At 61.4% G+C, this 57,671-nt stretch carries 46 protein-coding genes, 1 tRNA gene and 2 pseudogenes (2 of these 49 only partly in view); 29 read left to right on the forward strand and 20 right to left on the reverse strand.

Annotated elements, in window-relative coordinates:
* From ACSQ2Z_RS02240 to ACSQ2Z_RS02255, 4 genes are all read left to right on the forward strand, one after another.
* Positions 1-919, forward strand: partial view of a Bug family tripartite tricarboxylate transporter substrate binding protein gene (locus ACSQ2Z_RS02240; RefSeq protein ID WP_436079714.1) — the 3' portion only. Its footprint begins 26 nt before the window's first position; only the last 919 of its 945 coding nucleotides appear in the window; its start codon lies beyond the left edge, outside the window; the stop codon is at positions 917-919.
* Positions 916-1,407 carry a tripartite tricarboxylate transporter TctB family protein gene (locus tag ACSQ2Z_RS02245; RefSeq protein WP_436079715.1) on the forward strand — a complete coding sequence of 164 codons (492 nt, stop codon included), beginning with the start codon at positions 916-918 and terminating at the stop codon, positions 1,405-1,407. Before ACSQ2Z_RS02240 ends, ACSQ2Z_RS02245 begins: the two co-directional genes overlap by 4 nt.
* A gap of 10 nt (positions 1,408-1,417) precedes the next feature.
* On the forward strand, positions 1,418-2,935 hold the full coding sequence (locus tag ACSQ2Z_RS02250) for a tripartite tricarboxylate transporter permease (RefSeq protein ID WP_436079716.1): 1,518 nt from the start codon (positions 1,418-1,420) through the stop codon (positions 2,933-2,935).
* A 172-nt stretch (positions 2,936-3,107) separates the two neighbouring features.
* On the forward strand, positions 3,108-3,275 hold the full coding sequence (locus ACSQ2Z_RS02255) for a hypothetical protein (RefSeq protein ID WP_436079717.1): 168 nt from the start codon (positions 3,108-3,110) through the stop codon (positions 3,273-3,275).
* A 123-nt stretch (positions 3,276-3,398) separates the two neighbouring features.
* Here ACSQ2Z_RS02255 and ACSQ2Z_RS02260 read toward each other — a convergent pair whose 3' ends face one another.
* The 3 genes from ACSQ2Z_RS02260 to ACSQ2Z_RS02270 form a co-directional block, all read right to left on the reverse strand.
* Positions 3,399-4,472: a DUF475 domain-containing protein gene (locus ACSQ2Z_RS02260; protein WP_436079718.1), complete on the reverse strand. Its 1,074-nt coding sequence runs from the start codon at positions 4,470-4,472 to the stop codon at positions 3,399-3,401.
* A gap of 238 nt (positions 4,473-4,710) precedes the next feature.
* Positions 4,711-5,040, reverse strand: coding sequence for a hypothetical protein (locus ACSQ2Z_RS02265; protein ID WP_436079719.1), 330 nt, complete (start codon positions 5,038-5,040; stop codon positions 4,711-4,713).
* A complete protein-coding gene (locus ACSQ2Z_RS02270) occupies positions 5,030-7,339 on the reverse strand; it encodes an FdhF/YdeP family oxidoreductase (RefSeq protein WP_436079720.1) in 2,310 nt (769 codons plus the stop codon). The genes ACSQ2Z_RS02265 and ACSQ2Z_RS02270 overlap by 11 nt, the downstream gene beginning before the upstream one ends.
* A 231-nt stretch (positions 7,340-7,570) precedes the next feature.
* Between ACSQ2Z_RS02270 and ACSQ2Z_RS02275 the strand changes: the two genes are divergently transcribed.
* Positions 7,571-8,560: a DMT family transporter gene (locus ACSQ2Z_RS02275; RefSeq protein ID WP_436079721.1), complete on the forward strand. Its 990-nt coding sequence runs from the start codon at positions 7,571-7,573 to the stop codon at positions 8,558-8,560.
* Here the strand turns inward: ACSQ2Z_RS02275 and ACSQ2Z_RS02280 are convergent.
* From ACSQ2Z_RS02280 to ACSQ2Z_RS02295, 4 genes are read right to left on the reverse strand one after another with little or no spacing between them, the layout of a single operon-like run.
* Positions 8,550-10,151 (reverse strand): ABC transporter ATP-binding protein, encoded by a 1,602-nt coding sequence (locus ACSQ2Z_RS02280; protein ID WP_436079722.1) that lies wholly within the window; start codon positions 10,149-10,151, stop codon positions 8,550-8,552. The genes ACSQ2Z_RS02275 and ACSQ2Z_RS02280 overlap by 11 nt on opposite strands.
* 1 nt (position 10,152) lies before the next feature.
* Positions 10,153-11,283 (reverse strand): ABC transporter permease, encoded by a 1,131-nt coding sequence (locus ACSQ2Z_RS02285; protein WP_436079723.1) that lies wholly within the window; start codon positions 11,281-11,283, stop codon positions 10,153-10,155.
* A complete protein-coding gene (oppB, locus tag ACSQ2Z_RS02290) occupies positions 11,276-12,199 on the reverse strand; it encodes an oligopeptide ABC transporter permease OppB (protein WP_436079724.1) in 924 nt (307 codons plus the stop codon). The genes ACSQ2Z_RS02285 and oppB overlap by 8 nt, the downstream gene beginning before the upstream one ends.
* Before the next feature lie 58 nt (positions 12,200-12,257).
* Positions 12,258-13,856, reverse strand: a complete 1,599-nt coding sequence (locus tag ACSQ2Z_RS02295; protein ID WP_436079725.1) for a peptide ABC transporter substrate-binding protein — start codon at positions 13,854-13,856, stop codon at positions 12,258-12,260.
* Positions 13,857-14,508: 652 nt separating this feature from the next.
* On the opposite strand from ACSQ2Z_RS02295, the gene fba reads away from it, so the two are divergent.
* Together fba and ACSQ2Z_RS02305 are read left to right on the forward strand one after the other, a co-directional pair.
* The gene (gene fba, locus ACSQ2Z_RS02300; protein WP_436079726.1) at positions 14,509-15,555 is read left to right on the forward strand and encodes a class II fructose-bisphosphate aldolase; all 1,047 of its coding nucleotides are present in this window, start codon (positions 14,509-14,511) and stop codon (positions 15,553-15,555) included.
* 192 nt (positions 15,556-15,747) lie between these two features.
* Positions 15,748-16,587, forward strand: coding sequence for a fumarylacetoacetate hydrolase family protein (locus ACSQ2Z_RS02305; RefSeq protein ID WP_436079727.1), 840 nt, complete (start codon positions 15,748-15,750; stop codon positions 16,585-16,587).
* Between the two features lie 64 nt (positions 16,588-16,651).
* On the opposite strand, the pseudogene ACSQ2Z_RS02310 reads toward ACSQ2Z_RS02305, so the two are convergent.
* Positions 16,652-16,930: pseudogene (locus ACSQ2Z_RS02310) on the reverse strand (UTRA domain-containing protein); the annotation flags it as partial.
* A 1-nt stretch (position 16,931) separates the two neighbouring features.
* On the opposite strand from ACSQ2Z_RS02310, the pseudogene ACSQ2Z_RS02315 reads away from it, so the two are divergent.
* The 4 genes and pseudogenes from ACSQ2Z_RS02315 to phnN form a co-directional block, all read left to right on the forward strand.
* Positions 16,932-17,336 (forward strand): annotated as a pseudogene (locus ACSQ2Z_RS02315) (PhnE/PtxC family ABC transporter permease); the annotation flags it as partial.
* Positions 17,337-17,454: 118 nt separating this feature from the next.
* Positions 17,455-18,162, forward strand: a complete 708-nt coding sequence (locus ACSQ2Z_RS02320) for a DUF1045 domain-containing protein (RefSeq protein ID WP_436079728.1) — start codon at positions 17,455-17,457, stop codon at positions 18,160-18,162.
* A 1-nt stretch (position 18,163) separates the two neighbouring features.
* The gene (locus ACSQ2Z_RS02325) at positions 18,164-19,303 is read left to right on the forward strand and encodes an alpha-D-ribose 1-methylphosphonate 5-triphosphate diphosphatase (protein WP_436079729.1); all 1,140 of its coding nucleotides are present in this window, start codon (positions 18,164-18,166) and stop codon (positions 19,301-19,303) included.
* Positions 19,303-19,893 (forward strand): phosphonate metabolism protein/1,5-bisphosphokinase (PRPP-forming) PhnN, encoded by a 591-nt coding sequence (gene phnN / locus ACSQ2Z_RS02330; protein WP_436079730.1) that lies wholly within the window; start codon positions 19,303-19,305, stop codon positions 19,891-19,893. Before ACSQ2Z_RS02325 ends, phnN begins: the two co-directional genes overlap by 1 nt.
* Before the next feature lie 3 nt (positions 19,894-19,896).
* Here the strand turns inward: phnN and ACSQ2Z_RS02335 are convergent, their stop codons facing one another.
* From ACSQ2Z_RS02335 to hglS, 6 genes are all read right to left on the reverse strand, one after another.
* On the reverse strand, positions 19,897-20,886 hold the full coding sequence (locus tag ACSQ2Z_RS02335; protein ID WP_436079731.1) for a lysophospholipid acyltransferase family protein: 990 nt from the start codon (positions 20,884-20,886) through the stop codon (positions 19,897-19,899).
* Positions 20,887-20,896: 10 nt separating this feature from the next.
* Positions 20,897-22,306: a cytochrome P450 gene (locus tag ACSQ2Z_RS02340; RefSeq protein WP_436079732.1), complete on the reverse strand. Its 1,410-nt coding sequence runs from the start codon at positions 22,304-22,306 to the stop codon at positions 20,897-20,899.
* A gap of 166 nt (positions 22,307-22,472) precedes the next feature.
* Positions 22,473-23,705, reverse strand: coding sequence for a pyridoxal phosphate-dependent aminotransferase (locus ACSQ2Z_RS02345; protein WP_436079733.1), 1,233 nt, complete (start codon positions 23,703-23,705; stop codon positions 22,473-22,475).
* Between the two features lie 45 nt (positions 23,706-23,750).
* Entirely contained in the window at positions 23,751-25,283 is a 1,533-nt protein-coding gene (gene amaB, locus ACSQ2Z_RS02350; RefSeq protein WP_436079734.1) for an L-piperidine-6-carboxylate dehydrogenase, read from the reverse strand.
* A 33-nt stretch (positions 25,284-25,316) separates the two neighbouring features.
* A complete protein-coding gene (locus ACSQ2Z_RS02355; RefSeq protein WP_436079735.1) occupies positions 25,317-26,738 on the reverse strand; it encodes an FAD-binding oxidoreductase in 1,422 nt (473 codons plus the stop codon).
* Positions 26,739-26,748: 10 nt separating this feature from the next.
* A complete protein-coding gene (gene hglS, locus ACSQ2Z_RS02360; RefSeq protein ID WP_436082947.1) occupies positions 26,749-28,149 on the reverse strand; it encodes a 2-oxoadipate dioxygenase/decarboxylase HglS in 1,401 nt (466 codons plus the stop codon).
* Positions 28,150-28,265: 116 nt separating this feature from the next.
* Here hglS and ACSQ2Z_RS02365 point away from each other — a divergent pair, with 116 nt between their 5' ends.
* The 3 genes from ACSQ2Z_RS02365 to ACSQ2Z_RS02375 all read left to right on the forward strand — a co-directional run bounded on the left by ACSQ2Z_RS02365 (position 28,266) and on the right by ACSQ2Z_RS02375 (position 39,404).
* On the forward strand, positions 28,266-29,159 hold the full coding sequence (locus ACSQ2Z_RS02365; RefSeq protein ID WP_436079736.1) for a LysR family transcriptional regulator: 894 nt from the start codon (positions 28,266-28,268) through the stop codon (positions 29,157-29,159).
* 467 nt (positions 29,160-29,626) lie between these two features.
* A complete protein-coding gene (locus ACSQ2Z_RS02370) occupies positions 29,627-38,116 on the forward strand; it encodes a GH36-type glycosyl hydrolase domain-containing protein (RefSeq protein WP_436079737.1) in 8,490 nt (2,829 codons plus the stop codon).
* Positions 38,117-38,240: 124 nt separating this feature from the next.
* Positions 38,241-39,404, forward strand: a complete 1,164-nt coding sequence (locus ACSQ2Z_RS02375; protein WP_436079738.1) for an OpgC family protein — start codon at positions 38,241-38,243, stop codon at positions 39,402-39,404.
* A gap of 149 nt (positions 39,405-39,553) precedes the next feature.
* On the opposite strand, the gene ACSQ2Z_RS02380 is transcribed toward ACSQ2Z_RS02375, so the two are convergent.
* The 4 genes from ACSQ2Z_RS02380 to osmF are packed head-to-tail and all read right to left on the reverse strand — an operon-like array spanning position 39,554 to position 43,310.
* Positions 39,554-40,294: an ABC transporter permease gene (locus ACSQ2Z_RS02380; RefSeq protein ID WP_436079739.1), complete on the reverse strand. Its 741-nt coding sequence runs from the start codon at positions 40,292-40,294 to the stop codon at positions 39,554-39,556.
* Positions 40,291-41,229 (reverse strand): ABC transporter ATP-binding protein, encoded by a 939-nt coding sequence (locus ACSQ2Z_RS02385; protein ID WP_436079740.1) that lies wholly within the window; start codon positions 41,227-41,229, stop codon positions 40,291-40,293. The genes ACSQ2Z_RS02380 and ACSQ2Z_RS02385 overlap by 4 nt, the downstream gene beginning before the upstream one ends.
* Positions 41,226-42,392: an ABC transporter permease gene (locus tag ACSQ2Z_RS02390; RefSeq protein ID WP_436079741.1), complete on the reverse strand. Its 1,167-nt coding sequence runs from the start codon at positions 42,390-42,392 to the stop codon at positions 41,226-41,228. The genes ACSQ2Z_RS02385 and ACSQ2Z_RS02390 overlap by 4 nt, the downstream gene beginning before the upstream one ends.
* A gap of 60 nt (positions 42,393-42,452) precedes the next feature.
* Entirely contained in the window at positions 42,453-43,310 is an 858-nt protein-coding gene (gene osmF, locus ACSQ2Z_RS02395; RefSeq protein WP_436082948.1) for a glycine betaine ABC transporter substrate-binding protein OsmF, read from the reverse strand.
* A gap of 416 nt (positions 43,311-43,726) precedes the next feature.
* Here osmF and ACSQ2Z_RS02400 point away from each other — a divergent pair, with 416 nt between their 5' ends.
* The gene (locus ACSQ2Z_RS02400) at positions 43,727-44,032 is read left to right on the forward strand and encodes a hypothetical protein (RefSeq protein ID WP_436079742.1); all 306 of its coding nucleotides are present in this window, start codon (positions 43,727-43,729) and stop codon (positions 44,030-44,032) included.
* Between the two features lie 163 nt (positions 44,033-44,195).
* Here ACSQ2Z_RS02400 and ACSQ2Z_RS02405 read toward each other — a convergent pair.
* A tRNA-Ser gene (locus ACSQ2Z_RS02405) sits at positions 44,196-44,285 on the reverse strand.
* A gap of 291 nt (positions 44,286-44,576) precedes the next feature.
* On the opposite strand from ACSQ2Z_RS02405, the gene rplU reads away from it, so the two are divergent.
* From rplU to ACSQ2Z_RS02425, 4 genes are all read left to right on the forward strand, one after another.
* On the forward strand, positions 44,577-44,945 hold the full coding sequence (rplU, locus tag ACSQ2Z_RS02410) for a 50S ribosomal protein L21 (protein WP_112845357.1): 369 nt from the start codon (positions 44,577-44,579) through the stop codon (positions 44,943-44,945).
* A 33-nt stretch (positions 44,946-44,978) separates the two neighbouring features.
* Positions 44,979-45,248 (forward strand): 50S ribosomal protein L27, encoded by a 270-nt coding sequence (gene rpmA / locus ACSQ2Z_RS02415; protein ID WP_113004827.1) that lies wholly within the window; start codon positions 44,979-44,981, stop codon positions 45,246-45,248.
* A 126-nt stretch (positions 45,249-45,374) separates the two neighbouring features.
* Positions 45,375-46,031 carry a GNAT family N-acetyltransferase gene (locus ACSQ2Z_RS02420; protein ID WP_436079743.1) on the forward strand — a complete coding sequence of 219 codons (657 nt, stop codon included), beginning with the start codon at positions 45,375-45,377 and terminating at the stop codon, positions 46,029-46,031.
* Positions 46,028-46,609, forward strand: coding sequence for a GNAT family N-acetyltransferase (locus ACSQ2Z_RS02425; protein WP_436079744.1), 582 nt, complete (start codon positions 46,028-46,030; stop codon positions 46,607-46,609). Before ACSQ2Z_RS02420 ends, ACSQ2Z_RS02425 begins: the two co-directional genes overlap by 4 nt.
* Before the next feature lie 48 nt (positions 46,610-46,657).
* Here the strand turns inward: ACSQ2Z_RS02425 and ACSQ2Z_RS02430 are convergent, their stop codons facing one another.
* Entirely contained in the window at positions 46,658-47,518 is an 861-nt protein-coding gene (locus ACSQ2Z_RS02430) for an endonuclease/exonuclease/phosphatase family protein (protein WP_436079745.1), read from the reverse strand.
* 83 nt (positions 47,519-47,601) lie between these two features.
* On the opposite strand from ACSQ2Z_RS02430, the gene obgE reads away from it, so the two are divergent.
* The 10 genes from obgE to ACSQ2Z_RS02480 all read left to right on the forward strand — a co-directional run.
* Positions 47,602-48,612, forward strand: a complete 1,011-nt coding sequence (gene obgE, locus ACSQ2Z_RS02435; RefSeq protein ID WP_436079746.1) for a GTPase ObgE — start codon at positions 47,602-47,604, stop codon at positions 48,610-48,612.
* A gap of 1 nt (position 48,613) precedes the next feature.
* On the forward strand, positions 48,614-49,783 hold the full coding sequence (gene proB, locus ACSQ2Z_RS02440; protein WP_436079747.1) for a glutamate 5-kinase: 1,170 nt from the start codon (positions 48,614-48,616) through the stop codon (positions 49,781-49,783).
* Positions 49,776-51,056 (forward strand): glutamate-5-semialdehyde dehydrogenase, encoded by a 1,281-nt coding sequence (locus tag ACSQ2Z_RS02445; protein WP_436079748.1) that lies wholly within the window; start codon positions 49,776-49,778, stop codon positions 51,054-51,056. Before proB ends, ACSQ2Z_RS02445 begins: the two co-directional genes overlap by 8 nt.
* A 36-nt stretch (positions 51,057-51,092) precedes the next feature.
* Positions 51,093-51,674 (forward strand): nicotinate-nucleotide adenylyltransferase, encoded by a 582-nt coding sequence (locus tag ACSQ2Z_RS02450; protein WP_436082949.1) that lies wholly within the window; start codon positions 51,093-51,095, stop codon positions 51,672-51,674.
* A 95-nt stretch (positions 51,675-51,769) separates the two neighbouring features.
* Positions 51,770-52,216 (forward strand): ribosome silencing factor, encoded by a 447-nt coding sequence (rsfS, locus tag ACSQ2Z_RS02455; RefSeq protein ID WP_436079749.1) that lies wholly within the window; start codon positions 51,770-51,772, stop codon positions 52,214-52,216.
* A 208-nt stretch (positions 52,217-52,424) separates the two neighbouring features.
* Positions 52,425-52,907 carry a 23S rRNA (pseudouridine(1915)-N(3))-methyltransferase RlmH gene (gene rlmH, locus ACSQ2Z_RS02460; protein WP_436079750.1) on the forward strand — a complete coding sequence of 161 codons (483 nt, stop codon included), beginning with the start codon at positions 52,425-52,427 and terminating at the stop codon, positions 52,905-52,907.
* Positions 52,908-53,213: 306 nt separating this feature from the next.
* A complete protein-coding gene (locus tag ACSQ2Z_RS02465) occupies positions 53,214-53,375 on the forward strand; it encodes a hypothetical protein (RefSeq protein WP_436079751.1) in 162 nt (53 codons plus the stop codon).
* A gap of 77 nt (positions 53,376-53,452) precedes the next feature.
* Entirely contained in the window at positions 53,453-54,448 is a 996-nt protein-coding gene (locus ACSQ2Z_RS02470; protein WP_436079752.1) for a hypothetical protein, read from the forward strand.
* A 9-nt stretch (positions 54,449-54,457) separates the two neighbouring features.
* Positions 54,458-56,317, forward strand: a complete 1,860-nt coding sequence (locus tag ACSQ2Z_RS02475) for an ABC transporter ATP-binding protein (protein ID WP_436079753.1) — start codon at positions 54,458-54,460, stop codon at positions 56,315-56,317.
* A 116-nt stretch (positions 56,318-56,433) separates the two neighbouring features.
* Positions 56,434-57,671: the 5' portion of a murein hydrolase activator EnvC family protein gene (locus tag ACSQ2Z_RS02480; RefSeq protein ID WP_436079754.1), read on the forward strand. Its footprint extends 202 nt past the window's final position; only the first 1,238 of its 1,440 coding nucleotides appear in the window; its start codon is at positions 56,434-56,436; its stop codon lies beyond the right edge, outside the window.

Raw genomic sequence — 57,671 nt, forward strand, 5'->3', positions numbered from 1 at the left:
TCTCGCCGGCGCTCTCGCGCTTCCCGCTTTTGCGGCTGACTACACCATCATCGCACCGGCAAACCCCGGCGGTGGCTGGGACCAGACCGCACGCTCGATCCAGACCGTGATGCAGCAGGAAGGCATTTCCGGCAACGTTCAGGTGCAGAACGTGCCGGGCGCCGGCGGTACCATCGGCCTCGCACAATTCGCCAGCCAATCGAAGGGCAATCCGAACGCCCTGATCGTCGGCGGCTACGTCATGGTCGGCGCCATCCTCACCAACAAGTCGCCGGTAACGCTGAATGATGTCACCCCGATTGCACGCCTGACCGGCGAATACGAGGCGATCGTCGTTCCGGCGGATTCGCCCTTGAAGACGTTCGGCGATCTGGTTGAAGCGCTGAAGAAGGATCCGGGCGCGGTTTCCTGGGGCGGTGGCTCGGCAGGCGGCGTTGATCATATCGCAGTTGGCCTCATCGCCAAGGCTGCGGGTGTCGATCCGACCAAGATCAACTACATCGCGTTTTCCGGCGGCGGCGAAGCGCTGGCCGCCATCCTGGGCAGCCAGGTGACCGCCGGCATTTCCGGCTATGGCGAATTTGAATCGCAGGTGAAGTCCGGCACGCTTCGTCTTCTCGCTGTTTCGAGCGCCGAGCGCATTGCCGGCGTCGACGCGCCGACCATCAAGGAAAGCGGTCTCGACGTCGTGGTGCAGAACTGGCGCATGATTGCCGCGGCTCCTGGCCTTTCCGACGAGCAGAAGGCTGCCGTTTCGACCGACATCGAGAAGCTGGTCAAGTCCGCGAGCTGGCAGGAAACGCTGAAGACCAAGGGTTGGCAGGATACCTACCTCGCCGGTGACGCCTTCAAGGAGCAGCTCGCCAAGGAAATTTCGGCGACCGAAACCGTCCTCAAGGACATTGGTCTGGTAAAATGAGCAAGGGTCACACCCCTTCGACGGAGACACGCCGCCCTGACAGGGCGGCGCTTGTCATCGCCGTCTTTCTCGCGGCCCTCGGCGGCCTGATCTTCTGGGATGCGTCGCGGCTGGCGAGCGCTACCGGCTATTCCGGCATCGGCCCCGCCACCATCCCGTTCGTGATCGCCGCCAGCTTGCTGATCCTGGCGGTCTGGACCGTCTTTGAAGCTCTGCGCGGCGATTTCCCAGTGCGCGATCGCCAGCAAGTCGGTCCGGTCGTCTGGATCGTTGGCGGCCTTGCCTTGCAGATGCTGCTTCTGAAAACGGCGGGGTTCTCGATCGCCACCGGCGTGCTCTTTGCCGCAACGGCAGCAGCCTTCGGCAAACGCAAGCTGTGGATGACGATCCCGATCGGCATTCTCATCTGTCTTGGCATCTGGCTGATCTTTGCCGGGCTGTTGCAACTGTCGCTGCCCGCCGGTCCGCTTGAACATCTGTTTTGGTAGGGGCCCTGACATGAACACATTCGATTTCCTGTTGCAGGGTGTGCTCGTCGCCGCCCAACCGATGAACCTCCTCTATGCGCTGATCGGCGTGACGCTCGGCACCGCCGTCGGGGTTCTACCCGGCATCGGTCCGGCGCTCACCGTGGCGCTGCTCCTGCCCGTGACCTACAAGCTCGATCCCGGCGGCTCGCTGATCATGTTCGCCGGCATCTATTACGGCGGCATGTACGGCGGCTCGACGACTTCCATTCTCCTCAACACACCGGGCGAAAGTGCATCGATCGTCACCGCGCTCGAAGGCAACAAGATGGCCCGGGCCGGACGCGGCGGCCCGGCGCTGGCGACGGCCGCGATCGGCTCGTTCGTCGCGGGCCTGATCGCGACCATCGCGCTCGCTTTCATTGCGCCCTTCGTCGTCAAGCTGGCGCTGGTTTTCGGACCGCGCGAATATTTCGCGCTGATGGTCCTTGCCTTCGTCACGGTGTCTTCGGCCTTCGGCGATTCGACGCTGCGCGGGCTGACCTCGCTGTTCATCGGTTTTGCGCTCGCTATCATCGGCATCGACCAGCTGACCGGCCAGACGCGCATGAGCTTCGGCGTTCCCGACCTGCTCGACGGGATCGAGGTGACGACGCTGGCAGTCGCGATGTTCGCCATCGGCGAATCGCTCTATATCGCCGCACAAGGCGATCTCGGTCCGGACAAGGTCGAGGCAGTCAAGGGATCGGTCTGGATGAACAGGCAGGATTGGGCGCGCTCCTGGAAGGCGTGGCTGCGCGGAACGGCGATCGGTTTTCCGATCGGCGCAATGCCGGCGGGCGGCGCTGAAATCGGCACGTTCCTCTCCTACGCCGCCGAGAAACGGTTGACCAGGTATCCGGAAGAATTCGGCAACGGCGCCATCGAAGGTGTCGCCGGTCCGGAAGCGGCCAACAACGCCTCGGCTGCTGGGACGTTGGTACCGCTTCTGACGCTCGGCCTGCCGACCACGGCGACTGCGGCAATCATGCTTGCCGGCTTCCAGCAATACGGGCTGCAGCCCGGCCCGCTCTTGTTTGCGACCAATCCGCAGCTGGTCTGGGGCCTGATCGCCAGCCTGCTGATCGCCAACTTTATGCTCCTGGTGCTGAACCTGCCGCTGGTCGGCCTCTGGGTGAAGCTTCTGACAATCCCGAAGCCGTGGCTCTACGCGGGCATTCTCACATTCGCGACGCTCGGTACGATCGGCGCCAATCCCTCGGTGTTCGAACTCGGCATGCTGCTCGCCTTCGGCCTGCTCGGTTATGTCATGCGCATCTTCGGCTATCCGATCGCACCGGTGGTCGTCGGCCTCATTCTGGGGCCGCTGGCGGAACAACAGCTCCGGCGGGCGCTGTCGATCAGCCAGGGCGATGTCACGGTGCTGTTCACTTCGCCGGTCGCCGCCGTTCTCCTGGTGATTGCTGCGGCAGCCCTGATCATCCCGCTGATCCTGCGGGCCCGGGGGCGCGGCGAGGTTCTCGCCCAGCTTGCTGCAAGCGAAGATTGACGTTCCTCCCAAGATCGTCACAGGGAAAGGCCCGGTTAGCTGATGTTAACCGGGCCTTTTCTATTTGCATGGCTGGGATGAATTCCTGTGCATTGTAAAGCGATGCCCAAAGGATCATCTTCCACTCATCGAATGAAACACGATCAACCAGATCAGAAAGTGAGTAAAAGAGATGTCCGCCCTTCGTAAACCTGCCCGAGGCTTCTTCGGTAATGCCTTCGCCATCTTTGGCGCGGCCACGGCCGCAGCCGCGGCTGTTGAAGGCCATCGCCGTCCGCTGGACCGCGACCTCTATACTCTCGGTATCGATCCGAAGAACTTCAACTCCGTCAAGCGCTAATTGCGGACCCGGCGTGCTCATGTAGCGCGCCACAGGTTCGCTGGTTGAAATGGTCTATCCTTGTAAAAACCCGCCAATCCCTTGGGATTGGCGGGTTTTTTTAGCTTGCGTTTTGGCGAAGCCCTATGCTTCGGCTTGTAAGTGTTCGGTCCGTTCACGCCTGTTGTGCCGGATCGATGACCAGAGCGAGACCCCGATCAGGGCCGCGCCACCGAGACCGGTAATCACTTCCGGGATATGCACCAGCGTCTGGCAATACATGATCACCGACAAGATCAGGATGGCGTAGAAGGCGCCATGCTCAAGGTAGCGATATTCGGCAAGCGTGCCCTTTTCCACCAGCATGATCGTCATCGAGCGCACATACATGGCGCCGATGCCAAGGCCGATGGCGATGACGAAGAGGTTCTGCGTCAAGGCGAAGGCGCCGATCACGCCATCGAAGGAAAAGCTGGCGTCCAGCACTTCGAGGTAGATGAAAGCCCCGAGACCACCCTTCGCTGCAGCGCTCATGGTCTGCTGCGACGCGTCGAGCAACCCGCCGATCACCTCGACCGCGAGGAAGGTTAGGAGGCCGTAGATCGAGCAATAGACGAATGTCGTGGCTTCCTCGCCGTGAAGAAAGGAGGAGAACACCAGGATCAACAAGAGCACGAAGGCGATTTCGACGCCCTTGATCGTGGCGAAGCGCGACATGCCGCGCTCCACTGTCTTGATCCAGTGAACGTCCTTCTCATGGTCGAAGAAGAATTTCAGGCCGACCATCATCAGGAAGGTTCCGCCGAATGCGGCGATCGGCAGATGCGCCTCGTTCATGATGCGGGCGTATTCTTCGGGGCGCGAGGCGGCGAGCACCAGGGCGTCGATCGGCCCGATGTTCGCGGCGATCACGACGATCAGCAGCGGGAAGACGATGCGCATACCGAACACGGCAATGACGATGCCCCAGGTCAGGAACCGGTTTTGCCAGACCGGCGTCATTTCCTTCAATTTGTTGGCGTTGACGATGGCGTTGTCGAAGGAGAGGGAGATTTCCAGCACGGCAAGCACCGTACAGATAAAGAAGACGGTGGCCATACCGCCGAGAGTACCGGTCGTGGTCCAGCCGAGCCAGGCGCCGAGCGCCAGACCGGCGGCCGTCGTGATGAAGGCCCATTTGAAATAGCCGAGCGCCGAGGTTTGCGAGGCAGGCTTCATGGCCGCACCTCCGATCCGTCAAAGCTCGGGGTAAGGGTTGGATAAAGGGAGAAATCCCGCATGCCACGATCGGCATGCGAAGAACGCATGAGTTGGTTTGTCATGTGCTAAGAGTCCGCCGGCTTATTTGCGGGTTGATACCGACATCACGAGAGCGCCGTAGATTCTCGCCAGAGGGGCCCGGTATCAGGTTGGCTCCGCAGGCGTGTTAAACTGCCCTGCACTACGGAGATGGCTCTTACTTAGCAACGATATGGCCAAGGTCAAGGACGCCGGCCATGAATGTGTTGCCTTTTACGGTAAGTTTGAGGTGCGTTCTCTGCGTGCGGGCGTCGCGACGGACGATTTCGATCGGAGCCTCCGGTCTGCAAAGCAGATTGATCTCCCTCAGGACGAGCGCGTGGGCGATGCCGAACAGCCTGGCAAAGGTGCGGCTGTCATCGACGATCGCTTCGGAAATGGCAGCGATGATACCCGCGCCCAGCGGCGAAAGCGTCGCGTCCTGCCTGCGGATTGCCTCGATGAGGGCAAGGAAATCGTCTTCCGGCGGGCTGGTATCAGGCAGCATTCGTAGCATTGGCTTTGGTGCGGAAGGATACCAGCACGGATTTTGACGTCGGCGTATCGCTCTCCTCCCCGGCGCTCGACAAGGGCACAAGCACGTTGAGTTCCGGATAGTAGCCGGCGACGCAGCCGCGCGGGATATCATAGGGCACGAAGCGGAAATCGTTGGCGATGCGGGAAACGCCATCGTCGTGGCGGCCGATCACGTCGGCGCGGTCGCCGGCCCGGGCGCCGAGATCGGCGAGGTCGGCCGGGTTGATGAAGACGACGTTGCGCTCGCCGTAGACGCCGCGATAACGGTCGTCCATTCCGTAGATCGTCGTGTTGTACTGATCATGCGAACGGAAGGTCTGCAGCACGAAGACGCCGTCCTGGTCGCGGGCGACCTGATGGTCGACGGCATCGGGAAGCGGGCCAGCCCAGAATGCGGCGCGACCTTCCGGTGTTTCCCACTCGCGATTGGCGGCGGCGTTGCGCAGATGGAAGCCGCGCGGCTTGCGGACGCGCTCGTTATAGTTTTCAAAGCCGGGAATGACCTTGGCGATATGGTCGCGGATCAGGTCGTAGTCATCGGCGAGCGCTGCCCAATCGACCTTTGCCGAACCGACGGTCGCGGCAGCGATACCGGCGATGATCGCCACTTCGGAGCGCAGGTCGGGTGATGCCGGCCTGTTGATGCCGCCGGAGCCATGCACCATGCTCATCGAATCCTCGACGGTGACGATCTGGCTTACGCCCTTCGAATTGCGGTCGATCTCGGTGCGGCCGAGACAGGGCAGAATAAAGCTCACCTCGCCCGGCATCAGATGCGAGTGGTTGAGTTTGGTGGCGATGTTGACGGTCAGCTTCTGCGAGGCCAGCGCCTTTTCGATGATCGGGCTGTCCGGCGTCGCGCGCGCGAAATTGCCGCCGAGCCCGATGAACGCCTTTGCCGAACCATCGAGCATCGCGCCGATGGCGGCAAGCACGTTGTGGCCTTCGTGGCGCGGCGCGTCGAAATCGAATTCCTGCTCCAAAGCGTCGAGAAACTCCACCGGCGGCTTCTCGTTGATGCCAACGGTACGATCGCCCTGGACGTTGGAATGGCCGCGGACAGGGCAGAGACCGGCGCCCGGCTTGCCGATATTGCCGCGCAGCATCATGAAACTGGCAATCTCGCGGATGGTGATCACCGAATGCCGGTGTTGGGTGACGCCCATCGCCCAAGTGCAGATCACCCGCTCGGCACTGAGGTAGATTGCCGCCGCCCGCTCGATTTCGGCCTGCGTCAAGCCGGACTGATCCTCGATCGCTTCCCACGTGGTCGCGTCAACGGCGGCGCGATAGGCATCGAAATCCGCCGTGTGCCGGCTGATGAAATCAAGATCCAGAACAGAGGGCTCGGCCGCCGCAAGTGCTGCGTCCTCCGCCGCGAAAACCGCCTTGGCCATGCCGCGCACCGCTGCCATGTCGCCGCCAAGGCGCGGCTGGAAATAGTCGCTGGCGATTTCACTCGAGCCGCCACGCAGCATTTCCAGCTTGTCCTGCGGGTCGGCGAAACGCTCGAGGCCGCGTTCGCGCAGCGGATTGAAGACGACGATCTTTGCCCCGCGCTTGGCCGCACGACGAAGATCGCCGAGCATGCGCGGATGGTTGGTACCGGGATTCTGGCCGATGACGAAGATGGCGTCGGCCTTTTCGAAATCTTCGAGCAGCACCGTGCCCTTGCTGGCACCGACCGCCTGCTTCATCGCGATGCCGCTCGCCTCATGGCACATGTTGGAGCAATCGGGAAAATTGTTGGTGCCGTAGAGCCGGACGAAGAGCTGATAGAGGAAGGCGGCCTCGTTGGAGGCCCGGCCGGAGGTGTAGAACTCGGCCCGGTCCGGCGTGTCGAAGCTATTGAGGATCGCACCGATCTCGGTAAAGGCGGCGTCCCAGCCAATGCGGACATAGGTATCCGTGGCGCGGTCGTAGCGCATCGGATGGGTGAGGCGGCCCTCTTGTTCCAGCGCGTAGTCGCTCCAGGATTTCAGGTCGGAGACGGTGTGCGCGGCAAAGAAGTCCGGCGGCGTGCGCTTGTCGGTCGCTTCCCAGGCAACGGCCTTGACGCCGTTCTCGCAGAATTCGAAAGAGGAGCCATGCTCCGGATCGCCCCAGGCGCAGCCGGGGCAGTCGAAGCCATCCGGCTGATTGGCCTTCAACAGGGTGCGTGCGCCCGAAAGCGGGGAGCCGCTTTCCAGAAGCCGCTTGCCGCAACTTTTCAGCGCGCCCCAGCCGCCAGCTGCACTGGAGCGTTTGCCGATAAAGTCCGTCTTGCTCATGAACGCAGCGATCCTGGGCGTGGCCGATAGGAGAAACAGGGTCAAAAAATCGATTTTCACAGCTTTTGATCGAATTTCGGTTTTCTTTCAATGGCCCGCTTCGCATGCCGCGATAGAAAATCTCTATCATGCTGCAGTGCAAAATCAAGGAGGTAGCTGTGTTGCAGGCGACAGGCATTCCGTTTCTTCATTGACTCATCCGCTTTCAGGGATGGATTGACGAGCGGGAATATGCGAGTGGCGGGCATCTTTCCTGGGATCGATGCCATGACTGCCGTAGCAGCCCCCGTTGCCCTTACTTCGAACGCCGCCCGTACCGGCGTCCTCTTCATGCTGCTTGGCATGCTGATGTTCTCGCTCAACGACACAATGGGGAAATGGCTCGTCTCGACCTATTCCGTCAGCCAGCTGATGACGATCCGCAGCCTCGCGGCATTGGTAGTGCTTATTCCGTTCTTCATCAAACGAGGGTGGCGCAGCCTGCTGATTGTCGATCGCCCGTGGTTGCAGGGGCTGCGATCGCTTCTGTTTGCGGTCGATGCATCGGCCTTCTATTTTGCCGTCGCCTATATGCCGCTTGCCGACGCGATGACCTATTGGCTGGCGGCGCCGATCTATGTCGCTGCTGCCTCGCCGTTTCTTCTCGGTGAGCATGTGGGCTGGCGGCGGTGGACGGCAATTCTGATCGGCTTCGCCGGTGTCGTCATCGCGCTTGAACCCTCGAGCGAAAGCTTTTCGTTGCCGGCGCTGATCGCGCTCGCGGGCAGCACAGCCTATGCCGTGGCGTTGCTTCTCGGGCGAACCCTGCGGGCGACGCCAGACACGACGCTGATCTTCTGGCAGTTAAGCGGCGCGCTGATCTTTTCTTTGGCCGGTGTCGGCGTCAATCCGGCGGGCTGGGCACCGGTGGATATGCAGGGCTTGGCGTGCCTCAGCCTTCTTGGCATTGTCGCTATGCTCGCCCACATCCTCGTCACCCGCTCGCTGAAACTGGCGGATGCGGCAACCGTCGTGCCGCTGCAATATACGCTGCTTTTCTGGGCGGTGGTATTCGGCTGGATCTTCTTCGGCGATACGCCGCGGCCACCCGTGATCCTCGGCTCCGCCCTGATTGTTGCGTCCGGTCTCTTCATCTTCTTCCGCGAACAGCAGCTGAAACGACGGCAATCGCGGCAGCCAGGTCCGCCTATTGAAGTCGGGAGCAGGGAGGTCACGCCGTAAAAGCCGCGTGCATCAGGGTCTGTGTATAGCTCTCGCGCGGCGCTTCGAAGATCGCATCGGTATCGCCTTCCTCGACGATCCTGCCGTTCTTCATCACCACGACATAATCCGACATCGCCTTGATCACTGAGAGATCGTGGCTGATGAAGATGTAGGAGAGGCCATTCGCCGCCTGCAGCGCGCGCAGGAGTTCGATGACTTGGCCTTGGACGGAGCGGTCGAGCGCCGAGGTCGGTTCGTCGAGAATGACGACTTTCGGCTTGAGGATGATGGCGCGGGCGATGGCGATGCGCTGTCGCTGGCCGCCGGAGAATTCGTGGGGATAGCGGTTGCGGGCGGCCGGGTCGAGGCCAACCTCCCTCAGTGCCTCGATCGCCCGCTTGTCACGCTCTGCGCGGCTGAGCTGGGGCTCGTGGACGTACAACCCCTCGGTGACGATTTCGCCGACGGTCTGGCGCGGCGAAAGTGACCCGTAAGGGTCCTGAAACACCAGTTGCAGTTGCCGGCGCAGCGGACGCATGGCGCCGCGGCTGAAATCGGAGATGTTCATCGAGCCGAACTGGTAGCGCCCGCTGCTTGGGATCAGCCGCAGCAGCGCGCGACCGAGCGTCGATTTGCCGGAGCCGGATTCGCCGACGATGCCGATGGTCTGGCCCTCTCTCAGCCGGATGCTGACGCCATCGACGGCACGAAACACGCCGGCGGAGCCGCCGAACAGGCCGCCGCCGGTGGCATAGTCGACCACAATATTCGCACCTTCGAGAACGGTCGGCGCGTTGTTCGCGGGCGGCGCCTTGCGGCCGCGCGGTTCGGCGGCAAGCAACATCCTGGTATAGTCCGCCCGTGGCCGCTCAAAGATGTCGGCAGTGGTTCCCGTCTCGACCACCTCACCGCGGCGCATGACGGCAACGCGACGGGCGAAATGGCGGACGATGCCGAGATCGTGGGTGATGAGCACGACGGCCATGCCGAACTTGACCTGCAGCAAACGCAGGAGTTCGAGGATCTGCGCCTGGATGGTGACGTCGAGCGCCGTCGTCGGCTCGTCAGCAATCAGGATGTCCGGATCATTGGCAAGCGCCATGGCGATCATCACGCGCTGGCGCTGGCCGCCGGACATTTCATGCGGATAGCTGTCTATCCGTCGCGCCGGGTCGGGAATGCCGACCAGTTCCAGCAGTTCGAGCACGCGGACACGCGCCTGTTTGAACGTGCCGCCGCGGTGATGGACGATCGGCTCGGCAATCTGCCGACCGATCGTGTAGAGCGGATCGAGCGAGGTCATCGGCTCCTGGAAGATCATGGTGATCTTTTCGCCGCGCACATTGTTCAGCGCCTTCAGTGGAAGGCCAATGAGTTCCTGGCCGCGATATTTCGCCGAGCCGGAGGCCGCGCCGTTTCCTGCAAGCAGACCCATGATGCCCATCATCGTCTGGCTCTTGCCGGAGCCGGATTCGCCCACCACGGCTAGCATTTCGCCGGCCCTGACGTCGAGATCGATGCCCTTGACCGCCTCTACCGTTCCATCCGGGGTCGAGAACGAGACCTTGAGATTGCGGACAGCGAGGATTGTTTCCCGTGAATCAGTCATGTCAGCGGTCCTTCGGGTCGAGCGCATCGCGCAGGCCGTCGCCAGCGAAGTTCAGCGAGAAAAGGGTGAGGACGAAGAAGATCGCCGGGAAGATCAGAAGCCACGGCGCCGACTGGATGTTGTTGGCGCCTTCGGCGATCAGCGCCCCCCAGCTCGTCAGCGGCGCCTGCACGCCGAGGCCGAGGAAGGAGAGGAAGCTCTCCAGCAGAATGACTTTCGGCACGACGACGGTGACGAAGACGACGACCGGCCCGATGGTGTTCGGGATGATGTGGCGGCGGATGATCTGCCAGTCGGTCAAGCCCAGCGCCTGCGCCGCGCCGATGAATTCGCGCCGCTTCAAGGCCAGCGTCTGGCCACGCACGATGCGGGCCATATCCAGCCATTCCACCGCGCCGATGACGAAGAAGATTAGGATGAACGAGCGCCCGAAGAAGACAACGAGCACGACGACGAGGAAGACGAAGGGCAGCGAATAGAGGATTTCGACGAAGCGCATCATGACGTTGTCGATGCGGCCGCCTATATAGCCGGATGTCGCGCCATAGAGCACGCCGATGCTCAGCGACACGAGGCTGGCGAGCAGGCCGACGGCGATCGAGATCTGGCCGCCAAGCATGACGCGGGCCATCAGGTCGCGGCCGTTCGAATCCGTGCCGAACAGGAAATACTCGCGCGCGACGCTGCCGGTGACCTTCAGCGTCTTCCCATCATTCTCTGTCGCCACCACTTCGGTGCCGTCGAATTCGTTGGCGCGGTCGAAATAGCGTGTGGTGCGGGGATCGATCGTTGTGTCGGAGGTCACGGTTGCCGTGAAGGTCTGGCCCTCAACGGCGAATTCCTTCAGGTCGACGCGCGCCCGTCCGGCAACGCCTTCCATTACTTCCTGCAGGCTCGACGCATCCGGCCGCGGTTCGAAGCTCGGCGGGATCGAGACATAGGACGGAAACACCTGGTCGTAACTGTGGCTGATGAAATAGGGGCCGAGGAAGGAAAAGAGCGCAATCAGGGCCAGCATGACGCAGCCGGCCATGGCGGCGCGGTTGCGGCGGAAGCGCAGGGCTGCGAGCTGGAACAGGCTTCGGCTGGCAGTTTCGGGCGGCAAGGCCGGGGTGGTGACAATATCAGTCATGGCGAACCCTCGGATCGAGAAGGCCGTAGAGAATGTCGACCACAAGATTGAAGAGGATGACGAAGATGGCGATCAGCACCACAGTTCCCATCACCAGCGTATAGTCGCGGTTGATCGCGCCGAGCACGAAATAGCGGCCGACGCCGGGAATGGTGAAGATCGTCTCGACGACGGCCGAGCCGGTGAGCAGTGCTGCGGCGGCGGGCGCAAGATAGGAAATGACCGGCAGCATGGCAGCGCGCATCGCATGGGTGACGACGACGACACGGGTCGGTAGGCCATAGGCGCGGGCGGTACGGATATGGTCGGTGTGCAGCGCCTCGATCATCGAGCCGCGCGTCAGCCGGGCAAAGACCGCCAGCTGCGGCAGGGCGAGTGCAATCATCGGCAGGATGAGGAAGCGCAGCGAGCCGTCGCCCCAGCTACCGGCCGGGAGCCAGGCGAGCGTGATGGCGAAGACAAGCGTCAGCACCGGGCCGACGACGAAGTTCGGCACGGTGACGCCGACGGTCGAGACCGACATGACCAGGAAATCGAGGAAACTGTTTTGCCGAAGCGCGGCAATCGTGCCGGCAAGTACGCCGCCGACCAGCGCCAGGAGCAGCGCATAGAAGCCGAGTTCCATCGAATAGGGCAGGCCCTTGCCGATCAGTTCGGCGACCGTGTTGTCCTTGTAGATGTAGCTCGGCCCGAAGTCGCCGGTGACGGCATTGCTGATATAGGTGAGGTACTGGTTCCAGAGCGGCTGATCGAGATGGTAGGTCGCCATCAGGTTCGCCATGGTTTGTGGCGGCAGCGGACGCTCGAGATTGAAGGGGCCGCCGGGGGCGAACCGCATCAGGAAGAAGGAAATCGTGACGACGATAAACAGGGTCGGCACGGCGCTCGCGAGGCGGCGCAGGACAAAGGAGATCATGGTTTGCTCTCTGACCGTGACGTGCGGCGGGGCGAAACCGCCGCACGTCAAAAATCCGTTACTCGGAAACGCTCAGGAAGCGGCTGAGATGCGCGTTGACGGCGTTATCCTGCCAACCCTTCACCTTGTCGGACACCAGCCAAAGGTCTGCCTGGGTCAGGAACGGCGCGATTGGCTGTTCCTTCATCAGAAGCGCCTCGGCTTCATGCAGGATCTTCGAGCGGGCCGTCGGATCAGCCTCCTCGTAGGACTTCTTCATCAGCGCGTCAAACTCGGGGTTCTCGAAGTGACCGTAGTTGAAGGTTTTGTTCGAGGAGAGGCTGAGCGCCAGGAAGTTTTCGGCGTCGGCATAGTCGGCGACCCAACCGGCGCGGGCGACGTTGAACTTGCCGCCTTCCTGCAGGTAGGCGTAGTGCGAAGAGACGTCGAGATTGACCAGCGACACCTTGGCGCCGAACGTGTTCTTCCACATGTCGGCGACGGCGGTCGCAACACGTTCATGGTTCGGGTTGGTGTTGTAGCGGATCTCGATGTTGAGCGGCTTGCCGCCTTCGCCGTAGCCGGCTTCCTTCATCAGCTTGACCGCTTCATCTTCGCGGTCGAGTTGCGACATCTCGGAGAAGTCGGCCTTTGCCGGATCGCCGTAGCTCGCCATGCCCGGCGGCACCATGGAGTAGGACGGCAGCTGCGAGCCCGAGTAGATTTCCTTGGCGAGAAAGTCGCGATCGACGGACATCGAGAGCGCCCGGCGCACGCGCACGTCGCTATAGGGCTCCTGGCGAGTATCGAAGGCGTAGTAGTAGGTTGCAAGCGTCGGCGAGACATGGACCTGCTCGCCATAGGACTTGCGCAGGCGGTCCAATTGGTCGGCCGAGAAGTTGTAGGCAAGATCCATTTCCTTCGCCTCGAAGCGGCGAACGGAGGCGGCCTGGTCGTCGATCGGGTAGAAGATTACCTTGTCGATCTTGACGTTTGCAGCATCCCAATATTCCGGGTTCTTTTCGGTGGTCAGGCTGTCGTTCGGCGTGTGGGCGACGAGCTTGTAGGCGCCGTTCGAGACCATGATGCCAGGCTTGACGAAATCGGCGCCATTCTTTTCGACGCTTGCCTTGGAGACCGGCAGGGCGGTCTGGTGGGCGAGCAGTTCGAGGAAGAAGGGTGTCGGGCGTTCCAGGGTGATTTCAAGCGTCTTTTCGTCGATCGCCTTTACGCCGAGCTGATCGACGGGCAATTCACCCTTGTTGACCTTTTCGGCGTTCTTGATCGGGAAAAGGATGTTGGCGTAACCAGCCGCGGTCTTCGGATCCTCGGTGCGCTGAAGCGAGAAGACGAAGTCGGCGGCGGTGACCGGAGAACCGTCCGACCACCTGGCGTCGGCGCGCAGCTTGAAGGTGTAGACGATACCGTCGTCGGAGAGATCCCAGGTTTCGGCAGCACCCGGCGTGACCTTGCCGGCCGCATCATAGATTGTCAGGCCTTCGTAGAGGTCTTTCAGGATGAACTCTTCGATATTGATTGAGGTATGGGCCTGATCGAGTGTCTGCGGCTCGCCGGCATTGCCGCGATGCAGGACGGTTTCGGCGAGCAGAGGGCTGGCGCCGACGAGAAACGATCCAAGCAGGACCGCTGTGCGGAGGTTGATTTTTGCCAATGTCATTTTGTTTTCCTTCCCCTCTTTTTAGGTTGTGGAACAGCGAGAGAATGCCAATTTTTTCCCAAAGGCAAGGCCGATTGGCGTGGTTCAAACGCCGCGATGTCGCTGACGACATGTATCTATAGCGCGGCGGTTGCATTTCAATCGCGGCATTTTTTGAGGGATCTGCGCCAGCTGGAATTGATCGGTTTCTCCCTGCAGTCGACCGTGGCGAAATAATGGCAATTATTTCCGGCAGTTTACGTAATATGCATGCTTGATTTGCCTGGCTGCGGAAGCAAACCTGCCAGTCAGGGACGTCTTCGGTTCCTTTCCCTTTGGCGCTGCAGGCTGGGGAAAATCCGGTGCTGGGCAATGAAATTACAATCTATGATTGATTTTACCAGTCGGAAAAAAAATACGGGACAGTTAGTCCACGGTGGCCGACCTGTAACGTTTCCGCAGCAGGAAGGACCTCATTTTCCGTTTCGGCGGTAGTTGCCAAACCCGGATCATCAATTATGGTGCGGGTAAATCCGCCCCACAGTCGCCTGGAGGCCTGGTCGCGATACCAGTTGGCGTTTGTGGCGGGTGCTTTTGCTCAAGTGGAGAATATGGGGCGTCATATGTCAAATCGATCGGCAGTGACGGCGCCAGGACAACGGGAGACTTCTGAATGGCATTGATCACCCTGCGGCAACTACTGGACCACGCCGCTGAAAACAATTACGCGCTACCCGCCTTCAACGTAAACAATCTGGAATACATCCAGGCCGTGATGCGCGCCGCCGATGCCACGGATTCACCCGTCATCCTGCAGGCAAGCCGCGGCGCTCGCGCCTATGCCGGCGACGCTTTCCTGCGGCATCTGATCCTTGGCGCTGCGGAAGAATATCCGCATGTCCCCGTCTGTCTTCATCTCGATCACGGCGACCAGCCCTCGACCTGCATTTCGGCGATCACCAACGGCTTCACGTCGGTAATGATGGACGGATCGCTGCTGGCCGACGGCAAGACGATCGCCAGCTATGACTACAATGTCGGCGTCACGGCGGAAGTTGTGAAGATCGCCCATGCGGCCGGCGTTTCGGTTGAAGGCGAACTGGGTTGCCTCGGCAATCTGGAAACGGGCGCCGGCGAAAAGGAAGACGGCCACGGCTTCGAAGGCACACTGTCGCGCGAGGAACTGCTGACGGATCCGGAACAGGCGTTCGATTTCGTCGAAAAGACCGGCGTCGATGCATTGGCGGTTGCGATCGGCACCAGCCACGGCGCCTACAAGTTCACCCGCGCGCCGGACGGCGAAATCCTGTCGATCGAGACAATCGCCAAGATCAACAAGCGGCTGCCGAACACCCACATGGTCATGCATGGCTCCTCCACCGTGCCGCAGGACCTGCAGGATCTCTTCAACGAATTCGGCGGCAAGATGAAGCAGACCTGGGGCGTGCCGGTGGCCGAGATCCAGAAGGCCATTCCGCTCGGCGTCCGCAAGGTCAATATCGACACCGATCTTCGCCTCGCCTTTACCGGCGAGATCCGCAAGCACCACCTCCAGCACCCCGACAATTTCGACCCGCGCAATTATCTGAAACCGGCGACCGCCCGCATGGTCGAGGTCTGCAAGGAGCGGTTCATCGCCTTCAACGCTGCCGGCCAGGCGTCGAAAATTCGCGTGAAGCGCCTCCCAGACATGGCAAAAGCCTATTCCAAGGCGGCCTGAGGACGCATTGTGGCGGGACCAGAGCCCGCCACAACCTCTTTCAGCGGCCTGCAAACGGGCTCTGCCGGCGAGAGCACCCAAAGATTTACCTGTCACGCCGAAACCCTCGAACCAGCAAAAGCGCTTTACAACGCTGCCCGCCTTTGATTTGTCAGGCGGCACGACAGTCTGTGTTTCAAGGGAAGAGAAAACATGAAACTTCTGCGGTATGGGCCCCTGGGGTCGGAAAAGCCGGGCGTTCTCGACAAGAAAGGCCAGATCAGAGACCTGAGCGGCGTCATTGCCGATGTCGGCGGCGCCGCGATCAGTGATATGGGTTGGGCCAAGGGGCTCGATATCGACAACCTGCCGGTCGTCGGCGGTAACCCGCGCCTTGGCGCCTGCGTTGTGGGAACCGGCAAGTTCATCTGCATCGGGCTGAACTATGCCGACCACGCTGCTGAAACCGGTGCGACGGTGCCGCCGGAACCGGTGATCTTCATGAAGGCGACATCGGCCATCGTCGGTCCGAACGACGACGTCATCATTCCGCACGGATCGGAAGCGACCGACTGGGAGGTCGAACTCGGCGTGGTGATCGGCAAGAAAGCCAAGTACGTATCGGAAGCGGATGCGTTGGAGCATGTGGCCGGCTATTGCGTCATCAATGACGTCTCCGAGCGCGATTTCCAGACCAAGCGCTCCGGACAGTGGACCAAGGGCAAGTCGTGCGACACGTTCGGCCCGACCGGCCCCTGGCTCGTGACGCGCGACGAAGTTGCCGATCCGCAGAAGCTGAAGATGTGGCTTACCGTCAACGGCGTCACCAAGCAGGACGGCTCGTCGAAGACCATGGTTTATGGCGTTGCCAACGTCGTCAGCTATTTGAGCCAGTTCATGACGCTGCACCCGGGCGACATCATTTCGACCGGCACGCCCCCCGGCGTCGGTATGGGCTTCAAGCCACCGCAGTATCTGAAGGCCGGCGATGTCGTCGAACTCGGCATCGAGGGGTTGGGAACACAAAAGCAGACCTTCATCGCCGACGTTTGATCGCTGCAATCGACTGGAATTGAGGAAGGGCGCGTGCCAACACATCGCGCCCTTTTTCGTGGCCTCACGTTTCGATCTTCAGCTTGACATGGTCGGCAGCAAAGCGCGTGCGGGCGAACTGCACTGGGACGCCATCCGGATCGGCGTTGATCGCGGTCGCCTCGATGACGATGGCGCCAGGCGAAAGGCGCGGCAGCGCCAGTTCGTCGGCATCGGCGTGGCGGGCGACAAGCTCCGTCGAGACGCGCACGTAGTCCGGCAGGCCTTCGGCGGCAAAGGCCTTGGTGATCGAGCCCAGTTTTTTGACTTTCTCTGCCATGCGCGGGAAGCGATCCGAGGGAAAGCCGGGACCGCTCGCCGGCATGTCGGCGATCTTCTTCACCGATACCGGCACGCTCGGAAAGCTTTATTCGGAAGCGCTGGAGAACATCGATGACAAGCAGCGCGAGGGCGTGAAGTCCGTAGGTGCCGCGCCGCTTGCCGTGCAGCGGTTTGGCGTCCTGCCGCAGGTTCTGCCGGTCTTTGCCAGCCAGGCGCTCTATTTCTGGGAATCGAATACGCGATCAGCGACGATCATCGGTGCGGTCGGTGCCGGTGGTATCGGCCTCAAACTCTGGGAAGCGATGCGGACGAATTCCGACTGGGAAAACGTCTGTTACATGGTTATCCTGATTCTCGTCGTCGTTTTCATTTTCGACAGCGTCTCCAATCTTCTGCGCTCGCGTCTGATGGGTCAGAAGGCACATTGAAAAAACGTGCCGGTTCATCGCCGGCCATCACGATAATGTCACGAAAAGCAGGTAGCGACGGCGTCTCATCGGCCCGTCCGATCGACGCTCCCGTGACATCCTCGATAGGGAATGGACCGTGCGCTACGCATTCTACTTGACACCCGATGAGGACCACCCGCTGACGATTGCAGCGGCGAACTGGCTGGGCGGCAATCCGTTCACCGGCGAAACCACACGACTTGAAGCCATCGGCGATTTCGATGCCGCCGAACTGAGGGCCCTGACCGCCGATCCGCGCCGTTACGGTTTTCACGGCACGCTGAAGGCGCCGTTCCCGCTTGCTGCGGCGAAAAACGAAGTGCAACTGCTCGCCGCCTTCGATGGTTTTGCCGAGGAATGTGCCTCCTTCGAGATACCGGAAATCGCGCTCACGCAGCTCGGACCGTTTTTCGCTTTGGTGCCGGCGGCGGATTGTCCGGAACTGCAGGCGCTTGCCGACGAGACAGTGCGGCGTTTTGAGCCCTTCCGGGCGCCACTCGCGGCTGCGGATTTTTCGCGTCGCAGGCCGGATTCGCTGAGCGACGTCCACCGCGGCAATCTGCTCTCCTGGGGTTACCCTTATGTGTTCGAGAGCTTGCAGTTCCACATGACGTTGACCGGCCCTGTGCCGGCGGAGCGGCAGGCCGCGATGAAAGCCCTGCTGGAGCAGATCTTCGCGGAGTTCATCGGCAAGCCGCTCGCCGTCACCTCGCTGGCGCTGTTTACCGAACATGCGCGCGGCGCGCCTTTCACCGTTCACTCGCTTTTGCCGCTTGGCGGCACGTCCAAACGAAAGATGGCATGACATGACCGCTGAAACCGTTCTCTCCAATGCCCGCATCGTCCTCGAGGACCAGATACTCACCGGCTCGGTGCTGATCCGCGACGGCGAGATCGCCGATATCTCCGAAGGCGCCGGCCGCATGGGCGAGGATTTCGAAGGCGATTACCTGATCCCCGGTCTGGTCGAATTGCACACCGATCATCTGGAAGCGCATTACTCGCCGCGCCCTGGCGTTCGCTGGCTGAAGATGGCGGCGATCCAGGCGCATGACGCGCAGGTCGTCACGTCGGGCATCACCACGGTTTTCGACTGCCTGCGCATGGGCTCCGACGAGGATGGCGGCTTCGAGCAGGGCGAGATGCGCGACATGGCCGACGCGCTGGCGCAAGCCGCCCGTGAAAATCGCCTACGCGCCGAGCACCGCATCCACCTGCGCTGCGAGGTCTCGACCGACAACGTGCTTGCCCATTTCCAGGAGTTCGAGAACGATCCGCAGGTCGGCCTCGTTTCGCTGATGGACCATGCGCCGGGCCAGCGCCAGTTCCAGACGATGGATCAGTACACGCTCTACTACAAGAACAAGCGCGGCATGACGGACGAGGCCTTCGCCGAATTCTGTGCCCGCCAGCAGGCGCTTTCCGCCAGATACGCCGCGCCACATCGCACCGAGATCGCCAGGGCCTGCGCCGAGCGTGGCATCACGATTGCCAGCCACGACGACGCGACCATCGCCCATGTGGAGGAATCGGTCGGGTTCGGTATCCGTCTTGCGGAATTTCCGACAAGCTTCGAAGCGGCGGAGGCCTCGCACGCGGCTGGCCTCAGCGTATTGATGGGGGCACCGAACATCGTGCGCGGCAAGTCGCACTCGGGCAATATCGCGGCGCGCGATCTCGCCCGGCGCGGTGTGCTCGACGTCTTGTCGTCGGACTACGTGCCGTTCAGCCTCATCCACGCGCCCTTCGTGCTCTCGGACGAGGTCGAAAGCATCAGCCTGCCGCAGGCGCTCGCCATGGTGACCGCGACGCCAGCCCGCACGGTTGGCCTTGACGATCGCGGCCGCATCGCCACCGGCCTGCGCGCCGATATCGTCCGGGTCCAGCGCCAGGAGGGTATCCCGGTTGTCCGGTCCGTCTGGCGCGAAGGCCGGCGGGTCGCCTGATGGACGGCTTTCCAACCAACCGGGCCGGGGCGATGATCGTCGTGGTAGGCCCAAGCGGTGCCGGCAAGGACAGTGTCATCGGTTTTGTCGCACAGCACTCCGTCGGCCACGCCGAGATCGATTTCGTTCGCCGGGTGATCACGCGTCCTTCGGATGCCGGCGGCGAGGATCACGAGAGCGTTTCCGACAGCGACTTCGACGCCCGGCTGGCAGCGGGCGATTTCGCCGTTGCCTGGCAGGCGCACGGGCTGCAATACGGCATTCCACGGGAGGCGCTCGACCGCGTGCGGGGCGGGCGCATCGTCATCGCCAATGGCAGCCGCGGTGCACTCGCCCGGTTCCGTCAGGTTTTCCCGAAGGTCGTGGTCGTCAATATCACCGCGTCGCCGGAAGCGCTTGCTCAGCGCCTCGTTGCTCGCGGGCGGGAGAGCGAAGCAGACATCCTGAAACGTCTGCAGCGGCAGACACCGGATATCCTCGACGACGCCGATGTTACGACGATCGACAACAGTGGGCCGCTCGATATCGCCGGATCCCGCCTTGTCGCCCTCGTTGCCGAGCTACAGGGAACCGTGCTGCCCGCCGGTTAGACGTCAAAGAGCATTATCGAGGAAATACCACTGGTCGAGATGGGCGCGGACGATGGGCTCGATGACCGAGTTGAGCAGCAGAACGTCCGCTATTATCTGCGCGTCGGAGGCATTGCCCCCTGGTAGCTTTATGGGCGGCAGTGCGTGGAATTGAAACCGTGCGCTGTCGTTGCTGCGGATGGTATAGACAGGGCATATGCTTGCATGCGTGTGTCGGGCAAGGCGGGCGACAAGCGCCAGATTGCCGTCGAGATGCGGTGTACGCCCGAGAAACGGCCCGCGAATTTTCCCCTTGAACCCCTCGTCGCAGAAGATGCTGACGACGCCGCCGTCACGAAGCCGTTTCAGCATGGGACGGGCGCCGCTCCGGCCGGGGGGCAGAAGGTCGCTGCCCGCCTGAAGCCGTACGCGGCCGGCAATCCAGCGACGTGCGCGTCCGCGAGGAGGTTCGTAGCTGATGCCCGGTATAATCCCGAGACTGGTGACGATCGAGGTGATGAGTTCCCAGTTTCCAAGATGGAGGCCGACCAGGATTACCGGTCCTCTACCGGCGGCATCGATCAGATGTTGTGTCCCGATGCGTTCAACGCGGCGGCGATCGGCAGCCATGCGCATGACGACGGAAAACTCGGTCATCAATCGCCCCTGATTCGCCCAGTTCCGCATTATCAGCGCCTCGCGCTCGCCCTCGGGCATATCGGGCAGAAGCCGGGCCAGATTGGAGCGCGCTTTTTTGATCGCACCTTTGTGCCAGCGCGGCATCGCAAATAGCCCGAGGCGAGCGCCGAGCGCCGAGCACATGTCGGCGGTCAGCAGCTTCATGCCGTAAAACAGGGTCAGATCGACGCCGTTCTGGAAAGCGTCGATTACCCAGTATTGCAGGAAGGCCTTGCGTTCCGTGCGCCCACCCCAGAGCGCCTTGAGACCGGGTGTCGCCCGGCTATCGTGAGCTGCGGTCTTAGTCGCTGGTCTGTTCGTCGAATTTTCCTTCATGCACTTGGTCTCAGCGCCGGTGCAGCGTCACCGGCAGGCCGCCGCGCGGCCTCAGTGTAAGGCGGCATTGCGGCTCGACCTTGGCATCGTGCGCGACGCGCACCCTGAAGCGCTGAGCAAGGATCGCCAGGCAGAGGATCGCCTCCGTGAGACCGAATTGCAGCCCCGGGCAGACGCGCGGACCGCTGGCAAAGGGAATGTAGCTATAGGGTATGGGCCGCTGGCCGCTCATGAAACGCTCCGGCTTGAACAGATGCGCGTCTTTGAAGAAGGCTTCGGTGCGGTGCAGCAGCCACGGTACGATCAGGATCAGCGAGGCCGGCTTGACGTCGAAATCGCCGATCCGGTCGGCTTCGTTCGCCTGACGGGCGAGGATCGGGACGGGCGGATAGAGCCTCAGCGTTTCCTCGATCACGGCCTTGCACCACTCCAGCTGCGGAATGTCGTCCAATGTCGGCACGCGGTTGCCGCAGACGCGGGCGATCTCCTCATGCAGGGATTTTTCCACCCACCCGGCCCGTGACAGCAGGTACCAGGCCCAGGTCAGCGTCGCCGCCGTTGTCTCGTGGCCGGCCATGAAGATCGTCGCTGCCTCATTGCGCAGCGCCACTACGTCGAGCTTCAGCTCGGGATTGCGTTTTTGCCGGCGCACCAGAAGTTCGACCATCGAATTGTCGTCGCCGCGCCCGGCCAGATGGTCCTCGACCACCTTGTCGATGATCTGGTGGATGCGCGAAACGGAGCGGCGCAGTTTCGGCGTGCGCAGTACCGGCAGGCCATCGTCGAAGCCGAGGAAATAGCCGATGTTGACGGAATCGATCAGCGATTGATAACTCTCGAATCCTTCGCTGACGGCGTTGGCCGCCTCTTCGCCGAGATCGTTGCCGAAGACGGAACGCGAAATGATCTCGGCCGTCAGCCCGGCCATCTCGAACAGCGCGTTGACGGGCGCGCCGTCCGGCAGGCTCTCCCAGCGCTGGACAAGCTCGCTCGTCGTGTTCTCCATGATCTTGCCGAAAGCCGGCACGCGGTTCTTGTGGACGATGTCGTTGACCAGCGGGCGGCGCTGTTTCCAGATTTCGCCGTCGGAAATGAACAGGCCGTCGCCGAGCAGGAATTCCAGTGCGCGGCGCATCTGCGGCGTCTTGCGCTCGAAATTCTCGTGGCGCTTGGCGACGACGTAGCGGATCGCATCCGGCGAATTGACGACCACGATCTGGCGTCCGAAGATTTTCATCTGGGTAACGCTGTCGGTATAGTCGCTTTTGCGCCAGATCGACAGGAAGTCATGGCGGGCCTTGAGGATGAGGTTCAGCGGCCGCCCGGGCTTGCCCGTATAATAGGCGGGATGCGCGGGCTCGAACGACGTCTTCCTGAGTTTTTCAACGATATCCGTCGTTTGCCGTAAACGGGAGAACATGCTCCGGCTGCCCCTGTCTGTATCCGGTCGCGGCGCGTCGCGCGCCTCGCTGCGGCCTACCGGATAGCAGCAATTTCCTGCAGCGCAAAATCCTTTCGAAGTTCCCGCGGCGTGGCGCGAAAGGCTATTCATGGCCGGGGATGATGCCGCGGCCGTGACGGGGAATTCAGTGCAAGTCGGCGCAGGCCTTTGCGATCCGCGCCAGCGCTTCGCGCAGTTCCGCTTCCGAGGTGGCGTAGGAGATGCGGAAGAAGGGCGAGAGGCCAAAGGCGGAACCGGGCACGACGGCGACATGGGCGCCTTCGAGCAGATAGGCGCAGAAGTCCCTATCCGTCTCGATCCGCTGGCCGCCGGGCGTCGTCTTGCCGAGCACGCCGCTGCAGCCCGAGAAGGTGTAGAAGGCGCCTTCCGGCACGCGGCAGTCGAGGCCGTCAATGGCGTTGAGCGCGGCGACGACCAGATCGCGGCGGCGCTTGAAGCTTTCGGTTCGCTCCTTCAGGAAATCCTGAGGGCCGGTGAGGGCTTCGACCGCGGCCGCCTGGCTGATCGAGGACGGACAGGAGGTCGACTGGCTCTGGACGACGGCCATGGCCTTGATCAGCGCGCGCGGACCGCCGGCATAGCCGATGCGCCAGCCGGTCATGGCATAGGCCTTGGAGACGCCGTTGACCGTCAGGGTGCGGTTCTTCAGCCGCGGTTCCAAGGCTGCCGGCGTGACGAAGCGGAATTCATCGTAGACGATGTGTTCGTACATGTCGTCGACCAGCAGCCAGACATGTGGATGTTTCAGGAGCACGTCCAGCAGCGGCCGGTAGTCGTCGGCGCTATAGGCCGCGCCCGAGGGGTTGGATGGCGAGTTCAGCATCACCCATCGCGTCCTCGGCGTGATCGCCGCTTCTAGCTGCTCCGCCTGCAGCCGGAATCCGGCTTTGGCATCGCAGGCGATCAGGACCGGCTTGCCCTCGGCGATTTCGACGATGTCCGAATAGGAGGTCCAGTACGGTGTCGGGATGATTACCTCGTCGCCCGGATCGAGCGTCGCCATCATGGCGTTGAAGAGAACCTGCTTGGCGCCGGTCGCGACGGTGATTTCGTCCTGTTCGTAGGACAGTTCGTTTTCCCGTGCGAATTTCTTGCGGATCGCGGCCTTCAGTTCCGGCGTTCCGTCGAGCGCCGTATATTTGGTTTCGCCCCTGAGCATGGCGGCGGTTGCAGCTCGCTTGATGTGGTCCGGCGTGTCGAAATCCGGCTCGCCGGCGCCGAGAATGATCACCGGCTTGCCGTCGCGCTTCATGGCTTGCGCGCGGGCGCCGATCTTCAGGATTTCCGAAACGCCGATCGCGGAAATCCGCGAGGCGGGCGAAAAGCCCGCCTCCTCAACCTTGGTGTTGATGGTCATGATGCCGATCCTGTTCGATGTCGCCGATATTATCGATGTCGCCAATTATTCGATATCGAACGAGACGCCCTGTGCCAGCGGCAGGGCCTTCGAATAGTTAATCGTGTTGGTGGCGCGGCGCATGTAGGCCCTCCATGCATCCGAGCCGGATTCACGGCCGCCGCCGGTTTCCTTCTCGCCGCCGAACGCGCCGCCGATCTCAGCGCCAGACGTGCCGATGTTGACGTTGGCGATGCCGCAGTCGGAACCGTCAGGCGACAGGAAGCGCTCTGCTTCCTGCAGGTCGAGCGTGAAGATCGACGAGGACAGGCCGGCTGCGACGGCATTGTGGTCGGCAACGGCGGCATCGAAATCGCTGTACTTCATGACGTAGAGGATCGGCGCAAAAGTCTCGTCGAGAACCGGCCCTGCCTGCTTCGGCATTTCGACCAAAGCGGGCTTGACGTAGTAGCTGTTGGCATGGCCGAGGTCGACACGCTCGCCGCCGGTGACCGAGCCGCCATGGGCCTTGGCTTCGGCAAGCGCCTTCTGCATGTTGTCGAAGGCCGGCTTGTCGACCAGCGGGCCGACAAGCGCGGTCGATTCCAGCGGATTGCCGACGGAGACGCTCGAATAGGCCTTTTTCAAGCGCGGAACGAGCTGATCATAGACGCTTTCATGCACGAAGAGACGGCGCAACGTCGTGCAGCGCTGGCCGGCCGTGCCCATGGCACCGAAGGCGATGGCGCGTAGCGCCATGTCGAGATCGGCCGACGGGCAGACGATGCCGCCATTATTGCCGCCGAGTTCGAGGATGGCGCGGGCAAAGCGCTTGGCCAGACGCGGACCGACATCGCGGCCCATGCGGGTGGAGCCGGTCGCCGATACGAGCGGCACCTTCGGATGATCGACGAGGACTTCGCCGATGGCGCGATCGCCGATCAGCACCTGGGTCAGGCCTTCCGGGGCATCGCCGAAGCGGGCAATGGCGCGCTCAAGGATAGCCTGCGATGCAAGAGCGGTGAGCGGCGTCTTTTCCGATGGCTTCCAGACGACAGCATTGCCGCAGACGAGCGCGAGCGCCGAATTCCAAGCCCAGACTGCGACCGGGAAATTGAAGGCGGAGATGACGCCGATGACGCCGAGCGGATGCCAGGTTTCCATCATACGGTGGCCGGGGCGTTCGGTGGCGATCGTCAGGCCGTAGAGCTGGCGCGAGAGGCCGACGGCGAAATCGCAGATGTCGATCATTTCCTGCACTTCGCCGAGGCCTTCCGACGGGATCTTGCCGGCTTCGATCGATACCAGGCGGCCGAGATCGGCCTTGTGGGCGCGCAGCTCTTCGCCGAGCAGGCGGATCAGTTCGCCGCGCTTCGGTGCCGGTACCAGACGCCAGGTGCGAAACGCCGCGTCGGCCTTTTCGATCTTGGCTGCGGCTTCGGCGGCAGAGACCGTTTTGAGGCTGGCGATCTGTTCGCCGGTGACCGGCGAGAAGGAGGCCATGTCGCCACCAGCATAAAGCTCCCTGGCAACGCCGAGCTTTTCGAGAAGGGCAGCCGTTTCCTGGACGACGTTCACCGTCTTCGTTGCAATGTTCATGATGAGCAAACTCCCGTTTCTTGTCTCGAAGGACTATCCGAAGCTGACCGTGCCGAGGTCTCCCGGCGAGGTGATGACTTTGAGGCCGTGGGCCATGTCCTTGATCTTCTGTTGCGTATAAAGGTCGTAATAGGCTTGGTTTTTCCGGCCGATGGCATGTTCGGCGCTGAAGCTGCCGTTGAAATCCTGAACGGCGATGGCAAACACCCAGTCGCGCAGCCGCCGCTCGAAATCCTTGTCCGTTGCCGAGCCACTGTCCTTCGGCACGACGAGATTGAAGTGCACGCCGCCATCGCCGATGTGGCCGAAATCGCAGATCGTCACCTCCGGAAAGGTTTGCGGCATCTCGTCCTTCATACGGTCGCAGAAGGCCATGATATCACCTCTGCGGAAGGAAAGATCGAAGGCGATCAGCTTTCCGGAGTGCTTGACGCCCTCGGAAAGTGCATGGCGCAGCGCCCACATCTCATGCGCCGGACCGACGAAGGCGTCGGCAAGTGGCGCGTCGTCGCTTTCCCAGATTTCCGCCAGCACCGTTTCCAGAACCGCATCGAGCGGCTGTTCGCCTTCGCGCGGCTCCCAGGTCCGGGAGATTTCGGCGAGAATGACATAGTCCGGAACGTTGCCGCCCTGGAAGGGGTTCTTCAGGGACGGCACGTGGTCGAGCGCTGCCGCGACTGCATTCTTCGACATACCCTCGAACGCGGAGAGATAGGCGCCGAGCCGGTCTTCCATCGCGCGCAGCAGCGGCATGACCTGTGCGCCGCTTGCCGGCACCAGATAGGCGGTCGCGACCTGCTTTGGAATCGGTTCGAGGTTCAGCACGCATTCCGTGATGATGCCGAAGGAGCCGGAGGTGCCGATGAAGAGCTGTTTCCAGTCGATGCCGGTGTTGTTCTTGCGCAGCTCCGATGTCAGATCGACAATGGTGCCGTCGTCGTCCGCCAGCACCACCTTGATGCCGAGCGTATTGCGGCGCACGTCGCCATATTTCAGGAATCGTGAACCGCCGGTGTTGGTTGCGAGCATACCGCCCAGGCGCGGGTCGGCGCCAAGGTCGATCGGAAAGAACAGGCCGTGTCTTTCAAGCTTCTGGTTGACGTCCGAAAGCCGGAAGCCGGCGCCGACGCGCAGCGACCGATTGTCGAGATCGAGCTCGAAACGCTGGGTCATCCGGTCAAGGCTGAGAACGGCCTGTGCTCCGGTCGCATCCGGTGTCGAGCCGGAAACAAGGCCGGTATTGCCGGATTGCGGAATGAGCGGAATGCCGTGTTTCACGCAATAAGCGACCGCCACCGAGACCTCTTCGGTCGTCTGCGGCCGCAGGACGAGGGCGGCCCGGCCTTCGTCATAGCGCGCGCCGGTCTCATAGGCCTCCATGTCCCGAGGCTCGGTGACAAGACCCTTGTCCCCGAGAATGCCGGTCAGTGCCGCGATGTGCGTGTGGTCGATCATCGCTCCAGGTTTACTCCGCGGCCTCGGCGGATGAAAGCATCCCGCGGCAATCGGCGATGGATGCCTGCTCGATACCGGCATAATGGTCGAACTCGTTCAGCACCTTGGCGCCGAGATCGAGCTCGAAGCGCCGCTGGTTCGGGCTTGCCACGAACTCCTGCGCCGCGTCATCGCCGAGGTTCGACTGGAAGATGCCGGCGGCGCTGACCGGCAGGAAGTCCTCGTAGACGATCGGATCGAACTGCACGAGGTCGTCTTCGATCAGGCTGTCGAGGCTTCTGGCGGCATCAGCCTTGGCCTTGCGGCCCTTGGCGGTCAGTGAGTAGGCGAAATAGCCGAGACCTTCGGCGCGGATGCCGGCCCATGTATCGGGGAAGGGGACGAAGGCTTCGGCGAGCGCCTTTTCATACCCCGCCGCATTCGAACCATCGGCAGCCGGACGAACGATCTTGCGGGAGGTGTTCAATAGCTCGTCGTAGAGTGCGCGGCCCTTCGGCGTCAGCGCGATGCCGCGCTGTTCGATCTCGCCGAAGCGGGCGGTGTGCGAGCCATGATGCCAACTGCCGTCCGCGGCCTGGAAGGAAACGGGCTCTTCCAGCGCCTTGAACGAGGTCTGGCGCAGCAGGATCGCGCATGTGCGGGTCGGTGGGCCTTCGACGATCGCCTTCGGGGCAATGCCGTGGTCCTGCATGCGGGTCTGGACGGCGTCGATATCGAGCGTGCGCGGCGTCAGATGGTTGATGTGCGGGCCCTTGAAGGAGACGACGTCGGCAATCAGCCGGTGGGCGTCGTGCAGCCGCTGGTACATCTGAGGATCGACATTGGCCTTGTCGTGCCAGCGGAAGGTCTCGAGAGCTTCGGTAACGAAACGCTCGGCATCGGCCTTGTCTAGACCACCCTCTCTTTCCGCCCTCTCAGTAAGCTCGATGGCACCGGGCGTGAAAATCTGACGCTTCGACAGGATTTGTCCCGCCTCGGCACGCAAGATCTTGTCGGTGATGAGGTCGAGCCTGAGCAGGGAGGTGAAGACACGGAAGGGGTTTTTCTTCAATGCCGTATCGCCAACCGGGCGGAAGGCGGTCGAATGGACAGGAACACCGGCAGTAGAAAGATCGTAGTAGCCAACCGGCTGCATGCCCATGACGGCAAAGACGCGGCGCATCATCGACAGTTCGGCCGGCGTGCCGAGGCGGATCGCGCCATGGCGCTCTTCGGAAATGCGCTCCAGCGAATCGGTATCCTCAAGCCGGGCTTGCAGACTGGGGTCGGCCGCGAGCGTTTCGGCGTTCACCTGCCCCACGAGTTCCATCAGCGTGCCGTAAGCGGGCACTTCGGTCCGGTACATGGCGGACATCGCAGCTGAAAAGGCCGAGCGGATCTCGTCGGTGGATACGAAACTATTCTCTTTCACGGCAGCACGCCTCGCAGTATTGAACGGATAGGGGTCGATCATTCTCATTTCGTATCATATACGGGTCGAATGAGCATTGATTGCGACGGTTATGACTATGATCATGCGAGGCCGGAATGAAGTTGAGCAGAAGACTGATCCCCGACGTCACCACGCTGCAGGCCTTCGAATGCGCCGCGCGCCACGGCAGCTTCACCCAGGCCGCGGCCGAGCTGAACCTGACGCAGAGCGCCGTCAGCCGCCAGATCAAGGACCTCGAAAGCCAGATCGGCGTGCTCCTGTTCGAGCGTGTCCGCCAGCGGGTGATCCTCTCCGATGCGGGCCAGAAGTTTCTGCCGGAGGTGCGCAGGCTGCTGGCGCAATCGGAGGAGCTGATGGTACGGGCCATGGCCTCGGCGCGCTCGGAATCGACGCTCTCCATCGCCTCGCTGCCGACCTTCGGCAGCCGCTGGCTGACGCCGCGCCTGCCGGGTTTCCTGAAACAGCATCCGGGTACGGTGATCAATATCGCCTCACGCTCCCAGCCATTTGACTTTGAAGAGCAGAATTTCGACCTTGCCATTCACTATGGCCAGCCGGTCTGGGCGCATGCGACCTGCAGCTATCTCTGCAGCGAGATCATCGTTCCCGTGGCAAGTCCCGCCCTTTGTGAACAACATCCGATGAAGGAACCGGGCGAACTGGAAAACAAACCGCTCCTGCATCTCGCCACCCGCCCGAAGATGTGGGCGCAATGGTTCGAGAACAACGGCGGCGAGATGAAGTCCGCCTATCGCGGCAACCGATTCGACCAGTTTTCGATGGTCATCGAGGCGGCGGCGGCCAGCCTGGGCTTTGCGCTCCTGCCGCGCTATCTGATCGAACAGGAACTGGCGAGCGATCGTTTGCGTGTGGTTTTCGACAGGCCGATGCAGACGGAAAACAGCTATTATCTCGTCGTGCCGGAAGGAAAGCTTGAGCACCCGGTTAGTCAGGCCTTCCGGGCCTGGATCACGGCGCAGGTCAACTAAGCGCACGGCGTCGCTGCAACGCAATGGGAATGCGGAACCTTTCCGCGCCTTGCGCGTTGCGGGCTGGATGAACAGTGCCGAAAAGACAGCTTTAGGGGATTTCACATCATTTGCTGCCAAAGGCGACCGCCACAACGGCCTTTCTTTAGCGCGGCAGCGCGGAATTCGTCCCGAGAATTGGCCCCGCTCCTTGCAACACATTGGCACTACGGCTAAAAAATGCCCATTTCTTGCATCACGCAGCCCTGATAGCGAAGCGACTGCCGCCTTCACGACCTTCAAGGCCCTTCCGGGCTGTGCCAAAGCCCATGGTTTCCCGCTTGCGCGAGACCTGACGGCTGATGGCAGAATTCAGACGAGTGTTTGAGGTCATGACGGCGCAGAGCCAAACATCAGGGACGCAGCCCATCCGGCGCCACGACCAACGCCGGACCCTTCAACACCGCCTGGATCCAGAACCCGTACCTATGAACCTTCAAAATACGCCGTCCACGCCTTTGCGCGAAGCTGAGATCAAGCCGATCGATTATAACGATTCGATCCGGTCGACCTATTTCACAATCGATGAGCTTCATGAATGCGGCGCCGCCTTGGCCCGCGATGGCGTGGCAAGCCTTCCAGGTTTCTTCCCATTCGAGCTCCGTCCGCGCCATCGCGAAAACGAACACGAGATTTTCCGCGTCTACAAGGTGACGGCTGCCGACGTCGAAGCTGGCGCCTCGATCACGCCCGCCGCGGAATGGCTGCTCGACAATCATTATCTGGTTGAAGAGGCTATCCAGGAGGTCCGGCGCGATTTTCCGCGCAAGTTCTATCGCCAGCTGCCGACGCTGTCCGTCGCCGGCGCGACGATCCCGCGCACCATGGCGCTTGCCTGGCTCTACATCGCCCACACCCACAGCACGGTTTCGCGCGAAAGCCTGACGGCCATGGTCGCCGGTTTCCAGGATCACGAGACCTTCAAGATCGGCGAACTCTGGGCGTTGCCGTCCATTGTCCGCTTCGTGCTGATCGAGAACCTGCGCCGCATCGCCATCCGCGTCGACCGTTCGCGTGGCATGCGCAAAAAGGCAAACGACGTCGCCGATCAGATCGTCCGGCTCGGCGAACCGGAGAAATTCAAGTCGGTTCTCGCAGACGCCCAGCCGTTGACCGCCGACAATACATTCGTGACGCAGCTTCTCTACCGCCTGCGCGACGGATCGCAGACATCGGGTTACGTGATTACCTGGCTCGAAGAGCAGCTCGAGAAGCGCGGCAGCAATGTCGAGGAAGCGCTGGTCGCCGAACAGAACCGGCTGTCGTCCGGCAATGCGACGATGAGCAACATCATCCGCAGCCTGCGCGAAATCGACGACAACGACTGGGCCGTCTGGTTCGAAAGCGTCAGCAAGCTTGATGATGCCCTGCGTGCACGCTCGGATTACTCCTCGCTCGATTTCGGTTCGCGCAACAAGTATCGCAATGCCATCGAGAAACTGGCTCGCCGCTCTGGCTACGCGGAACTGGAAGTCACCCAGATTGCGCTGGACCTGGTCAAGGAGCAGGCGGCGGCCCCCGTAGAAATCCCGCATGAGCCGAACGTCGGCGGGTTCCTCGTCGGCAAGCAGCGCCGGCTTTTGGAGAAGAGGATCGGCTACCGTCCGACCATCCTCCAGACCATCATCCGCATGAGCCGCAAGCTCGACTGGCTGGCGATCGCAGGGCCCAACATCATCCTGACGATCCTCGCGATGATCGCGGTCTACATCTTCGTCAGCCCGATGGATATTCCGACCGGCGCGAAGCTGATCATGCTGCTGCTGTTTGCGCTTCCGGCCTCCGAGGGCGCCGCTGGTCTGTTCAATACGCTGATCACGCTCTGCGTGACGCCATCGCGCCTGGTCGGGTATGAATTTCTCAACGGCATCCCGCAAGACGCACGGACCCTCGTCGTCGTCCCCTGTCTGATCTCCAAGCGCGATCATGTCGATGAGTTGGTGCGCAACATCGAAGTGCACTATCTCGCCAATCCGAAGGGCGAGGTCTATTTCGCCCTTCTGAGCGACTGGGCCGACAGCAAGGAGGAGGAAAACGCTGTCGATCTCGACGTGCTCGACTATGCCAAGCGCGAAATCGCAACTTTGAGCGAGCGTTACGCCCATGATGGCCGCACCCGCTTCTACCTCCTGCATCGCCGCCGCCTCTACAACGAGGCGGAGGGCGTCTGGATGGGCTGGGAGCGCAAGCGCGGCAAGCTGCATGAGATGAACTTGCTTCTGCGCGGCGACAGCGATACGAGCTTCCTCGCCGGCGCCAATATCGTGCCGGAAAACGTGCAATACGTCATGACGCTTGATTCCGACACGCGCCTGATGCGCGACGCGGTGACCAAGCTGGTCGGCAAGCTCTATCATCCGATCAACCGCCCGGTCGTCGATCCGGTCTCCCAGAAAGTGACCGCTGGCTACGGCATCCTGCAGCCGCGCGTCACGCCATCGCTGACCACGGGCAACGAAGCTTCGGCATTCCAGCGCATCTTCTCCGTCAATCGCGGAATCGACCCCTATGTCTTCACCGTTTCCGACGTCTACCAGGACATTGCCGGCGAAGGCACGTTCACCGGCAAGGGCCTCTACCACATTGACGCCTTCGAGGCAGCACTGAAGGGCAAGATCGAGGAGAACGCGGTTCTCAGTCATGACCTGCTGGAAGGTTCGCTTGCCAAATGCGCGCTGGTGAGCGATGTCGAACTCGTGGAGGATTTCCCGATCCGCTACGAAGTCGAGATGTCGCGCCAGCATCGCTGGGCGCGCGGCGACTGGCAGCTCCTGCCGTATATGTTCAATCTTTCCAACGGCGTCAGCATGCTGGGCCGCTGGAAGATGTACGACAATCTGCGCCGCTCGCTCATCCCTATCGCCTGGTTGATCGCCTCGGTCATGGGCTGGTACTATATGGAGCCGACACAGGCGCTGGTCTGGCAGTTCGTGCTGATTTTCAGCTTGTTCGTCGCGCCAACGCTGTCGCTCATTTCAGGCATCATGCCGCGCCGCAACGATATCGTTGCCCGCGCCCATCTGCATGCTGTCCTATCCGAAATTCAGGCGGCCAATGCGCAGGTCGCGTTGCGCATCGTCTTCATAGCCCATTCGGCGGCCATGATGGCCGATGCCATCGTGCGCTCGCTCTACCGAACCTTCGTCAGCGGCAAGCTGATGCTCGAATGGCGCACGGCAGCGCAGGTGCAGAGCTCGGCCAGCGGCACCATCCGGGACTATTACCGCTCGATGTGGATTGCTCCGGCGCTGTCGGTGATTTCGCTGCTGCTTGCGGCGGTCTCCGATACCGGCCTTCCCTTCATCGGCATTCCGTTTGCCCTGCTCTGGGCGCTGTCTCCGGCCATCGCCTGGTTCGTCAGCCAATCCGCCGAGACCGAAGACCAACTGGTCGTTCCGGAAACCGTCGTCGAGGAACTGCGCAAGATCGCACGCCGGACATGGCTCTATTTCGAGACGTTCGTCACCGCCGAGCAGAACTTCCTGCCGCCGGACAATTTCCAGGAAATCCCGCATCCGGTCGTGGCTGAACGGACCTCGCCGACGAATATCGGTGTCTACCTTCTCTCCGTCATGTCGGCCCGCGATTTCGGCTGGATCGGTTTTGAGGAAACCGTCCGGCGCCTGGAGGAGACGGTTTCCACGATCGACCGTATGCCCAAATTCCGGGGGCATCTGTTCAACTGGTACACGACGAACCCGCTCGAGACGATGGAACCGAGGTATGTTTCGGCCGTTGACAGCGGCAACCTTGCCGGCCATCTGATTGCCGTCTCCTCGATGTGCCGCGAATGGGCCGAAGCGCCGTCCGCACATATCCAGGGCAATCTGGACGGTATCGGCGATGTTGCCTCGATCCTGTCCGAAGTGCTGGCCGAACTGCCAGATGACCGCAAGACCGTGCGGCCGCTGCGGCGTTTGATGGAGGAGCGGATCGTCGGCTTCCACAATGCGCTGCAGACCGTCAAGCGCGAACATGAGTTCGCCTCGATCCGGGTCATCAACCTGGCAGTTCTCGCCCGCGACATCCAGAAGCTCACCGCCAATCTCGACCACGAGGTCAGAAGCGCCCAGAGCGGCGAAGTGACGAAATGGGCGACCATTCTGGTCAACACCTGCGAATCCCATATTGCCGACGGCGTTTTCGACCTCGGTGCCATCGAGGCGCTGCGCCAGCGACTGATCGTCGTGCGCGATCGGGCGCGCGATATCGCCTTCTCGATGGACTTCAGCTTCCTCTTTCGTCCGGAACGGCGCCTCCTGTCCATCGGCTACCGCGTCAATTCCAACGAACTCGACGAAGCCTGCTATGACCTTCTCGCCTCGGAAGCACGCCTCACCAGCCTGTTTGCCATCGCCAAGGGGGACCTGCCGACGGAACACTGGTACAAGCTCGGCCGCCCGATCGTACCGATCGGCGCCCGCGGCGCGCTTGTCTCCTGGTCGGGCTCGATGTTCGAATATCTGATGCCGCCACTGGTCATGCAGGAGCGTCAGGGGGGTATCCTCAACCAGACCAACAACCTGATTGTCAGGGAGCAGATGAACCACGGCCGCCGCCTCGGTACCCCGTGGGGCATTTCGGAAGCGGCGTTCAATGCCCGCGACCATGAACTGACATACCAGTACACCAATTTCGGCGTGCCGACGCTCGGCCTGAAGCGCGGCCTCGGCCAGAATGCCGTCATCGCGCCCTATGCCTCGATCCTCGCCAGCATGTACGATCCGAAGGCCGCACTCGCCAATCTGGAGCGGCTGCGCGGCGTCGGTGCGCTCGGCGCCTACGGTTTCCACGACGCCGTCGACTTCACGCCGACCCGCGTGCCGGAAGGCAAGACCTGCGCGGTGGTGCGCAACTATTATGCCCACCACCACGGCATGTCGATCGCGGCTGTCGCCAATGTCGTTTTCAACGGACGCCTGCGCGAGTGGTTCCATGCCGATCCGGTCATCGAGGCGGCCGAACTGCTGCTTCAGGAAAAGGCGCCGCGCGATATCCCGATCATCAACACCAAGAAAGAACCGGAATCGCTTGGAAAGGGGCAGGAGGAACTGCTTCGTCCGGAGGTCCGGATCGTCAACAACCCGCTGATCAAGGATCGTGAGACAGCCTTCCTGTCGAACGGCCACTACTCCGTCATGCTGACGGCGACCGGCAGCGGCTATTCCCGCTGGAACGGCCAGACCGTTGCCCGCTGGAATCCCGACCCGAGCGAAGACCGGTCCGGCACCTTCATCTTCCTGCGCGATACCATGACCGGCAATTGGTGGTCGGCAACGGCCGAACCGCGCCGGGCGGAAGGCGAAAAAGCCATGATCCGCTTCGGCGACGACAAGGCCGAATTCGTCAAGACCGTCGGCGAACTCACCAGCGAAGTCGAATGCATCGTCGCCACCGAGCATGATGCCGAAGGCCGCCGGGTGATCCTTCTCAACAGGGGCACGGAAGACCGCTTCATCGAGGTGACGTCCTATGCCGAGCCGGTGCTGACGACCGACGACACCGACGGCGCCCATCCGCTCTTCTCCAAGATGTTCCTGCGCACCGAAATCGATCCGAAGGGCGACGTTATCCGCGTCACGCGCAATAAGCGCAGCCCTGGCGACCCGGACATGCAGGTAGCTCACCTGATTGTCGACAATGCCGGCAGCAGCCGCCATACGGAAGCCGAGACGGACAGGCGCCGATTCATCGGAACAGGCCGGACGCTCGCCGAAGCGCAGGCCTTCGATGCCGAAGCCAAGCTTTCAGGCACGGACGGCTATACGCTGGACCCGATCGTTTCGCTCCGCCGGACCGTGCGCGTGCCGGCGGGCAAGAAGGTCAGCGTGATCTTCTGGACCATCGCTGCGCCCGGCCGCGAACAGATCGACAAGGCCGTCGATCGCTATCGGCATCCGGACAGCTTCAATCATGAAATGATCCATGCCTGGACCCGCAGCCAGGTGCAGATGCGCCATGTCGGCGTGACCTCGCAGGAGGCGGCAAGCTTCCAGACGCTCGGCCGTTATCTCACCTATCCCGACATGCAGTTGCGTGCGGACATAGCCACTGTCCAGGCGGGTCTCGCACCGCAATCGTCCCTGTGGCCGCTGTCGATTTCGGGTGACTTCCCGATCTTTTCCGTGCGCATCAACGACGATATCGACCTCGGCATCGCACGCGAGGCCTTGAAGGCGCAGGAATATCTGCGCTCGCGCGGCGTCACCGCCGATCTGGTCATCATCAACGAACGGGCCTCATCCTACGCGCAGGACATGCAGCATACGCTCGATGCGATGTGCGAAAACCTCCGCCTGCGCCTGTCCGACGGTGCCCGCCAGCATATTTTCGCGGTCCGCCGCGATATCATGGAGCCGCAGACTTGGTCGGCACTTTTGTCCGCGTCGCGTGCCGTCTTCCATGCCCGCAACGGCAAGATCTCGGACCAGATTTCCCGTGCGGAAGCGCTGTTCTCGACGCCTGTCGGCAAGCGGAAAAAGATTGCCCTGCCGTTGCTCGCGGCGCCCGCGGCGGACCGTGACGCGGCACAAGCCGAGATCAATGGTGACGGGCTCGATTTCTGGAACGGCTATGGCGGCTTTTCCAAGGACGGCCGTGAATATGTGACGCGACTGCGCGGCGGCGAAGCGACGCCGCAGCCGTGGATCAACGTCATTTCCAACGAGAGTTTTGGCTTCCATGTGGCGGCGGAGGGCGCTGCCTTTACATGGGCGCGCAATTCGCGCGACTACCAGCTGACACCCTGGACCAACGATCCGGTGATCAACCGCCCCGGCGAAGCGATCTTTGTGCGAGACATGGGTAGCGGTGCTGTGATGTCGCCCTATGCCGCCCTGTCCCGGCGCAAGTCCGTGCTCTTCGAAACCCGGCATGGTCTCGGCTATTCGGTCTTCAAGAGCGCGCAGGACGAACTGGAGATGGAGGTCAGCCAAGCCGTTCATCGCAAGGTTCCGGTGAAATACTGGCGGATGCGCCTGAAAAATCTCTCCGACGAGGCCCGAAGCCTTAAGGTCTACGGCTATGCCGAATGGGTGCTCGGCAACAACCGCAGCAAGACGGCGCCGTTCATCCTGTCGCATCTTGACGAGGCAAGCGGCGCGGTGCTGGCCACCAACCCGTACAGCATCGATTATTCCGGCCGCACTGCCTTCCTGGCTGCGAGCGAAATATCGGTGGGCTTCACGGCGAGCCGCCGCGAATTCATCGGGCTTGCCGGCAGCATTCATGCGCCGAAGGCGGTGCTTGACGGCTCGTCGCTTTCAGGTGCTATCGATGCGGACGGTGATCCCTGCGCAGCGCTCGTTTTCGATGTGGCGCTGGAGCCGGGCGAAAGCCGCGAACTGACCTTCTACATGGGTGACGGCGACCATGCCGCTCAGGCGCTCGAACATCTCAAGACGGCGCGCAGCACCGGGTTCGAGACCGCTCTCGAGGCATCGAACAGCTTCTGGCAGGATTTCACCGGCATTCTCCAGGTCGATACGCCCGACAAGGCGTTCAATAACATGGTCAATGCCTGGCTGCCCTATCAGAGCCTCGGTTGCCGCATCCTGGCGCGATCGGCCTTCTATCAGGCAAGCGGTGCCTTCGGCTTCCGCGATCAATTGCAGGATACGCTCGCCTTTATCGTGCACCGCCCGGACCTTGCGAGGGCCCAGATCCTCAACGCCGCGGCGCGGCAGTTCCCGGAAGGCGATGTCCTGCATTGGTGGCTGCCGGGCAACGGCTCAGGCGTGCGCACGCTGATCTCCGACGACGTCGTCTGGCTCGGTCATGCGGTCCAGTATTATTGCAATGTGACCGGCACCAAAGACATTCTCGACGAGCAGATTGCCTTCATCGAGGGCCCGCCCCTTGAACCCGGCCAGCACGACAGTTTTTTCCAGCCGCTGGTTTCCGAGCGGCGTGCCCCTCTTTACGAGCATTGCGCGCTGGCACTCGATCTGGCGATTGCCCGCAAGGGCGAAAACGGCTTGCCGTTGATCCTCGGTGGCGACTGGAACGACGGCATGAACCGCGTCGGCGTCGAAGGACGCGGCACCAGCGTCTGGCTCGGTTGGTTCCTTGCGGCCACCCTGCGCTCCTTCACCGGGATCGCCCGCGAACGGGGTGACGCCAAGCGGGTTGCCGCCTGGGAGACGCATCTGGCCAGCCTCCGCCAAGCGCTTGAGACGGCCGGCTGGGATGGTCAATACTACCGCCGCGGCTACTACGACGACGGGACGCCGCTCGGCTCTGCCAACGGCAGCGAATGCCGCATCGATTCGATCGCCCAGTCCTGGAGCGTTCTGTCGAGCGAAGGCGATCCGGCTCGCTCGGCGCAGGCCATGGACGCCGTGCTTTCGCAACTGGCGGATGCCGATCACCGGATCATCCGTCTGTTCACGCCGCCACTTTCCGAAACGGCGCAGGATCCAGGCTATATCAAGGCCTACCCGCCAGGTGTGCGCGAAAATGGCGGGCAGTATACCCATGCGGCCACCTGGGTGGTGCTGGCGCTTGCAGCGCAGAACCGTACCGAGGATGCCTGGCGCGCTTTCGAAATGCTCAATCCGGTCAATCACTCCAGAGATCGCGACGGCGCCGAGCGCTACCGGGTCGAACCCTATGTGGTTGCCGCCGATATCTATGGCGACGGCGATCTGACCGGGCGCGGCGGCTGGACCTGGTATACCGGCTCGGCAGCCTGGCTTTATCGCGCAGCGGTCGAAGGCATTCTCGGAATCCGCCGCCAGGGAGAAACGCTGACCGTTCGCCCCGTCCTGCCGAAAGCCTGGGATGGCTTCTCGGCAACGCTGACAATCGACGGCAAGGCGCATGTAATTTCCGTGACGAAAGATGCGGAAAGCGGCGAGCCAATTGTCAGCGTCAATAAAACTGTCACAAAAAACGCGCATGAAGGCGTTTTGGTGTAGCTGCCGGCGCTTCGGATTGAAGCCGGCTTTGCAGCAAAAGTTGCAAAGCCGGCTTCGTTTCGATTGCCAGCCATATATCGCGTCAAGGGGGCAGGGGCACTGAACTCGGACGAGAACATTCTGAATGCTTCAAAAACTGCAATTCGAACCGTCTGCCGATGACGGACAGACAGGGGCGAGGCGATCCATCCCTGCCGAGCGTGACACCCGCCTTGACGTGTTTCGCGCACTTTGCCTCATCACCATCTTCGTCAATCACGTGCCGGGGCAATATCTCGAATATCTGACGACGAAGAACTTCGGCTTCTCCGATTCCGCTGAGGCCTTCGTGCTGATCTCGGGGCTCTCGGCCGGGCTTGCCTATGGGCGAAAATTCAATGTCGGCAATCGCCTCGTGCTCAGCCTGAAGATCTGGCGCCGGGCGTTCACGCTCTACGTCGCGCATATCATGACCAGTATCATCACGCTGGCGATCTTCGCCGGTGGCGCGCTCTATTTCGGCCGGCAGGACCTGATTAGCGAGATCAACATCCGCCCGCTGGTCGATCATACGGAACAGGGCTTCGTCGCCATGGTTCTCTTGGGTCACCAGTTGGGCTACAACAACATCCTGTCGATGTACGCCGTCGTCTTCTTGCTTTTGCCGGGCATGCTCTGGCTCCATGGCCGCAGCCCCTTGCTGTTGTTTGCAGCATCCGCAGCACTCTGGCTCGCCGCCGGCGTCTTCACGATCGTGCCGATCAATTTCCTCGATGAAGGCTACTGGTTCCTCAATCCATGGTCCTGGCAGTTCCTCTTCGTCATCGGCATGATCTCAATGATGCGCGCCCGCGCCGGCAAGCCGCTGCCCCGCCACCCACTGCTCGTCGCCCTATCCGCCGGTTATGTGACGCTGTCGTTCTTCTGGGTCGTGTTCTCCTGGTGGAACATCGATTTCTCCTTTGGCCTGCCCGCTGTTCTGACGGGCTTCGACAAGACCTTCCTCTCGCTGACGCGGCTGCTGCATGTGCTTGCGCTTGCCTATCTGCTGGTGGTCTTTCCGGTTTTCAGCCGGATGGCGCGGCTGCGCCGCGATCATCCGCTGGTGATGATCGGCCGCCATTCGCTGCCGGTCTTCATTCTCGGTACGATCCTTGCGATGATGGGCCAGGTCCTGCTGTTCGTCACGGGGCGCGATCCCCTCTGGGGCTCGCTGTTCGTCATCGCCGGCATAGGCCTGCATTTCGCCTATGCACGTTATCTCGACTGGCTCGGCGGCCTGTCCCGGCCCGAGGCGATCAGGGCCTGACCGCCCGCGCCTTGCCGCCACTTGCGGTCACCAGACAGATCCTCGTCGCTGTCGCCACAGCGGGTTTATGAAATCGGTCGTGACGGCGGCATCGCCGCGCCGCCCGAAGGGCCTCGCCGAGTTGCGGGAGGCGACCAGTTGGCCCGATCCTAGATCCCCGCCCGGCGGGCCATCACGCGTTCGATTGCCGACAGTCCGTCATAGATCAGGACCGCCAGTGCGCCGACGATCAGTCCGCCTTGCAGAACGAAGGCGATATTGTTGGATTGCAGCCCGGCGATGATGACCTCGCCCAGCGTCTTTGCCGCCACCGTCGAGCCGATCGTCGCGGTCGCCAGGCTGATCACCACCGATAGCCGGATGCCGGCCAGGATCACCGGCATTGCCAGCGGCAGTTCCACCTTGAAGAGCCGCTGGCGATCCGTCATGCCGGAGCCGCGTGCCGCTTCCATGACGGAGGGCGGCAGGGTCGTAAGCCCGGTTAGCGTGTTCTCGAAGATCGGCAAGAGGCCGTAGAGAAACAGCGCCACCAGCGTTGGCTTCTCGCCGAAGCCAAGGGCGGGTACCGCCAGCGCCAGCACCGCCACCGGCGGAAATGTCTGCCCGACATTCACCAGGCTGCGCGACAGCGGCAGGAATTCCGCCCCGAAGGACCGCGTGACGAGAATGGCAAGCGTCACGGCAACGATGATGGCACCGATCGTGGCAATCGCGACCGTGCGCAGGTGCAGCAGGGTTAGGGTTACCAAGCTGCCCTGATTGTAGATCGCCGGCGCATTGTCCTGCACCAGTGGCGCCAACAGCGGCTCGAACCAGCCGGGCGAAACCAGGAATGCAATCAGGATCGCCAGCAGAGCGGCACGCAGAAGAGAGGGGATCCAGCCCTTCATTGGCGCTTTGCCGCGCGCTTGGCGAGCCCTTCCAAAGTCACCTTCCCGAGCAATGTGCCGTCAGCCGCCACCACCGGCAGCGCATCGCGGCCGGTCCATAGCAATCGCGAAAGCACGTCCCGCTGGCTTGTTGCCGCGGCAATGGGCTGTCCCCCGGCAGTCCCGGGCTCCACCGCCTGTCCCGCCGTCTCGATCGACAAGAGCCGGAACGGCCGCTCGCTGGCGCCGATCAGGGTCTGGACGAAGTCCGTCGCCGGATTTTTGACCAACTCGGCGGGCGTGCCGTATTGAACGAGTTCGCCCTTGTCCATGACGGCGATCTTGTCAGCGAGATGAAACGCCTCATCCATGTCGTGCGTGACCAGCACGATCGTCGTCTTCAAGAGCTTCTGGATGTCGAGCAGGTCGGTCTGTGCCTTCGCCCGGATGATCGGGTCGAGCGCGCCGAACGGCTCGTCCATCAGAAGCACCTTCGGCTCCGCCGCCAGCGCCCGCGCCACGCCGACCCGCTGCTGCTGCCCGCCGGACAGTTCATGCGGAAACCGCGCGGCGAAGATGGCGGGATCGAGCTGAAACAGCGCCAGCAGCTCGGCGACCTTGGCATCGATACGCGCCTTGTGCCAACCGAGCAGCACCGGCACGGTGGCGATGTTCTGGGCCACGGTGCGATGCGGAAAAAGCCCGTGCCCCTGGATGGCGTAGCCGATCCGGCGGCGCAGCTCGAAGCCCGGCATGGCGCGATTGTCCTCGCCGTCGAGCCTGATCGTGCCTGCACTCGGCTCGACCAGCCGGTTGATCATGCGCAACAGTGTCGTCTTGCCGGAGCCGGAGGTCCCGACGATAACCGTCACCGTGCGCGGCTCGATCGTCATCGTCACATTGTGGACGACTGCAGCGTCGTCGTAGCGCTTGGTGATGCCGTCGATTTCGATCATTCGGTCCTGCCTCGGGTTTGCGACGGAGTATTCATTTCAATGAGGGCGTCGAGCACGATCGCAGCGGCAAAGGCGAGCACCACCGTCGGCACTGCGCCGAGAAGCACCAGATCCATCGCCGTCTGGCCGATCCCCTGGAAGACGAAGACGCCGAAGCCGCCGCCGCCGATCAGCGCCGCGATGGTTGCAAGGCCGATATTCTGGACGAGGACGATGCGGATGCCGGTGAGAATGACCGGCATGGCGAGCGGCAGCTCGATGCCGAAAAGCCGCTGCCGGTCCGTCATGCCGATGCCGCGCGCCGCCTCGTTGGCCTCACGCGGCACGCCGGCGAGCCCGACCACGGTATTGGCCACCACCGGCAGCAGCGAATAGAGAAACAGCGCCACGAAGGCCGGAGCCGCACCGATGCCGCGAATGCCGATCGCGGCAGCCCCCGGCACATGGAGGGCAATCCAGCCGAGCGGCGCGATGAGGATGCCGAACAGCGCGATCGACGGGATCGTCTGGATGAGGTTCAGCGTGTTGAGCACCCCGGCACGCAAAGGCTCGACGCGGTGGCAGAGAATGCCAAGCGGCAGGCCGACGACAACCGAGGCAAACAGCGAGCCGAGCGCCAGTGCCACGTGCCTGCCCGCCTCCAGCCAGAAGACGTCGGCTCGGCCGGCATATTCCTTGAGGATCGACAGGCCGTCCCAGAGCCCCGATACCAGTATCACGGCCGCGCCACCGAGCGTCACCAGCAGAAGCAGAACCCGCACAACCGGCTGCGGCCCCAACCGCGTGATCGAATCGGCGGCAAGCAGCGCATAGGCAAACAGAAGGATCCAGAAGCCGGATGCCGGCGACACCCGCGCAAAGGTGTTTTCCGGCGGGGTCAGATGCGTCGCCGCCATGCCGATGAAAAGCGCAATGGCGCCGAGCGCAATCGCCGCGACCACCAGCCGCAGCAACGCAGGCGTTTTCAGAAGGATGACCAAGGCGGCGACAACCATGAGCCCGACGAGGACAACGCCCGGCCCGGCAGGCAGCGCCGCAAGGATCGATTTCGCCTCGCCCGGGACGATGCGATTGGCGCGAAAAGTCGCAAACGGCGCGACAAGCGCGCCATAGGCAACCAAAAGCGCGATGACCGCGCCCAGTTTATCGAAGCGAATGATCAAACGGCCATCCCCGTCATCCCGGCTTGGGCCGGAAGGAACCGGCCTTGTATTCGAGACAGCTTATTTCAGAAAGCCGTTCTTCTTCAGGAAATCCTCCGCGACGGCCTTGGCAGGCTCGCCGCCGACCTGGACGCGACCGTTCAGATCCTGCAGCGTCACAAGGTCGAGTTTGTCGAAGACCGGCTTCAGCAGCGTTTCGATTTCCGGATGCTCCTTGAGCACCGCCTCGCGAATGATCGGTGCCGGTTGATAGACGGGCTGGACCGATTTGTCGTCTTCCAGAACCACCAGGCCGGACGGCGCGATGCCGCCATCCGTGCCATAGACCATGGCGGCATTGGCGCCGTTGGTCTGGTTTGCCGCAGCGGCGATCGTTGCCGCCGTGTCGCCGCCCGAAAGCGTGATCAGCTGCTCCGGTTTCAACGTGAATCCATAGGCCGTCTGGAACGCCGGCAAAGCCGCCGCCGAATTGACGAATTCCGAGGAGGCCGCCAATACGACTGAGCCGCCGCCGGCGACATATTTGCCGAAGTCGCTGAACGTCTTGATCTTGTTGGCGTCGGCCAGATCCTTGCGGACGGCAACCGCCCAGGTGTTGTTGGCCGGCGACGGCGTCAGCCAGACGATCTTGTTGGCGTGGTAGTCAAGTTTCTTCGCCTCTTCGTAACCCTTGGCTGCATCCTTCCAGACCGGATCGTCTGCTTTCTCGAAGAAGAAACCGGCATTGCCGGTATATTCCGGATAGATATCGATCTCGCCGGCGATGATAGCCTTGCGCACCACGGGCGTCGCCCCAAGCTGCACCCGGTCGGTGGTCTGAATGTTGTTGGCGTTCAGAACGGCGAGAATGATATTGCCCAGCACACCGCCTTCGGTATCGATCTTGGAAGCGACGACGACCTGAGCATGTGCCGCCATGGCGGAAACGAGCACCGCAAACGCGGCTCCGATAAGCTTTGTGTTAAGATCCACGATACGTCTCCCTTGAAACCGTTCACAATTTCTCCCACGGCAACCGACCTTCGTCGGGGCATAAACTGCCATATGTGGCGGGGTTCAGAGAAAAATAGGGCGGTCGGGGAGGAATTTGTGCCGTCGCATTGCAACCACGCAGCAGCAAGCGCCGCAGGTACAAAGGAACTTGTTTGTTGTGGAAATCAGGTTCAGAGTCATACGGTTATTTTTGGCGTATGAACGAGTTTCAAGCGACCGCCGGCATCGCGGTCGAGCGAACGTTACCGCGGGTCAGCCGCGCGGCTCGTCGCCATGACAGCGCCGTTAGATTTCATCCGCCAAATGCCCGTCAATGCACGAAAAGGAGGATAGAAATGCGAATGATGCTCAAGGTTTCGCTTCCCGTTGAAAAAGCGAATGCAGCAATCAAGGACGGTAGCCTCGTCACCAAGATTCAATCCATCCTTGCCGATCTCAAACCCGAAGCAGCCTACTTCACGGAATTCGACGGGAAACGAACGGCCCTGATCTTCTTCGACATGAAGGACACCTCGGAGATGCCGGCTATTGCCGAGCCATGGTTCCTTGCCTTTGATGCCGCTCTGGAGATCAAGGCGGTCATGAACGGCGATGACCTGGAGCGGTCCCGGCCCGGGATCGAGAAGGCCGTCAAGAGCTTCGGCTGAAATGCGCCGGGTAGCCAACTGAACCCCCTCGTCGCGTCACCAGCTTCCACCGGAAGCGCCGCGGGCGTGGCCCCCCGCTGCCCCGTCAGCATACCAGCAGCCAAATGCCTAACTTGGGCGAATGGCGGAGCTCGCCTATCCGTGGAAATTTTCAGGGCGTTTATGGCGGAGAGGGTGGGATTTGAACCCACGATACCCTTGCAGGTATGCCGCATTTCGAGTGCGGTGCATTCGACCACTCTGCCACCTCTCCGGATGATTTGGTCGGCGCCTTTGAGCGCGAGGCGGTTCATAGCGGCAGTTTGGCGGGATGACAAGGGGTAGAGGCAAGGAATATTTGACGAATTCGTGACGCCTGCCTTGACAGTTTTCGCCGCTTCCATTAATCCGCGCAACTGAGGTGGTGTGGCATGTCCTCACCGCGCCGGGTGTTTATTGCGCCCGTTCACCGGCAAGGTCCTGAGGCCTTGTCATGTCCGACTGGCAAAAAGACGGCCTCGCTTTCTTAAGGCGGAGAGCCGGAACGAACATGAAAGGATAAAAAATGTTCGCAGTCATCAAGACCGGCGGTAAGCAGTACCGCGTGGCCGCCAACGATGTCGTCACGATCGAAAAGCTCGACGGCGTAGCAGGCGACAAGATTGAATTCACCGAGATCCTGATGGTCGGCGTCGGCGCAGACGCAACCATCGGCGCTCCGTTTGTCGAAGGTGCCGTTGTCAGCGCCGAAGTTGTGGAACAGGGTCGCGCCAAGAAGGTCATCGCCTTCAAGAAGCGTCGCCGCCAGAACTCGAAGCGCACCCGCGGTCATCGCCAGCATCAGACGACCGTCCGCATCCTGGACATCGCTGCCGCCGGCAAGGCGAAGAAGGCTTCCAAGAAGTCCGAAACCGCCGCCGAAGCTGCAAACTGAGACAACGGATCTAAGGTTTAAAGGAGAACACCAATGGCACACAAAAAAGCTGGCGGTTCGTCGCGCAACGGTCGTGATTCCGAGTCCAAGCGCCTTGGCGTGAAGAAGTTCGGCGGCGAAGTCGTCGTTCCGGGCAACATCATTCTGCGTCAGCGCGGAACCCAGTGGCATCCGGGCGCCAATGTCGGCCTCGGCAAGGATCACACCATTTTTGCGCTTACGGCGGGCAACGTGAACTACCGTACGAAGGCCAATGGCCGCGTGTACGTGTCTGTAATGCCGAAAGCCGAAGCAGCGGAATAAGCCGGTAGCGCTCTAAAACAGCCGGCGTCTCATCGACCCGGCTGACCGCACCTGGTTCAGACCAAGATCAAAAGGGGAGATGGGGCAAGACCCAACTCCCCTTTTTCACGTCTTGGAGGACTGACCATGCAGAGCGAATTGATGAGGGAGAGCCAATCGCGGTCTCCCCGGGAAGATTCCCTGGAATCTTCTCAGGAGAGGCCAAGGCCTCAGCGGTCAAGGACCGATTGCCCGATATTGTTATCGCCCCGGCTCGTTTTGCGCGCGCCCCATGAAGACGATATCGACGCCCTTGCCCATCTTGCCAACAACGCCAATATCGCCACCATGGTTTCGCGCATGCCGCACCCGTACACGGTGGCCGATGCCGCGGATTTCGTACGCCGTACGAAGACGGGCGCGATTGGCAAGTGCGTCTATGCGATTACCAAAGCGGATAATGGCGCATTCCTGGGTTGCTGCGGTGTCGAGCCGCATCCCGATGGCAAGACGGCGGAGCTCGGCTATTGGCTGGGCGAACCGCACTGGAACAAGGGTTATGCCACGGAAGCCGCGCAGGCGCTGACCGACATGGCCTTCCGCACCCGCGACATCGACCAGATCGATGCGCGCTGCCGGGTCATGAACATCGCTTCGCGGCGGGTCATCCAGAAATGCGGTTTCCAGTTCCAGGGCTCAGGCATGGTCGACAGTCTGGCGCTGGGCGGCATGATGTCGGTCGAATGGTACCGGCTCGACCGCAAGACCTGGATGTCGCTCAGAAGCTGGGGAGGTCAGAGATGACCGCTCACCTTGTTGAACCGCCAAAGGTCGCAGCCCGTCCCGATCCCGGCTCTTGCCCGGTCATTGAGACCGCGCGGCTGACGCTGCGTCCGCACCGGCTCTCCGATGCGGATGCCGTGGCTCAGTCGCTTGGCGACTACCAGGTCTCGCGCATGCTGGCGCGGGTCTCGGCACCGTATCACCGGCAGGATGCGCTCGACTGGCTCATCCGGCAGGGGTCCGGGCTGATTGGCGGCTGGACGCTGGCGATCACCACTGGCGACGATGTCCATATCGGCTGCGTCGGCATCGAGCTTCGCCACGGCCAATGGCATCTCGGTTACTGGCTGAACCGCTACTACTGGGGCCGGGGCTACGCCGGCGAGGCGGCGCATGCGGCAATGGAGCGGTTTTTTCGGCGCATGCCGGACACCGTGCTGCATTCCGGCGTGTTTGCCGACAATGCGGGCTCACTGAAGCTGCAGAAGAAGCTAGGCTTCGAGATCACCGGCTGCGCCCAGATCTTCGCATTGGCCCGCAACGGCATGGTGAGCCATATCGAAACCCGGATCACGGCGGGCAATCTGCGCAGGCCGTGACACCCAATGACGAAGCCCGCGGCGTAACATCCGCGGGCTTTTTTGATTTCATGCGAGTTCGAAGCCAACCGGTAGATGATCGGAGCCGGCCGCGTCGAAGTCGATCCACGCATCCTTCAATCGCGGCGCGAGCCCGCTGCTCAGGAAACAATAGTCGAGATGCATGCGCTTGTTATGATCGGCGTGATCGATCCAGCTATAGCTTTCCGGCGAAAGCCGGCCGAGATGCGCCAAGGCATCGACCGGGTTTGCCTGACGCAGCCCGCGTCCATAAAACGCATCGCGCATGCCGGTCATCGCGCAATATTCGGGGCCCTCCGGCACCATGTTGAAATCGCCCATCAGGACGAAATCGTCCGGATGCGGCAACTCGTCGAAACCGAAATCGGCACCGCCGGTCATCGCCCCTCCCTCGATAGCATAGGAGAGCGCCCTGTCCTTCAGATAGGTGATCTGGGCTATCCGCTCGTCGGGGGAAACGTGGTCGAGATGAACCGAATAGACCCGCAAGGGGCCAGTTGGCGTATCGATCAGCGCTTCGGTTGCGCCACGCTGAACGTTCATCGGCGAGATCGTGCGGGTGCGCGGCAGGGGAATGAGGCGCGTGGAGAGGATCGGAAAGCGCGACAGGATCATGTTGCCGAGCTGGAAGCGCCGGTCGACGGCGCGGCCATTCTCGATCACCGACCCGGCATCGACTTCGCAGGCCGGCCAGAAGGCAGAGAAGTATTGCGGCTTGAGGTCCCGGAAAATGGCGACAAGATCGGCGTTGCCGTTGCGATGAAAATTCCGCGTCACTTCCTGCAGCGCGATAACGTCGGCGCCGTCAAGACTTCTGGCAATGCGTTCGGGGTCAAAACGGCCGTCGAGACCAACGCCGTACTGAATGTTGTAGCTCAAAAACTTCACGATATTCTTTGACCTCCGGGGCAGGCGCCTATATCGATGGCGGCAAATACGGCAGGAAAATACACAAACCAGATGGCAGTGCGATGAAATTTCTCGACGAAGCAAAAGTCTATATCCGCTCGGGCGACGGCGGTGCTGGCGCCGTGTCGTTCCGGCGCGAGAAATTCATCGAGTTCGGCGGTCCGGACGGCGGCGACGGCGGGCGCGGCGGCGATGTCTGGGTGGAGGCCGTCAACGGATTGAACACGCTGATCGATTTCCGCTTCCAGCAGCATTTCAAGGGCGGCACCGGCATTCACGGCATGGGCCGCAACCGCACCGGTGCCGGCGGCGCCGACGTGACGCTGAAGGTGCCTGTCGGCACGCAGATCCTCGAGGAAGACGGCGAAACGCTGATCATCGACATGATCACCGAGGGCCAGCGCTTCCGGCTGGCCGCCGGCGGCAATGGCGGTTTCGGCAACGCGCATTTCAAGTCTTCCACCAACCAGGCGCCGAGCTGGGCCAATCCCGGGCTCGAGGGCGAGGAAAAGACCATTTGGCTGCGGTTGAAGCTGATCGCCGATGCCGGCCTCGTCGGCTTGCCCAATGCCGGCAAGTCGACCTTTCTCGCCACCTGCACCCGCGCCCGGCCGAAGATCGCCAACTATCCGTTTACGACGCTGCATCCGAACCTTGGCGTCGCGACGATCGACGGCCGCGAATTCATCCTTGCCGATATTCCCGGCCTGATCGAGGGCGCGCATGAGGGGACCGGCCTCGGCGATCGCTTCCTTGGCCATGTCGAACGCACGCGCGTTCTGCTGCATCTCGTCTCGGCGCAGGAAGAGGATGTCGCCAAGGCTTACAAGACGGTGAAGCATGAGCTCGAAGCCTATGGCGGCGAGCTCACCGACAAGCCGGAAATTGTCGCCTTGTCGCAGATCGACGTGCTTGATCCCGACGAGCTGAAGAAGAAGCAGAAGGCGCTCGCCAAGGCGAGCGGCCAGACCCCACTGCTCCTGTCGGCCGTCGTTGGCACCGGCATGACGGAGACACTGCGGGCGCTGCGCGATGTCATCGTTCGCGCCCAGACGGTCGGGGACGATGACTGACATGGCTGCGACCCGCAAACCGCTGGAAAAATACCGCCGGATTGTGATCAAGATCGGCTCGGCCCTGCTCGTCGATCGCAAGACCGGGCTCAAGAAACAATGGCTGAACGCCATGTGTGCCGACATCGCTGCATTGAGAGCCAAGGGCGTCGATGTTCTCGTCGTCTCCTCCGGCGCCATCGCGCTCGGCCGCTCGGTGCTCGATCTCGCCCCCGGCGTGCTGAAGCTCGAGGAAAGCCAGGCGGCCGCGGCCGTTGGCCAGATCGCGCTTGCCCGCGCCTGGTCGGAAAGCCTGTCGACCGACGAGATCGTCGCCGGCCAGATCCTCCTGACGCTCGGCGATACCGAAGAGCGCCGCCGTTATCTCAATGCCCGCGCGACGATCAGCCAGCTTCTCAAGATGGGCGCCGTACCGATCATCAACGAAAACGACACGGTCGCCACCACCGAAATACGCTACGGCGACAACGACCGGCTGGCCGCCCGCGTCGCCACCATGACCGGCGCGGACTTGCTCGTCCTCCTCTCCGACATCGATGGCCTCTATACGGCGCCGCCGCATCTTGATCCCGATGCCCGTTTTCTCGAAACCATCGCGGAAATCACCCCGGAGATCGAGGCGATGGCGGGCGGGGCTGCCTCCGAACTGTCGCGCGGCGGCATGCGCACCAAGATCGATGCCGGCAAGATCGCGACCGGCGCCGGTTGCGCCATGATCATCGCCTCCGGCAAGGCCGATCATCCGCTTTCGGCCATCGGCACTGGCGCCCGTTCCTCCTGGTTCGCGCCGTCTCGATCACCGGTCACCGCGCGGAAAACCTGGATTGCCGGGCAGTTGCTTCCGGCTGGCACCCTCGTCATCGACGCAGGCGCCGAAACGGCGCTGCGCTCGGGCAAAAGCCTGCTTCCGGCCGGCGTGCGCCAGGTCACCGGCTCCTTCAGCCGCGGCGACACGATCGCCATCATCGGTGCCGAAGGCCGTGAAATCGCCCGCGGGCTTGCCGGTTACGACGCCGACGAGGCGCGCCAAATCGCCGGCAAGAAATCGGCTGAGATTGCCGCTATTCTTGGTTATGCGGGCCGCGCCGCGATGGTGCATCGCGACGATATGGTAATGACGGCACCGGCAAAACGGGAAATCGATGCGGCAAGGAGCGACGCGCATGCTTGACGACGTGCGGAAAAAGGAAATCCAGGAACTGATGGCGGTGATCGGCAAGCAGGCGCTTGCCGCCAGCCGGCCGCTCGCCACAGCATCGGCCGAACGCAAGCATGCCGCCCTTGTCAGCATGGCGAGCAACATTGTTGCCCGCAAGGACGACATCCTTACTGCCAACGCGCTCGATCTGGACCATGCCCGCGAAACAGGCGTCGCCGCCTCGTTCCTGGACCGTTTGACGCTGTCGGAAGGCCGCATTCTCGATATGGCCAACGCGATCCGTGCGATTGCCGAGCTTCCTGATCCTGTCGGCGACGTCATCGCCGAATGGGACCGCCCGAACGGCCTGCACATCGAGCGCGTCCGTACGCCGCTCGGCGTTATCGGCGTCATCTATGAAAGCCGCCCAAATGTGACGGCGGATGCCGGTGCGCTTTGCCTCAAGGCGGGCAATGCCGTGATCCTGCGCGGCGGGTCTGACAGCCTCCACTCATCGCAGGCTATTCATGCCTGCCTGGTACAGGGCCTGAAGGATGCCGGCCTTCCAGAGCATGCGATCCAGATGGTGCCGGTCCCCGACCGCTCGGCCGTCGGCGCCATGCTGACGGGTCTTGGCGGCACGATCGACGTTATCGTCCCGCGCGGCGGCAAGAGCCTTGTGGCTCGAGTCCAGAACGAAGCCCGCGTTCCTGTCTTTGCCCATCTCGAAGGCCTGTGCCATGTCTATGTCGATGCTTCGGCCGATCTGGAAATGGCGAAAGAGATCGTCGTCAACGCCAAGATGCGCCGCACCGGCATCTGTGGCTCCGCAGAGACGCTACTAATCGACAGCAAGGCGAAAGATAAGTTCGCCGCACCCCTCATTGCCGCGCTGCGCGACGCCGGCTGCGAAGTCCGTGCCAGCGAAGACATTCGCGCCATCGTGCCGGGCCTGATCGCGGCGACGGAAGAGGATTGGGCGACGGAATATCTCGATGCGGTCATCTCGGCGAGGCTCGTCGATGGCATCGATGGTGCCATCAATCATATTGACACCTGGTCCTCGTCCCATACGGAAGCGGTAATCGCCGAGGATCCGGCCGTCGTCGAACGTTTCTTCTCGGAAGTCGATTCGGCCATCCTCTTGCACAATGCCTCGACACAATTCGCCGATGGCGCCGAATTCGGCATGGGCGGCGAGATCGGCATTGCCACCGGCAAGATGCACGCACGCGGGCCTGTCGGCGTCGAGCAGCTGACCTCGTTCAAATACAGGGTGCGCGGCACCGGTCAGGTGCGGGCTTAAGTGCATTCGGACGACGTCGATCCGTTCTACCTGAAGATGCCCCATGTCGAGAGCGGCATGACGGTCGGCCTGCTCGGCGGTTCGTACAATCCGCCTCATGACGGCCATGGGCTGGTTGCCGATATCGCGCTGCGCCGTCTGGGCCTCGATCAGCTCTGGTGGATGGTAACGCCCGGCAATCCCTTGAAGAACCGCAACCATCTCGCTCCTCTGGCTGAGCGGATCAGGCTTAGCGAGATGATTGCCCGTGACCCGCGGATCAAGGTGACGGCGTTCGAGCAGTCGCTGGGGCAAAGCTACACGGCACGCACGCTGGAGAAAATCCGCGAACGGAACCGCGATATCCGTTTCGTCTGGATCATGGGCGCCGACAATCTGAAAAACTTCCATCTCTGGCAGGACTGGCAGAAAATCGCCCGCACCTATCCCATCGCCGTCATCGACCGGCCGGGGGACACACTGTCCTATCTCTCCTCCAAGATGGCGAAAACCTTCGACTATGCACGGGTCGACGAAGCCCACGCCGCAAGCCTTGCCTGGCGCAAGGCACCTGCCTGGACCTTCATTCACGGACCGCGCTCGCCGCTCAGTTCAACGGCGCTTCGGTCGAAATCATGAACAATGATTAACCGTCATTTACTTCTCATGTCTTGAAACATTAAGGCATTGGTGCCTACATTTAGCGTAGCGGTTCGACCGACAATCGAATCGTGGTGCCTGTTCTGTGCAACTGGAAAGGAAAGACCCTGACAACAGTACACGCGAAGGGAAATGTCAGCCGCATTTTCCCGCAAAGCCCGGATCGCAGCGACGAAGCCGCTGCCCGTGCTCTTCACCTGGTCCTCAACAGTCTCGAGGACTCCAAAGCAGAAGATATTGTCACCATCAACATTGCCGGAAAATCGGCGCTGGGAGACTACATGGTCGTCGTCTCCGGGCGGTCGAGCAGGCATGTCATGGCGATCGCCGATCACCTGATGACCGACCTGAAGGACGAAGGCTATGGCAATGCCCGCGTCGAAGGTCTGGAAACCGGTGACTGGGTGCTGATCGACAGCGGTGACATCATCATCCACGTGTTCCGTCCGGAAATCCGCGAGTTCTACAACATCGAAAAGATGTGGGCCGCGCCGGATATGGAAGACGGCACTTTGCACTAGGCGCCGGGCCTCCTTCACGGAGCCACCCGACGAGAGCGCAATTTTCGGATCCTGTGACAGTCGCGCAGGTGAAATCATCTGATTGCGATCGGTAGCAGAACGGAATCGCGGCACCGGCATTTCGCCGGAACAAATCGACTGCGTGTTCAGGCGGCCATCGCGGAAAAGCCTGTATGTCATCGGTGCGCCGAAAAATCGAGGAAACGACATGCGGGTTGGTCTTTTTGCCGTCGGGCGTCTCAAGGCCGGCCCGGAGAAGGATCTCGCTGCCCGCTATCTCGATCGCTTTTCCAAGGCAGGTCCGGCGATCGGCCTCGAATTGTCCCGCGTCACCGAAGTGCCTGAAAGCCGCGCCTCGAACGCCGAGACGCGCAAGCGCGAGGAAGCGGCCCTGCTGGAAAAATCCCTCCCTGATGGCAGCCTTCTCATTCTGCTCGACGAGCGCGGCAAGGCGCTGGATTCGGAAGGCTTCGCCTCCCTCATCGGCTCGTTCCGCGACAGCGGCAAACGCGACCTGATGCTGGCGATCGGCGGCGCCGACGGCCTCGACCCCTCGCTGCACGGCAAGGCAGATGCCGTCATCTGCCTCGGCAAGATGACCTGGCCGCACCAGTTGGTGCGCATCCTGATCGCCGAACAACTCTACCGCGCCGTCACAATTCTCTCCGGCCACCCCTATCACAGGGTATAGGAAAATCCCCACTAGCCCTGAAAGAGCGGGCAACCTGGAGCCGGGTGGACAGCTGCAATGTGATAAGTCACGAGTAACGTGGCGGCACCGACCGCGGAGCCCGCCCAGCGCATTGTTGTCGCACGCTCTGGTAGATATATTTCTTAAATATAGTCTTGATGGTTGCCAAAAAGTTGACAATCGCTGACCACAATTACAACTTATTTTTGCATAAACTCGCTTTGCCACCGGCCGATTACCGGTGCATTCAAGTGGTCTACAACTAAGTGAGATTAATATAATCTCGCATTTACAAGGACATAAGCTATGAATGACAATAAGAGTGCGAATCGCAATGCCGTTTCCATGGAGGAACTGGCAAAGGGACTCTCAATAGGTCTCACACGCCCTGAGTGCACTGATGGCGGCACCCATGATCCGGGCGTCGGCCTTGGCGGTGGCTGGATGGCCGCTTCTGTGCGCTCTTGATTTTGGAGATCTAGTCGGACGGGGCGGGTCACTGCCCCTTCTGCACTTGCATCGCGCGAACGAGTGGAGAGATCTTGATGTTAAGCGTCCATTCCTATGAAACCGCAAACATAGCGAAACTCGACCCACGGGCTGTCACGGAGTTTTGTGAAAACCAGCTTGTCCGAAATGGGACAATCATACCGCTTGCTGCTACGAGCGATTCCAACCTGATGGCAGACTTGGCTGGATGGGCTGGAGAATACTTTTCTGAAGATATTGCCCGCACAACCGACCTGATTTCCGACCGCGACATTGGCATCGCCGGCATGGACATTCCGATTATCTACGACGATCCCACGAAAGATGCGATCTGTGGCGCATTGGTGGCTGTTTCGATTTCGCAGCACGTCATGCCCAGCCTGCTCGACAAGGAGAATAAAACACCGTTCTCGATGTTTAATGCGTCACCGGAAAACAACGCGGCGCTTGCCAAGGCGGGCATGAAAGACATATCGCCGACGGACATATTAGATTTCCATTCCGACGGCTCTGTTCTCAATGACGTATTGGATGTGCCAGATTACATTTCTCTATATAATGTGTTCATAAATTACAACCAACGGGGAAGTTTCTATTGGGTCCCATCGTTATCGATATCGAACTTGAACAGCTATATTACGGAGTTTGGATATGAGCAGGAATATCTCTTCGATCTAACTCCAACTGTTTACAGTGAGAAGGGATCTGAAATTAAGTCGATTGTGGCAAGGCGTGCCAGAACATCGATCTTTCAGAAGAACTCGCGTGACGAGGTGGTAACGTTTATGAACGGGTCCTTCCTTGGGAAGGCTACCGACATTGGCGATCACCTAAGTGAACGATTGACGGAGTTTCAGCACGAGATATCGACCAACAGTTGCCGTTATGCAGTTCCTCAAGAGTCGCGCCGCATGGTGCTACTGAACAATGCGAGCGGCTTCCATGCCCGAGATATCTTTGAAGATCCCATCGATGGCTACCCGATCACGCGGTGTTATTTGCGGAGTGCTTCAGCGTCTGGTCACGTCGTCGGGGAAATTGTCGCAAATTGAACGAGCGAGATGATAAAAGACCTTTTCCGAAGATTTGAGCGCCTCGTCTCAATCCGAGATCATGAACTGAGCCTGCAAAGTGACTCAGGCGCTTTTCGCGTTCTCTGGACATTTTTGAAGCCGTTCAAATGGATTATTGTCGCTTCTGCCGTGACCGGGATGATTTTGACCGGTTTCGAGCTCGCGAAACTGTGGGCAGTGTCGCATCTCGTTGATGTCGTGGCCTATTCGCGAACCATGGAGCTGTCGCCTGAAAATCTGCTGAAATTTGGTGTCTTGATCTTTGCATATGCCCTGCTGGATCCCTTGATCTGGCTAGTCAACTACATGCTACGCATGCAGTCGCTGAAGAGCCAAACCAAGGCATCGTCATTGTGGCAGTCCCATAAAGCCGCGGCTCGCCACGACATGTCCTACTTCAATGCCATGCATGCCGGGCAGGTGGCAGGACGCATCAACCAGATATCGACGGCAGTCCAATCTGGCGCAGAGTTGCTGGCTGGCCGCTTTCCGATGGGCTTCATTCGCTTCATCGGGTCCGCTGTCCTGGTCTCATACTTGGCACCGTTGTTTCTTGTCCCCGTGTTGGTCTGGATAGTATTAAATGGCGTATTCGCGGTATGGCTAGCCCCCAAAGTCAATGTTCAGGCACAGAAAATCTCCGAAACCGCTAGCATCGTTAACGGAACAGTGACAGAATATTTTTCAAATATAAGAGTAATTAAGACATCATTTGCGTATAGATCGGAGAATGACTTCGTCTATGCTTCCATCGAGGAGCAGAATTTTAACAGCATGCAAATCAACCGGCTGACAACGATAACTGGTCTGTTGATACGTGTGCTCAACACGGGATTGGTCGCGACTATCCTTGCTTTAGGTGTTTATGGTCTGAGCGTTCAATCCGTTTCTCCGGGCGAGTTCGTTGCGGGGGTAACATTGGCGAGCGGCATGGCTGCAGATGCCGGATGGTTCGTGTCCATATGGGAGGGACTCACCCAGAGCCTTGGCGCGATTAAAGATGCCCGGCCGACGATCGACCCTCGCCCGAAAATAACCGCTCCGGTCGATGATGCGGGGAGATTCGAGAAACCTCCCGTAATAGAGCTATCCAAAGTTGCCTTTGCGTATGGGAACGGAAGCCCCACGATCCTTCGTGATATCCAACTAAAAATTCGGACAGGGCAGAAAGTCGGGATCGTGGGCCCATCCGGCGCCGGAAAATCAACGCTGATAGACTTGCTGCTTCGGCTTTATGACGTCTCATCGGGCGAGATAATGTTCGACGGCGTGAATATAAAAGAGATACCTTTGGCGAAGTTAAGGAGTAGCTTTGCTGTAGTGTCACAGAGCGATTCACTCTTTCATCGCTCAATCAAAGACAACATCGCTTTTGGCGTAAAAGAGTTCTCATTCCAAGATATTGTGAACGCTGCAAGTATGTCAGACGCAAAAGGCTTCATCGATGGGCTGTCGTCAGATGGAAAGCAAAGCGGCTATCATGTGATTGTAGGAGACCGCGGCGCAAAGCTGTCGGGCGGGCAGCAGCAGCGCATACTATTAGCGCGAGCATTCATGCAGAAACGGCCGATCCTGATACTCGATGAGGCGACATCGGCGCTGGACTCGAACAGTGAAACTCTTATCCAGCAGGCGATAGCCTCCTTTTCGAAAAATACCACTGTAATTGCCGTTGCGCACCGCCTGTCTACGATCAGAGATTTCGATAGAATTGTCGTTCTGGACGCAGGACGAATCTCTGCCGTAGGAACCCACGACGATCTACTTCGAGATAACCCTTTGTATCGCGACCTTTGGGAAAAACAGGCGGGGCAAACAACCCCTCACCAGTTCGGTCACATGGATTGATCTTTTCGCGCGTCCTACTCGCCACGCAGATACCGTAATTGCCGGGGATGGCTGTTGGCGGCGATGGCCAAATCAGCGTAGGGTTTACGGACGGACGGCTGACAGCGAATGGCGGAATGACAACAGGATTGAAGAGGCGGACGAGGAAAGGGCAGCCGGCACATGCCGGGTGGCTAGGTCTTCGCGCGAGCCTCTTGACAGCCGGGCTCCTGCTTGCCGCTGCCGCATCGGCGCAGACCGCCGAAACGACCGACCGGAATCCGCAGACATCCACCGGAGAAGCCCAAGCACCGGTTGATCCTGCCGCCGATCTCGCACTCAGGCGTGACGGCACCCGCAGTGAACTGGAAGCCCTGTCGAAGACCATTACCCTATCAAACGATCGTTCAGCCGAACTGCAGGCCGGCATAGAGGAACTCGAAAAGACCAGCGAGTCACTGAGAGCGGCGATCGTCGATTCGGCGAACAAGCGCAAGGCGCTGGAACAGCAGATTGTCGATGGCGAAGAGAAGCTGACCGCGCTGCGGACGAAGGAAGATGCCGTTCATAAATCGTTGCGCGCCCGTCGCGGCGTGCTCGCCGAGGTGCTGGCGGCACTGCAGCGGATGGGGCGCAATCCGCCGCCCGCACTGCTCGTGACCCCCGAGGATGCACTTGGCTCTGTTCGCAGCGCCATCCTGCTCGGCGCCGTCGTTCCGGGCATTCGCCATGAGACGGAAAACCTCGTTGCCGACCTGCAGGCTCTTTCCGGTCTACGCAAGGAAATCACGACCCAGAAGCAGGCGCTCGGCGACGACCTGTCATCCCGGGTCGAGGAAGAGCGGCGCATGAACATGCTGATTGCCGAAAAGCAGAAACTGAAGCAACGCAGCGCCACCGAGCTTGCCGCCGAGCGCCGCAAGGCCGAGCAACTGGCTGCGCAGGCGACCAGCCTCGAAGGCCTGATCGGCTCGATCGAGACCGAGATCGCCTCGGTGCGCGATGCTGCGGCCGCGGCCAGAGCCGAAGAAGAAAACCGCAGGAGGATGTCGGAAGAGCAGCGGGCTCAAGCCCGCGAACTGGCAAACAGCGGTACGCCCGACAAAAACCGCATTGCGCCTGCATATGCATTTTCGGACCTGCAGAAAAAGCTCGCATTGCCGGTGGCCGGATCGATCCTGCGCCGGTTCGGCGACGCGGACGGCACAGGGCATTCGCTTCAGGGCATGATGCTCGAGACCAATGCAGGGGCGCTGGTGACAGCGCCGTCGGATGGCTGGATCGTCTTTGCCGGTACGTTTCGCAGTTACGGCCAGATGATCATCCTCAATCCCGGCGACGGTTACCATATCGTTCTGTCCGGGCTCGAAGGCGT

The sequence above is a fragment of the Pararhizobium sp. LjRoot235 genome (assembly GCF_964254145.1).
GTDB lineage: Bacteria > Pseudomonadota > Alphaproteobacteria > Rhizobiales > Rhizobiaceae > Pararhizobium.

Excerpts from the sequence above, each read along its gene's own strand:
- ACSQ2Z_RS02245 (WP_436079715.1), top strand. The coding sequence starts at position 916 with ATGAGCAAGGGTCACACCCCTTCGACGGAGACACGCCGCCCTGACAGG.
- ACSQ2Z_RS02250 (WP_436079716.1), top strand. The coding sequence starts at position 1,418 with ATGAACACATTCGATTTCCTGTTGCAGGGTGTGCTCGTCGCCGCCCAA.
- ACSQ2Z_RS02255 (WP_436079717.1), top strand. The coding sequence starts at position 3,108 with ATGTCCGCCCTTCGTAAACCTGCCCGAGGCTTCTTCGGTAATGCCTTC.
- ACSQ2Z_RS02260 (WP_436079718.1), bottom strand. The coding sequence starts at position 4,472 with ATGAAGCCTGCCTCGCAAACCTCGGCGCTCGGCTATTTCAAATGGGCC.
- ACSQ2Z_RS02265 (WP_436079719.1), bottom strand. The coding sequence starts at position 5,040 with ATGCTGCCTGATACCAGCCCGCCGGAAGACGATTTCCTTGCCCTCATC.
- ACSQ2Z_RS02270 (WP_436079720.1), bottom strand. The coding sequence starts at position 7,339 with ATGAGCAAGACGGACTTTATCGGCAAACGCTCCAGTGCAGCTGGCGGC.
- ACSQ2Z_RS02275 (WP_436079721.1), top strand. The coding sequence starts at position 7,571 with ATGCGAGTGGCGGGCATCTTTCCTGGGATCGATGCCATGACTGCCGTA.
- ACSQ2Z_RS02280 (WP_436079722.1), bottom strand. The coding sequence starts at position 10,151 with ATGACTGATTCACGGGAAACAATCCTCGCTGTCCGCAATCTCAAGGTC.
- ACSQ2Z_RS02285 (WP_436079723.1), bottom strand. The coding sequence starts at position 11,283 with ATGACTGATATTGTCACCACCCCGGCCTTGCCGCCCGAAACTGCCAGC.
- oppB (WP_436079724.1), bottom strand. The coding sequence starts at position 12,199 with ATGATCTCCTTTGTCCTGCGCCGCCTCGCGAGCGCCGTGCCGACCCTG.
- ACSQ2Z_RS02295 (WP_436079725.1), bottom strand. The coding sequence starts at position 13,856 with ATGACATTGGCAAAAATCAACCTCCGCACAGCGGTCCTGCTTGGATCG.
- fba (WP_436079726.1), top strand. The coding sequence starts at position 14,509 with ATGGCATTGATCACCCTGCGGCAACTACTGGACCACGCCGCTGAAAAC.
- ACSQ2Z_RS02305 (WP_436079727.1), top strand. The coding sequence starts at position 15,748 with ATGAAACTTCTGCGGTATGGGCCCCTGGGGTCGGAAAAGCCGGGCGTT.
- ACSQ2Z_RS02325 (WP_436079729.1), top strand. The coding sequence starts at position 18,164 with ATGACCGCTGAAACCGTTCTCTCCAATGCCCGCATCGTCCTCGAGGAC.
- phnN (WP_436079730.1), top strand. The coding sequence starts at position 19,303 with ATGGACGGCTTTCCAACCAACCGGGCCGGGGCGATGATCGTCGTGGTA.
- ACSQ2Z_RS02335 (WP_436079731.1), bottom strand. The coding sequence starts at position 20,886 with ATGAAGGAAAATTCGACGAACAGACCAGCGACTAAGACCGCAGCTCAC.
- ACSQ2Z_RS02340 (WP_436079732.1), bottom strand. The coding sequence starts at position 22,306 with ATGTTCTCCCGTTTACGGCAAACGACGGATATCGTTGAAAAACTCAGG.
- ACSQ2Z_RS02345 (WP_436079733.1), bottom strand. The coding sequence starts at position 23,705 with ATGACCATCAACACCAAGGTTGAGGAGGCGGGCTTTTCGCCCGCCTCG.
- amaB (WP_436079734.1), bottom strand. The coding sequence starts at position 25,283 with ATGAACATTGCAACGAAGACGGTGAACGTCGTCCAGGAAACGGCTGCC.
- ACSQ2Z_RS02355 (WP_436079735.1), bottom strand. The coding sequence starts at position 26,738 with ATGATCGACCACACGCACATCGCGGCACTGACCGGCATTCTCGGGGAC.
- ACSQ2Z_RS02365 (WP_436079736.1), top strand. The coding sequence starts at position 28,266 with ATGAAGTTGAGCAGAAGACTGATCCCCGACGTCACCACGCTGCAGGCC.
- ACSQ2Z_RS02370 (WP_436079737.1), top strand. The coding sequence starts at position 29,627 with ATGAACCTTCAAAATACGCCGTCCACGCCTTTGCGCGAAGCTGAGATC.
- ACSQ2Z_RS02375 (WP_436079738.1), top strand. The coding sequence starts at position 38,241 with ATGCTTCAAAAACTGCAATTCGAACCGTCTGCCGATGACGGACAGACA.
- ACSQ2Z_RS02380 (WP_436079739.1), bottom strand. The coding sequence starts at position 40,294 with ATGAAGGGCTGGATCCCCTCTCTTCTGCGTGCCGCTCTGCTGGCGATC.
- ACSQ2Z_RS02385 (WP_436079740.1), bottom strand. The coding sequence starts at position 41,229 with ATGATCGAAATCGACGGCATCACCAAGCGCTACGACGACGCTGCAGTC.
- osmF (WP_436082948.1), bottom strand. The coding sequence starts at position 43,310 with ATGGCGGCACATGCTCAGGTCGTCGTCGCTTCCAAGATCGATACCGAA.
- ACSQ2Z_RS02400 (WP_436079742.1), top strand. The coding sequence starts at position 43,727 with ATGATGCTCAAGGTTTCGCTTCCCGTTGAAAAAGCGAATGCAGCAATC.
- rplU (WP_112845357.1), top strand. The coding sequence starts at position 44,577 with ATGTTCGCAGTCATCAAGACCGGCGGTAAGCAGTACCGCGTGGCCGCC.
- rpmA (WP_113004827.1), top strand. The coding sequence starts at position 44,979 with ATGGCACACAAAAAAGCTGGCGGTTCGTCGCGCAACGGTCGTGATTCC.
- ACSQ2Z_RS02420 (WP_436079743.1), top strand. The coding sequence starts at position 45,375 with ATGCAGAGCGAATTGATGAGGGAGAGCCAATCGCGGTCTCCCCGGGAA.
- ACSQ2Z_RS02425 (WP_436079744.1), top strand. The coding sequence starts at position 46,028 with ATGACCGCTCACCTTGTTGAACCGCCAAAGGTCGCAGCCCGTCCCGAT.
- obgE (WP_436079746.1), top strand. The coding sequence starts at position 47,602 with ATGAAATTTCTCGACGAAGCAAAAGTCTATATCCGCTCGGGCGACGGC.
- proB (WP_436079747.1), top strand. The coding sequence starts at position 48,614 with ATGGCTGCGACCCGCAAACCGCTGGAAAAATACCGCCGGATTGTGATC.
- ACSQ2Z_RS02445 (WP_436079748.1), top strand. The coding sequence starts at position 49,776 with ATGCTTGACGACGTGCGGAAAAAGGAAATCCAGGAACTGATGGCGGTG.
- ACSQ2Z_RS02450 (WP_436082949.1), top strand. The coding sequence starts at position 51,093 with ATGCCCCATGTCGAGAGCGGCATGACGGTCGGCCTGCTCGGCGGTTCG.
- rlmH (WP_436079750.1), top strand. The coding sequence starts at position 52,425 with ATGCGGGTTGGTCTTTTTGCCGTCGGGCGTCTCAAGGCCGGCCCGGAG.
- ACSQ2Z_RS02465 (WP_436079751.1), top strand. The coding sequence starts at position 53,214 with ATGAATGACAATAAGAGTGCGAATCGCAATGCCGTTTCCATGGAGGAA.
- ACSQ2Z_RS02470 (WP_436079752.1), top strand. The coding sequence starts at position 53,453 with ATGTTAAGCGTCCATTCCTATGAAACCGCAAACATAGCGAAACTCGAC.
- ACSQ2Z_RS02475 (WP_436079753.1), top strand. The coding sequence starts at position 54,458 with ATGATAAAAGACCTTTTCCGAAGATTTGAGCGCCTCGTCTCAATCCGA.